Raw genomic sequence first — 57,671 nt, forward strand, 5'->3', positions numbered from 1 at the left:
CGCGCCCACCTCGCAGCGTCTCCGGTGTCTGGACGATGATGAACGACCGCTGGCCCTCGTCACGCAGGTTCGCCGCCATGACCGCCTGCGCGGTGGGCGCGGAGGCGCAGGGCGTGGGGTTGGGGGCCTTCACGGGGAGTTCTCGACGATCAGCGAGCTCACCGCCGAGCGCATCCGCCGCGCCGCCGACGAACTCGCCCCCGGCCTGACCTTCACCGAGGTCACCGTCGCGGAGGCCGCTGAAGCGGAGGCCGCTGTTGCAGAGGCCACGAAGCACACCGAAACCTGAGGCCGCCGCCGACGCCACTACGCGCGACGAGAAATGAGGCCCGAATGCCTGCGGCCACTGTTCACCCTGCGAACTAAGGCTCCTGCGCTCGGACGCCCCGCGCATTCGGCCTCACCCCACTAATCCTGGACGCCGAGTGACGGTTTCCGGCCGCAGAATCGGCACTCAGAGTCCAGAATCCCACTCCCACCGCGCGACCGCCTCGGCGGGCATTCTCATCCGAAGCCTTCCGCAGACCACGTCGCGCTGTAAGAATGCAGGTGTAACGCTCCTTCGGACACCGAGGTCAGGGGACCGCATTGCCCACGTACGTCTTCCGCTGCGACGAATGCGGCGACACCGAACACTCCTTCGCGATGGCCGAGAAACCCTCATCTCTGCCCTGCCCCACCTGCCGCGGAATCGCGCGGTCGGTCGTCGCCTCACCCCACCTCGGCGTGGGGAACACGAGTGCCCACCGGCTCATCGACGCCACGAAGAGGACCGCAGACGCCCCCGCCGTCGTCTCCCGGCTCCCAGGAACATCCCGCTCGCCGAGGCGGGTGAGCCGGGATCCTCGGCACGCGACGCTGCCGCGAGCCTAGCCCGACCACACCACCGGCTCCATGTGAAGTACCACCGGCACCAACCGCACCATCAGAACTGCCACCGCCATCGGCCTCGACCGGGGCCGATCCGAGGAAAGGAAGTGCCATGCCCGACGTCGTCTTCCCGCTCGATTCGACCAAACCGTTCACCGACCAGAAGATCGTCGGCCACAACCGGTGGCATCCCGACATCCCCGCGGCCGTCCACGTCAAGCCCGGTGACTCGTTCCGCATGGACTGCCGCGAATGGTTCGACGGCTTCATCAAGAACGACGACAGCGCCGACGACGTCCGCGACGCTCCCGTCGACATCGTCCACGCGCTCTCGGGACCGGTCGCCGTCGAAGGCGCGAAGCCCGGTGACCTGCTCATCGTCGACATCCTCGACGTCGGCCCGATCCCGCAGGAGGAGGGCCCGCTCGCCGGTCAGGGTTGGGGATACACGGGCATCTTCGCGAAGGAGAACGGCGGGTCGTTCCTCGTCGACCAGTTCCCCGATGCGTACAAGGCGATCTGGGACTTCAGCGGCGGGACCGCGACCTCCCGCCACGTCCCGGGAGTCTCGTTCACCGGCATCGTCCACCCCGGGCTCATGGGCACCGCGCCGAGTGCGGACCTGCTCGGGACGTGGAACACACGTGAGGCTGCGCTCATCGCCACCGATCCCGACCGCGAACCGCCCCTGGCATTGCCGCCGGAACCCAACGGTGCGATCCTCGGCTCGCTGACCGGGGAGGACTTCGACCGCGTCGCCGAGGAGGGCGCCCGCACCGCTCCCCCGCGCGAGAACGGCGGCAACCAGGACATCAAGAACCTCACGAAGGGCACCCGAGTCTTCTATCCGGTGTTCGTCGACGGCGCGAACTTCTCTGTCGGCGACCTCCACTTCAGCCAGGGCGACGGGGAGATCACCTTCTGCGGGGCGATTGAGATGGGCGGTTTCATCGACTTCCGCGTCGACCTCATCAAGGGCGGCATGGACACGTACGGGGTGAGCGAGAACGCGATCTTCCAGCCGGGCAACACCGACCCGCAGTACTCGGAGTGGCTGGCGTTCTCCGGCACCTCGGTCACCCTCGACGGGGAGCAGCGCTACCTCGACTCGCAGCTGGCCTACCAGCGGGCGTGCCTCCATGCCATCGACTACCTCACGAAGTTCGGCTACAGCCCCGAGCAGGCGTATCTGCTGCTCGGTGCCGCTCCGATCGAGGGCAGGTTCTCCGGAGTCGTCGACATCCCGAACTCGTGCGCGACGGTCTACCTGCCCACTGCGATGTTCGACTTCGACGTCACACCCGGACCCGGCGGCCCGACGCAGATCGATCCCGGCATGGGGGCACCGCACTCGACGTTCTGAGATACGCGGGGCCGAGGTGGGCGCGGGTGCCGGCGGCGTGGCAAGAGCCGGTGGGGGCGTGGCGAGAGCCGGTGGGGGCGAAGCCAGGCACGCCCACGAACACCCGGCGAGTAAAGGGCGCTCGGTGTCGATTCGTGGCAGCAAAATCGTCACTGAGCGTCCAATTCTCGCTCGGGTGATGAGTGAGCGACTCGGATTCGGCCTGACCCCGAGGCACCACGCGATCGCATCGGCGGCGAGACGCCATGTGACCGCATCCGGACAGCCCAGCTCCGGTCCAGGGTGCGGTCGTAGTGTCGGAGGAGACAGCAGACACACCCTCGACCCCAAGGAGAAGACATGTCGGTCGTCGCCATCAACACCCTCACGGTTCCCGAGAACGCGGGACCCGAGCTCGAGAAGCGCTTCGCCGCGCGCAAGCACTCGGTCGACAACGCCCCGGGCTTTGAAGGCTTCCAGCTGCTGCGGCCCACGGCCGGTGGCGACCGCTACTTCGTCTACACGCAGTGGGCGACGAAGGAGGACTTCGAGAACTGGAAGGCCAACCGCCAGTCCTCACACGAGTCGACCGGCAAGGAGCCCGTGTCGACGGGTGCCGAGCTCCTCGAGTTCGAGGTCGTCGACCTCGGCGACTGAACGTTCATCGACTTCGCCCGACGACGACATCGCCGCGGGCAGCGACTGCGCGGCAAGGACCCAACCGGCTGCATCCCGCCGATTCCAGCTGGTCTGACCGCTTCGCGACAACTGCGCATCTCCGGCGACCGAGCACCTGCTCGGTCGCCGGCACTCGTATCCGGGGAGGGTCAGCTGCCCGTGGCGGCGTCAGCGACGATCCGGCTCACTTCGTCGTCGAGGATGCGGTAGGCGGAATCCGGCGACCGGGCTTCGAGCATGACGTCCTGAGCCAGACCTTTGGCCAGTGCGACGACCCGTGCCGCGACCTCGGCGTCCCGGGCTGATCGGCCGGAAGACACCTCCGGTGCGGAAGCGTCGTCTCCGCGACTGTCCGAGGAACCTGATGAGGGGGTCAGCCCGGATGAGGGAGCCGCCTCGGATGAGCCGACTGCATCACTGACCGCCCCCACTCGCCTTCTCGCCGCTTCTGCCGTTTTGTGGTCGTTGTCGACGACGACCTCGGCGATGTTCGCGTCTCCGACGGCCTTGGCGATGTAGGTGAACCACACGGATGCTCCCATCCGCATGGCCTCGCCCTCGGGGATGAAGGCGTGAAGGAAGTCCCGCAGTGCGGCCACCGGCTCGGCGTCCTCGCTCGGACCCTCAGCCTCATCGTCGAGTTCCGCTCCCGCGACGAGCTGCCGGCAGCCCTCGAGGACGAGCTCCTCCCGCGAGGAGAAGTAGTGCTGGACGCGACCGATCGAAATCCCGGCCGCCTCGGCCACTGATCTGAAGGTGACCGAGTCGATGCCTCGTGTATAGATGACCAGCCACAGCCCGTGGACGATCTCCGCACGGCGGGCTGCATGGTCGACGATCTTCGGCATGCAGAAATTTTACAATACGATCGACTTGCATCTTTACAATACGATCAACTTGCTTCACGATTGCAGTATGAACGTATCGCAAAACAGTCGGTCGTTGCTCCGACTGACCCACGCCCCCGATCCAGCCGGACCGCGACAGATCAATCCAGAACCGGGCATCCGTGTGCGCGGACTGACAAAGAGCTTCGGGCGCACACGCGTCGTCGACGCTCTCACCTTCGACGTCCGACCCGGTCACGTCACCGGCTTCCTCGGACCCAACGGAGCAGGCAAGTCGACGACCCTGCAGATGATCCTCGGACTGACCGCACCGGACTCCGGGACGGCCCTCATCGGCGGTCGACCGCTGGCGGCGCACCGCACCCCGGCTGCCGTCGCCGGTTCCCTGCTCACCACCGAACGGATGCTTCCCGACCTCACCGTCACAGGCCACCTCGACTGGATCGTGCGCCTGTCGGGGATCGCGCCGGCCATGCGCCGGAAGCGGATCGACGAGGTGCTCGAGCAGGTGGGGCTGAGTACGTCGCGCGCGTTGCGCATCGCCCACCTCTCGCTCGGCATGCGGCAGCGCCTCGGGGTCGCCGCAGCCATCGTCTCGGACCCCGCCGTGCTCATTCTCGACGAACCGCTCAACGGGCTCGACCCCGAAGGCATCACGTGGCTGCGGACGTTCCTCCGCGACTTCGCCGCCCAGAGCCGCACAGTCTTTTTCTCCAGCCACCTGCTCACCGAGATGGCGCTCACCGCCGACCACGTGATCATCATCCGTTCAGGCCGCCTCGTCGCCGATCTCTCCTTGGACGAACTGCGCGCTCAGTCGCAGACCGGGGTGTCCGTGACCGGACCGCATCTGGCACCGCTCGTTCAGAGCCAGCGGGCAACCGGGCGAACGGTCACCGCCGAAGGGACGACGGCCCTCATCACCGGGGCTCTCGCCCGCGACGTCTACCGCGACAGCGTTCGCCTCGGCGTCGACCTCGACGAACTGCGCACGCTCGAACCCGGTCTCGAGGACATCTTCCTCCGGCTCACCCGCACCCCGGCGCCCGCGACGAACGCCGACCCTGCGGCACACGCGGCTCCCGAAACGAAGGACAACTGAATGCCGATCCGACCCCGATCCCGGGCCGCCGACGCTCCCGAGCGCGACGCTCCACCCGTCAGCAACCCCGCACCCGACCGCCGCAGTGCGCATCGGTCGGTTTCCGGTTCACCCCTGCCCGCGGGGCGTCTGCGTGATGTCCTTGCCGCAGAGTGGATCAAGCTCCTTACCCTGCGCGCGCCTCGGCGCTTCGCCGGCGCGGCATTGGCCTTCGGGGTGGTGGCTTCCGCCGTGCTCATCCTCAGCTTTCCCATCACCCGGGGTGTTCCGATCTCCGCCGCCGAGGTGGACGACGTCGTCTCCGCCAGTGTGCTCGGTCTCGATGCCGCAGCCATTGTCCTCATCGTCTTCGCCGCATGGTTCGTCGGCGTCGAGTTCCGTACCGGAGCGATCACCGATGCTCTCATCCGCCTGCCGCGGCGCTCGGTGGTCATCACCGCGAAGGCAGCGCTCGTCGCTGTCGTCGCCGGCCTCACCGCTCTGCTCACGGCCCTCGCCGTCAGCGTGGTCGCGGTGTGCCTGGCCGCCGCCCTGACCGATGCCTCATGGTCGTCGGCCCTTTCCGCGGCGACGGCGTCCGATCATCTCCGCCTGCTGTTCGGCAGCGCGCTCATGCCCGTCGTGTTCGCTGCGCTCGCCGTGGTCGTCGCGTTCGGATTCGGTTCGCTGGCGGCCGGCCTGCTCGCGTCGCTCGGGCTCATCATCGCCTCGACCCTGGCATCGTGGCTGCCGGCCGGTATCGCCGAGGCGGTCCAGCCGTTCCTTCCACTCGCCGCGATCCATTCGATCAGCGGAGCCTCAGAGCCCGGCTCTGCCGAGTTCCTCGGGTTCCTGCCGGCGGTGATAGTCATCGCGGCGTGGATCGTGCTGGGGTGGGTGTTTGCCGCATGGCGGCTGCGCTCGCGTGACTTCTGAGGGGAGCCGGCACCACCTCGGCGAGTCCGGCCGTGACCGGGGACGAAGCCCGGACCCGCACTGAGACCCTGACTCAGGCCCGAACTCAGACCCGGACCCAGAATCAGATCCGGGCCCACCCCTAACTCAGACCCGGACGGTCGAAGAACTCATCCCTCGGTGTCCTTGTCGAGTTCGCTGAACGCCTCGACTTCGCGGGGGTGGCCGGCGATGAGGATCTCGTCGTCGGCGTAGAGCGTCATGTCCCGGTCGGCGATGTCCCACGTCGACCCGCCGGCGCGTTTGACGGCGACGATCGTCACCCCGTACTTCGCCCGCACCCCCAGTGAGGCCAAGGGCACATCCGAGACGCGGACCGGCGGGGTCGTGCGGGCGAGCACGAAGTCCTCGTCGATGGGCAGGAAGTCGGAGATGTGACCTCGGATGAGATGGGCGAGCCGGCGGCCCATATCGTTCTCCGGGCGCACGACGTTGCGGATGCCGAGCTGGTGAAGGATCTCCGCGTGCGTCTCGCTGATCGCCTTCGCCCAGATGTGCCGGTTGCCGAGCTTGAGGATCCGGGAGGCGGCGAGGATGCTCGCCTCGAGGTCGCTGCCGATCGCGATGACCACCCGGCTGACCTCGTCGATGCCGAGCTGACGCAGCACCACCTCGTCGGTCGCGTCCGCCCGGGTCGCGAACGCGAGCTTGTCCGCGTACTCAGCGACGACGGCTTCGTCGCTGTCGATGCCGATGACATCGACCCCGTGTTTGGCCAGCTCGAGCGCCAGGGACCCGCCGAACCGGCCGAGGCCGATGACGGCGACAGCCCCGGCCTCAGCCATCGGTTCGGAGTCCCCGGCGAAGAAGGCCGCCGAGCGGGCGAGCCAGGATTTCTCGTTCATGTCTGTGTCCTTTCCGCGGACTGAGGGTCTGTCTGGTCGGTGCGGTCACGATCAGCCGATGAGCGGGCGCTCCTTGGGCAGTTCGTAGCGGATGGGTCGTGAGCGCAGGGCCAACGCCGAGGCGACGGTGACGGGTCCGAGGCGACCGAAGATCATCGTGATGATGAGGACGACCTGGCTGAACGCCGGCAGCTGCGCGGTGATGCCCGTCGAAAGCCCGACGGTGCCGAACGCGGAGACGACCTCGAAGAGGATCCGGTCGAAGCGCAGCTCGGGGGCGTTGAGCATGATCGCCATCGTCGCTGCGACGATGAGACCGAGGGCGAGGACGATGACCGTCGTCGCCTGACGGTGCACCGACCGGGAGACCCGCCGTCCGAAGAGGTTGACCGCGCGGCCGCCGCTGACCTCGGTCCACGTCATCGCGGCGAGGACGACGAAGGTCGTGATCTTCACCCCGCCCGCGGTGCCCGCCGGGCCGCCGCCGATGAACATGAGAATGTCCATGCCGAACCACGACGCCGGGTGCATCGCCGAGATGTCGATCGAGTTGAAGCCGGCGGTGCGGGTGATCGTCGACTGGAACGCCGCCGCCTGGATCCGTCCCCACCAGTCCAGTGCGCCGAGGGTCGCCGGGTTCGTCCATTCGATCGCGGCGATGAAGACGGTGCCGCCGAGCAGGAGGAGGGGGGTGACGACGACGACCGCACGGGTCGTCATCGACCAGGTGAGTGGGAAGCGGTACTTGCGGAAGAGCTCGATGAGCACGGGGTAGCCCAGCCCGCCGAGGATGACGGCGATCGCGATCGGCCCGCACACGAACGGGTCGGCGACATAGGCCATGAGACTGTCCCTGTTGAGTCCGAACCCGGCGTTGTTGAAGGCGGAGATCGCGTGGAAGATCGCGCTCCACACGGCCTCCCCGACTGGGTCGCCGTAGAAGAACCGGAACCGCAGGTAGAGGAGGACCGCGACGACCGCCTCGGTGGTCAGGGTGAGTCCGATGATGCGCAGGACCATCGGCTTGATCCCGCCGATTCCCGAGCTCTTCGTCTCAGACGCCACGGACTGGCGCAGCCGCAGGCCGGCACGTCCGGCAACGACGAGGGCGAGGAGCGTGGTGAGCAGGAGGACGCCGAGACCGCCGACCTGGATGAGGCAGACGATGACGATCTGACCGAAGAACGTGAAGTCCTGTCCGGTGTCGAGGACGACGAGGCCGGTGACGCTGAGCGCCGAGGTGGCTGTGAAGAGTCCGGACAGCAGTGAGATCCCGCCCGGCGCCACGGTCGCGGCGGGGGTCATGAGCAGACCGGTCCCGACGACCAACGCCGTCAGGTATCCCATCACCACCCGGACGATCGCATTTCGATGTGTGCTGTGCACAGAGGGAAATCTAGCACCCGACATCGTCGTACCCCGAAATGCCTCAACTACCGCCAAGTAAACTCTCAGAATCCTGTTACTGTGCATGTACCCACGGGGAACGGCAAGGGACACGAACGGTCACCTCTGCGGGAACGGCCTGCCACCTCGGCGGGGTCAGCAGCACACGATGAGGGAGGCGCCATGAGCACTCAGCACGCAGAGACGGACGACAGAGGCCACGGCTTCGTCAAGGCACTGGGCACCGTCGACGCCCTGTTCATCGGCTTCGGTGCGATGATCGGCTTCGGCTGGGTCGTCCTCACCGGGGAATGGCTGACCGGGGCGGGAACCTTGGGGGCGATCCTCGCGTTCGCCGTCGGCGGCATCATCATGTGCTTCGTCGGCACCGTCTACTCCGAACTCGTCGCCGCGATGCCGCACGCCGGCGGTGAGCACAACTACCTCATCCGGGCGATGGGCCCGAAGATTTCGCTGTTCGGGTCGTGGGCGATCACCGGCGGCTACATCAGCGTCGTCATGTTCGAAGCGGTCGCCGTGCCGCGGACCGCGCTCTACCTCTTCCCCGATCTCGAGTACATCAAACTGTGGACGATCGCCGACACCGACGTCTACCTCACGTGGGCTCTCATCGGCACGGTCACCGCGATCGTCATCGCCTGGATCAACATCCGCGGTGTGCGCCTGGCCTCCCTCGTCCAGACCTTCGTCGTCTCGTTCCTCATCATCGTCGCCCTCCTCCTGCTCACCGGCGGACTCGTCGGCGGCGACCCCGCGAACACGGAACCCCTCTTCACCGGCGGTGCGGCCGGGTTCATCGGCGTCGTCGCGGTCGTCCCGTTCCTCTTCGTCGGCTTCGACGTCATCCCGCAGTCGGCCGAGGAGATCAAGCTGCCGGCGAAGAAGATCGGCAAGCTCGTCGTCGTCTCCGTGCTCATGGCGATCGTGTTCTACATCGTCATCATCTGGATGACCTCGCTTGCGATCCCCGCCTCGGAGCTGACCAGCCACGACCTCGTCACCGCGGATGCGCTCGCGGCGATGTTCGGCTCGCCCGTGTGGGGCAAGATCGTCATCGCCGGCGGCCTGGCCGGCATCATCACCTCGTGGAACGCGTTCCTCATGGGCTCCTCACGGCTGATGTGGGCGATGGCCGTTGCCGGGATGATTCCCGCGTGGTTCGGCAAGCTCCACCCGAAGTACCGCACCCCGGTCAACTCGATCATCTTCATCGGCATCCTCTCCGCACTCGCACCGTTCCTCGGCGCGGCGGCCCTCGGCTGGATCGTCGATGCCGGGTCGCCGGCGATCGTCATCGCCTACTTCCTCGTGAGCATCGCGTTCATCGTCCTGCGGAAGAACGAACCCGACATGGCCCGTCCCCTGCGCATCGGCGGTGCCGGAAACGGCGGCATGGTCATCGGCGTCATCGCCGCCGTGCTCACCCTCGTCCTCTTCATCCTCTACATCCCGATCACCCCGTTCTCCGCGCAGCTGGCCTGGCAGTCGTGGGCGATGTTCGCCGCCTGGCTCATCGTCGGCGTCATCTTCATGCTCCGCCTGCCCGGCGGAGTCAAGGCCGGCCCCAACGCCGAGGCGGAGCTCCTGGCGAAGGTCAAGGCGCGGATGCGGCGGTGACTCCGTTCGCCCGGACGATGCGCCGGCTCAACGACCGGTTCCCGTGGAGCCACAACGACCACTTCCACCCGTGGATCGTTGCCGGCCTGCCTGCTCGCAGACGCGGTGCGATCGAGGTCGGCTGCGGTCAGGGCGCACTCCTGGCCCGACTCGCCGGTGAGTTCCGGCACGTCCACGGCACCGACACCTCGGCGGCGATGCGCGCTGATTCGCGCAGGCGCTGCGCCGGCCTGGGCAACGTCACCATCGACGCCGCTCAGCTGCGCGACCTCGAGCCCGACACCGAACCGGAGCCGATCGATCTCATCACGATGGTCGCCGCGCTCCATCACCTCGACGTCGAGGAGACCTTCGCCGAGGCGGCCCGCCTCCTCTCCCCCGGCGGTCGGCTCCTCGTCGTCGGACTCGCGCTCTCGGCGACTCCGCGGGACTTCCTCTGGGAGGGGATCTCGGTCGTGACGAACCCGCTCATTGGGATGATGAAGAACGCCCCACCTCGGCGAGGGGGCGAGCGGGTCGGCGGACCGGACGTGGACCCTCCCCCGTCCGAGCGTCCACGCGACCCGTTCCCGGTAACGGATCCGACGATGACGTTCGATGAGATCGCCGAGGCGGCCCGCCGTCACCTGCCCGGCGCGCGGCTCCGGCACAGAGTCGGGTTCAGGTACACGCTCGAGTGGACCAAGCCGGGCCGGTGAGCGCCTCCGCCGCGTCCCACAGGTGCGCCCCTGCCGTCCGGACGTGCGAACGCGGCCACCGGCTTCTCGCACAGTGACCGCGCCCGGATCGGTGGGACAGCCTTCCGGACTGTCCGGGTGCGCCGGCTCAGATCGCGGCGTCGAGTCCCCTGACCTTGAGGCGTTCGCGCTGGTTGGGGTTGACGCTCGGACGGAACGGCATCTCGACCACCTCGGCGCGCACCGGCACTCCGGGGGTGTCCGCATACGGTTCGGGCAGGTGCACCCAGAATTCGGTGCCCAGCTCCGCCTTGCCGACGGGCACGTGGGCCATCGCGATGTTCGACTCGAGCTCCGGCGAGTACCACGGCGAGGTCACGTAGCCGACGGGATCGGACTCGGGGTCCTCGCTGACGAGCCAGAAGTCCGGGGCGTAGTCCGTGATCGGGTTGCCGCCGAGGACGAGTCCGACGAGCTGCGTCCGATACGGCGGGTTGCCCGCCTCGATCTGCTCACGGACCTCTTCGAGGCGTGCCTTGCCGATGTAGTCGGCTTCCTTCTTCCGCGGCACCTGGTAGCCGAGGTTGACCTGGAACGGCAGCGTCTCGAAGTCCATGTCCTGGCCCCACGAGAGGATGCCCGCGGCGATCCGCCGGTGGTGGCTGGGGGCGACGACGCGGAGGTTGTAGGGGACACCCGCGGCGAGCACGGCATTCCACATGTCCTCGGCGTACTTCGTCGCGTCCTTGAGGTAGATCTCGTACCCCTTCTCCCCGGTGAACCCCGTCTGGGAGATGATGACGTCGTGGCCGCCGACCTGGGCCTCCATGAGGCCGTAGCTCGGCAGGTCGCGCCCCTCCTCGCCGACGAGATCGGCGATGACGTCGACGGACTTCGGACCTTGGACCTGCACGGGCGCGACGTCGATCTCCTGGATCGTGACGTCGAACTTCTTCCCGACGTTGACGCCCTGGAGCCAGAGCATGAGGTCGGTGTCGGAGAGGCTGAACCAGAACTCGTCGATCGCCACGCGGAGGAGGATCGGGTCGTTGAGGATGCCGCCCTCCTCATTGCAGAGGATGACGTAGCGGGCCCGCATCACCGGGATCTTCGTCGCGTCGCGGGTGATGACGTAGTTGACGAACGCCTCGGCGTCGGGACCCTTGACTTGGATCTGCCGTTCCACGGCGACGTTCCACAGGGTGACGTCGTTGACGAGGGGCTGGTACTCGGCCATCATCCCGCCGTCCTCACGGGAGATGTAGCCGCGCGGGTGGTACATGCGGTTGTAGATCGATGCCCGCCAGCACCCCTGCTCCATCGACAGCTCCCAGTACGGGGACTTCCGCACGCGGGTGTCGATGAGCATCTCCACTGGGGTCGGGCCGGACTGCCTCAGGTTGATCGGGACGCCTCTGTCGCTCTGATCAACGGTCGGAACATTGTTGTCCATGGGTTTCCCCCTGCTTCCACAGTTTTATATTATGGAACTCAATTCCCATATTATGGGTGGTTTGAGTGTAGAATCGTCGGCACAGCAGAAGCAAGGACTTCCGACCGGTAATTTGGCCGGCGCGTGAGACGGCGTATCGGCTGCAGCCGCGATCGGGTCCCTGCCCCCGCCGGAAGGAGACAATGGTGTCCGTGTCCGCTCTTCGCACACTTCTCAAGTCCGCCCGCTACGAGGTCCTCCCCACTGCCGGGATCGTCGATCGCATCAGCGACCACGTCGCCCCAGGTCGGACGATCACGGTGACCGCCTCGACGGGAATGGGCCTTGAGGCGACCCTGTCCACCGCCGAGGCGCTCCAGGCCCGCGGCTACACCGCCGTGCCGCACATCGCCGCCCGCATGGTCCAGGGCCGGACCGAACTCGAGGAGATCATCGACCGCCTCGGGCGCGCCGGGATCGCCACGATCTTCGTTCCCGCCGGTGACGCCACGCCGCCGGCCGGGGGCTATGCGAGCGCACTCGACCTCCTCGTCGACCTCACGAGCCTCGCCCCGCCGATCACGCAGATCGGAGTGGCCGCCTACCCCGAGTCGCATCCGCTCATCCCCGACGACGTCACCGTCCAGGCGATGTGGGACAAACGCGACTACGCCACGCACATCGTCTCGAACCTCTGCTTCGACCCCGGCATCGTCAGCACGTGGCTGGCCCGCGTCCGGGCGCGCGGGATCGAGATGCCCCTCATCCTCGGCATCGCCGGCAAGGTCGAGCTCGCGAAGCTCGCCAAGGTCGCGACGAAGATCGGCGTCGGCGAATCGACGCGGTTCCTGCGCAAGAACACGGCGACGTTCACGCGGATGGCCAAGCCCGGCGGCTACAACCCGCGGAGGTTCCTCGACCGCCTCTCCCCCGTCCTCGCCGACCCGTATATGGGGGTCTCGGGACTGCACATCTACACGTTCAACCAGGTCAAGGACACCGAGGCGTGGCGACGCAGGCAGCTCGAGCTCCTCGGCGACCCCGATCCCGCCTCGGTGACGTCCTGAGTCGACTCGCTCACGCGCCGGTGTCACACTTCCCTCCGCCCATCCGACATCACTGTTGACGGGCGCTGCGGTGCGCCCGTCTCCAGACGGGGTTCGGGACACGAACCGGAGAGAGGGGAACACCCATGACACGCATGAGCATCGGCGAGATCAACAGGACGGCCTACGCCAACGTCGCCCGCATGGACACGTACTGCCGGGAGGCGCTCGGCGCCGAACTCTACGACCTCATCAAGCTGCGCGCCTCGATCGTCAACGGCTGCGGATTCTGCGTCGACATGCACTCGACCGATCTCGCCGCCATGGGCATGCCGTGGCGGAAGATCATCGCCGTCTCGGCCTGGCAGCATGCGGGCGCGCTCTTCGACGACCGCGAACGCAGCGTCTTCGCCCTCACCGATGCGGTGACGCGGATCGGACCCGACAGCGTCACCGATGAGATCTGGGACGCCGTCGCCGCCCACTTCGACGCCGAGGCGATCGGGGACCTGCTCGTGGCGATCTCGACGATCAATGTGTGGAACCGGCTGGCGATCTCCACCGAGACCGTGCCGGTCGTCGACGGCTCCGGGGATGCGGGAGAGTCGGGGGATTCCGGGGGCGCCCCCGCGACACCCGCTCCGTGATCTGGAGTGGGAACTGTGATCTAGATTGGGGACTGTGGATGTCACGCACTCCGAGTCACCGGCGGCCCGCGCCTGGGACGAGAGCCGGGGCCGGCTCTTCGGCATCGCGTATCGGATGCTCGGGGACGTCGGGCACGCCGAGGATGTCGTCTCCGAGGTCGGCATCGCCGCGGTCGTCGCCGAACGGGAGGCGGCCTCCGAGATTCGGTCGTGGCCGGCGTGGCTGACGACGGTCGGCACCCGGAAGGCGATCGATCGCGCCCGGCACCTCGCGAGCATCAAGGAGGACTACCCGGGCCCGTGGCTGCCCGAGCCGATCGCCACCGAGGCGCTGCCCGAGGAGGCCCTGGCCAACCGTGAGCTCCTCTCACTCACCCTCCTCCACCTCGCCGATCAGCTCAGCCCCGAATCCCGCGCTGCGCTCGTCCTCTCCCGCGCCTTCGACCTGCCCGCCGAGGAGATCGGCGAGATCCTCGGCAAGTCAGCGGCCGCGGTGCGGCAGCTCGTCTCGCGTGCCGCTCGCCGGCTCGACCTCGACCGGGACGTCTCCCGGCCCGCTGACCCGGCCGCGTTGGGCCGCCTCGCCGAGGCGATCCACAGCGGCGACCTCGCAGCCGCCCTGCCGCTCCTGCTCGCCGAGGACGCCGTCTACTGGAGCGACGGCGGCGGAAAGGTGAGAAGTGCCGTCAACCCGGTCTTCGGGTCAGCGCGGATCGCCCGCTTCTTCGCCGGCGTGCTCACCCCTGTCGACCTCGACGGCGCGCACATCGGGGCGATCCTCGAGATCAACGGGGGTCTGGCCATGGCGATCCGCCGCGACGGCGACACCCGAGTGCTCGAGATCGACCTCGGCGCCGACGGACTCATCCACGGGCTGCGGCAGGTCAACAATCCGGACAAGCTCACCCGCCTCGGTGGGGGAGGACGCCGACCTACCGGTGGCTGACCTTGCGTTTGAGGCTGCGGGACAGCAGCCCCGCCTCGGCGATGAGGAGCTCACCGAACCGGTCATGGTGCTCAGCGATGCGCATCGTCGGGCCGGAGATGCCGACGGCGGCGATGACCTGGTCATCGGTGCCGAGCACGGGGGCGGCGAGGGCGTCGAGGCCCGGCTCGAACTCCTCGTGAACGATCGCGAACCCGCGGTCGCGCACCTCGGCGAGGTCGGCCAGCAGCTCCTTCCGCGATCCGAGCGTGCGCGGGGTGAGGCGTTCGAGACGCCCGGTCGGCACGGGGATCGCGCGGAACGCGAACATCACCTTCCCCAGCGCCGAGGCGTGGGAGGGCACCTTGACGTCGACCCAGTTCGTCGCCCCGAGGACGTACGTCGAGTCGACCTGCGCGATCTGGACGACGGCGTTCGAGCTGGGCACCGCGAGGTTGACGGTCTCGCCGGTCTCCTCGCTCAGGCGCTGGAGGATGGGGTCGGCGGCGGCGACGAGCGTCTCGACCCGGTCGAAGCGGGAGGCGTACGTCGCGAAGAGGGAGCCGCCGCGGAAGTGACCCTCGGCGTTGCGTTCGACGAGGCCGTTGCGCTCGAGCGCGGAGAGCAGGCGGGAGACTGTCGATCGGGCGAGATCCGTGGCCTCGACCACCTCGGTGAACGAGATCGGATCGTCGGCCTTGACGACCAGCGACAAGATCTCTGCGGCTCGATCGATCGACTGGGTCCCATTGCTCATACTGCTTCGCTCCGTCGGGGAAAGGGGCGCCGGGCGGTTCTCGACCCTCCGGCGCCATTCACACTACCGCACCCGATTTGGACCGCAGGTCACGATTGGCACACGGTTGCGTTGCAGGTCACGTGCGGTCTGCGCTGAGTTCCGCAACGACCGCGGCGGTGTCGTCCCCGATCTGCGGAGCGCGCCGAGGCGGCTCCGGGGCACCCGTGCCACCGAACCTCGGCGCGGGGCTGGGCTGGTCGACACCGGCGGCATCGGCGGCGGCGTCGGTGGCGGTGGCGAAGAGGCCGCGGGCCCGGTTGTGCTCGTCGCGTTTCGCCTCGGCCATCGTCAGCACGGGTTCGACGCATGCGTCGACGCCGGCGAAGAGGCCGTCGAGCTCGGCGAGGGTGCGGGCGGCGATCGCTGGGGCGATGAGGGCGCGCAGGGCCGGCCAGTGCTGCGGGTTCCAATGGTCGAGGGTGCCCAGCGGCTCGGGGAGATCATCCTCGAGATCGAGGGCGCGGACGAACGCGGCGAAGAACGGCGGCTCGATGCAGGCGATGGCGAGGTGTCGGCCGTCGGCAGTCGGGTAGACGTCGTAGAACGGCGCCCCGGAGTCGAGGAGGTTGCGGCCGCGGGCGTCGTGGCGCCACAGGCCCATCGCGGCGAACCCGTGCATCATCGCGTAGAGGAGGTTGGCGCCGTCGACCATCGCGGCGTCGACGACGGTGCCCTCGCCGGTGGCGCGGGCATGCGTGAGGCCGGCGAGTACGCCGACGACGAGGAGCATGCCCCCTCCCCCGAAGTCGCCGAGGAGGTTGGCCGGGAACTGCGGCGGTCCGTCGGCGCGGCCGAGTTGGCTAAGGAGTCCCGTCGAAGCAATGTAGCCGAGGTCGTGGCCGGCCTTCTGGGACTTCGGGCCGTCCTGTCCGTAGCCGGTGATCCGGCCGTAGACGAGGGCGGGATTGAGAGCGCGCAGGTCGTCGGGCCCGAGTCCGAGCCGCTCGGCAGCGCCGGGGCGGAAGCCTTCGACGACGATGTCGCTGCCGGCGGCGATCGCCTTGGCCAGGGCGATTCCTTCGGCGGTCTTGAAGTCCGCGGTCACCGAGCGCTTGCCCCGGTCGAGGACGGGATTCATCGGCTGACCGGTGCTCGTCGGCGGGTCGAGACGGATCACCTCGGCGCCGAGGTCGGCGAGCATCATCGTCGCGAACGGACCCGGCCCGATGCCGCCGAGGTCGAGGACGCGCACCCCGTCGAGCATGCCGGGGGCTGAGGCAGTGGGGGCAGACTCCATTGATCTCCCTTTCGTCGATTTCACCTTCGCCGACAGATCCTGATTTACTGTAGAACGTTCGATCAGTTTCGACAATGACGCCCAGCTGGCGGAATCGTCGTACCCGACAGACGAAGTTTCGTGCCCGACAGACGAAGTGTCGTGCCTGACAGGCGAAGTGTCGTGCCCGACAGACGGAGTCCGGGAATGGAAGGAGTGGCCGTGAAGACGTTCGAGTACTCTCCCGAGGTGCGCTGGTCCGATCAGGATCTGCTCGGCCACGTCAACAATGCCCGGATGATCACGCTCATCGAGGAGTGCCGGGTCCGCTGGATGCATCACGTCAGGGCGTCGCACATCACCTCGGGCGGACTGCTCGTCGCCCACCAGTCGATCGACTACCTCGTGCCCGTCATGTACGGACCGGAGCTCAAACTCACCGCCGTGGTCACGAAGATCGGAAACTCGTCGTTCACGATCAACACGCGCGGCGACCAGAGCGGGCGGAAGGTCTTCGACTCCGACGTCGTCCTCGTCCACATCGACCGCGAGACCGGCCGGCCCACCCCCCTCACCGACGAGGTCCGCGCCGTCTTCGAGCCCTACCTCGCGGAGTAGGGCAGCGCGGCACGGCACGGCAAGTGCGCGGAGCTGAACTACGCAGGCGCGGAGCGGTGAAGCGGCCGCGCGGAGCAGAGCTGCGGCTTTGTCGAGCGGCTCCGCGCCCGCGCGGAGCAGCAGACCAGAACTGCTGCCGCGAGGGACCGATAGGCTCGGCCGTCGACAAGCTGACGCGAAGCACCGCGTGCGGAGTGACCACGAGCAGGGCGCCCGAATCGAGTGCGCACCTTCGGCCGGCGCATTGAGGGATCCCCTGCTCCAGGAGGAGTCCGCCGCCCTTGGTCACCCCCGCCCGCATTCTCATCAGGCGCGACTGTGAGGCCTCGCAATTGCGGCACAGCCCCCGGACCGGCTCGCACGCCCCCACACCCTCACGTCGCCACACGCGACCGCTGAGCACACCCTCGCAGCACCTCACCACGCCGATCCCTCATCCATCGATAATCACTGAGCACGACGAAACGAATGAATCTTCCGTTCGAACAAATTTCGAAATATTCATTGACATCGAATGTGACGTGAACTACACTGTTGTCATCAGCCACGCTGACGTGGGAAGACAGGTGAAACCCAGTGACCGACACAATCGCATCCGCTCCTTCCGGGGACACACCTGGCGCTCTTCCGGCCCGTGTCGACATCGACGCCTCCTCTCCCTACGCCGCGGCGTTCACCGTCTACGCCGCCTGCGACCAGGCTCAACTCGCCGCGCTCGAGACCACTGCCGGCCTCTTCCTCTCCGACACGATCACCCACCTCAATCTCCTCAATCCCCGCCCCGGCACCCCCTACCAACACGCCACCTTCACCGAGACCGTCCGCCGCTTCGCCCGAGCCCAGGGCTGCACCGCCGACTGGGTCACCGACGGCGAGACCGACAGCGACACTGGCACCGGTATCGGGGGAGCCGCTCTCGGTGGTGGGGTTGATGCTCCCGACGACGCCTCCGAGTCCTCCAGCGGCCTACCCGGCGCTGACGACCGGTTCGCAACCGACGCTCCCTCTGTCGCCGGCGCACCTTCTGACCCCGATGCGCCCGCGACGTCCAGCCCCGATGACGCGGCCGAGCTCGGCTTCGATTGCGCAGGTGAGGCCGGCACCGGCAGCACGGGCCAGGCCGGCAGTGATTCAGAGTTCGGTTCGACAAACGACTCAGCCCCGGACCCGCAGGCCAAACAGCCCGCATCGCCGGCGCTGCCCGGGTTCCCCCGCTTCTCCCCCGACCGCACCTTCAACGCCTGGGTCCACACTTACTCCCACGCCGAAGACATCGCCGAACTCACCGCGATACGCGGCACCACCATCGCGCACACCTACTCCCATGTCATCGACGCCATGACCCTCATCCACGGCCTCCCGAAATTCCACGCTCGATGCCAAGCCGGAGACTTCACCATCGAACACGCCCTGGCAGCCACCCGCCTCTGCAGTAACGTCGCGTTCCGCCACCTGCCTCTCATCGACGACTACCTGTGCCACCGCCGCCCCGATGTGACCATCCAAACGTTCAAGAAGTCACTGGCCTTGAAGATCAACGTCATAGAACCGGCAGACGACCGCACCCACACCGCCCACGAACGCCGACGGGTATCACTGACCACCCACGACGACGGCTCCGCATGCCTGATGCTCACCGGATCCGCCCTTGAACTCCACGCCTGCTACCTGCGCATCGAAGCCTTCGCCAAAGCTATCCGCGCTGGCAACACCGCGGCCTTCGCCGACCAACTCCCCGCAGATGCCGTCATCGAGGACGTCCGCAGCATCGATGCCCTCATGTTCGACATCCTCACCAGCACCACCCCTCGCCTGACTCTGACCATCCGCGCCCATGACACCGACACCGGCGCCACCGCGGACCGCAGCATTCCCCTCGACCTCGACACTTCCGCCACGATGGACGACATCGCCACCGCCATCACCACGGCCGCCGACACTGCAGGCCCTCCCCACCACGAGGCACGCCCCGCCGACGCCGGCCCGACGGACGACACCACCGCCGAGGCTGTCACCGCCGACGCGGTCGCCGCCGACGCTGAGACAGCGCCCACCGACGATGCAGAGACCGGATCGAGTCACTCGGACGAGTCCGCAGCCGCATCAGCACCAACAATCCCCGCGATAGCCGGCAACGACGACAGCGAATCCAAAGACGAGGAGTCGCCACCCCCACCGCCACGGTCACCGGGTGCCGCGCTGCGGGCGGTTCTGACCCGCATCGCCGACGCCGGACTCGACGACCAGGGCCGATCCCAGTACTCCCTTACCCTCGAAGCGCCGACCAGCCCCTACTGGATGGCCATGCAAGCACGGATGCTCATCACCGTGCCCTGTACCACCCTCACCGGCCACAGCAACCTGCCCGGCACCCTTCCCGACGGCACCCCTCTGCCCGCTGACCAAGCCCGGCTCATCGCCGGGAGCTGCCGCACCTGGACCAGGATCCTCACCGATCCCGCCACCGGCACCCCCATCGATGCGAAAGCCAAGACTTACCACATCCCCACACCAGTGAGAACCACACTGGCCGCGCAGTGGCAATGGTGCACTGTGCCCGGATGCCGCCGCCGGGCCGCGACCGCGGAAATCGACCACATCGACCCGTTCAATCACGACAACCCCGACTTCGGGGGCTTGACCGTCTTCGGCAATCTCCACCCCCTCTGCAAGCAGCACCACCAGCAGAAGACCGACCGCCTCCTCACCGTGAGAATGAGAACTCCGGGGATCGCCGAATACACTTTCGCCCACGGCACCCGCGTCACCACACACCCCGGGGACAACCCTGTCAACGTCGAGAACGCACGCCTCATCAACGCCCGCACCGTCAGCGGCACCGACGACGATTCCGACGAGAACAGCCCCGCCCCAGTCTCCGTCAGCAGCACCGATGATTCCGACCCGGGCAGCCGTGCCCCCGACGCGGACGAGCCATTCACAAGCAGTCCCCGCACGAGCAGTCCCAGCACAAGCAACCCGGATGACGATCTTGATGCTCCCGGCATTCCACCACTGGTCGCTGAACCACCCGATTCGACGCCGGCCCCTGGCCCAGTGCGCACCGGACCCGAATGTCCAGGACCGGCCTGCGGGGAGACCGGAACCCCGGGGTGGATGCCACGGGCAGGCGGCATCCGATGGAAGAACCCCGCACAACAGGAATGGGTCTGGGACAACGGCGAGCCCCCACCCTTCTGAACCGCTGCCCTGAACCTGGTTCACCCCCGAACATGGCCGAATCATTCATGCCCGGCCAGACGCCTCGGCCCTAGCGTTGACGGTATGAAAGTTGACGGTATGAAACTCGACGCCATCTCCATCGTGACAGCAGACATGGCCAAGGCACTGGCCTTCTATCAGGCTCTCGGCCTCAACCTGGTCGACGGAAGTCCGGAAGCACCGCACTCCGAGCTCTCGACTGGCGGCCTCCGAGTCCTCCTCGACACCGAAGAGGTCATGCTCGGAATCGACCCCCAGTGGACGTGGCCCACCGGCGGCCACAAGATGTCACTCGCCTTCGACTGCTCCACCGCCGAGGCCGTCGATGCGACATTCGCCCAGCTCACCGAGGGCAGCGACGACGACGACCCCGTGGCCGCAGTCGTCAAGGGACCCTGGGATGCCTTCTGGGGACAGCGCTACGCCGTGATCTCCGACCCCGACGGGAACACCATCGACCTCTTCGCAGCGCAGAACTGAATCCCACGCACTGACCTGAACTCAGGCTCTCACCGACCCAGCAGCGAGCGCTCATCCCGCCAGAAGTGGGAGGCATCGGCATAACCGGCACGGGCCGCCGCGCTCGTGCGAGTGTGGCCCGCATCCAGGAGTTTGCGGGCAGTCCTCCACCGCAGGATCTTCGCGAGATGCTTCGGCCCATACCCGAACCACGCTCCTGAGAGCCGCCGCAGCTGCCGCGGGGAATAGGCGAAGTCGGCGGCCACCTCGGCGATCGTCGATGCCGGCGACTCCGGAGCGAAGGCGAGGGCACTCGCCAACTCGAGTGGGCGCCGATCGATCTCCGTGCCGCGGACGAGTGCTTCGCCTATTCGGACGAGCCTCTCCACGCTCTCTCCGAACACCGCAGCCTGCGTGCCCCCGTCGCCACCCGGCAACCCGCGGTCATCCCAGAGACCTGACGCACCGTCGACCCACGTTCGAACCACCTCGGCGAGAGTGCTCGACGTGGGCGCGGCGGACATCATCGGACCGGCACCGTGCGATCCCGATATCAACGGCCGCAGACGGACGACGTCTCCGAGCGGGGTGACGCGGTCGGCGAGTTCCGCGGCCGACGTCGTCAGCAGCTGCGGCAGAATGCCGGAATCGAAGCGCAGACCAACCGCGGGGTTCAGCGCAGGAGCGATTCGGCGAGCGGTGGAATCAGCACCTGCGATGACGACTCCGGAGTCGAGGACGATGAGATCCATGCACCCATCGGGGACGATGACATCAGCAGTGGCGCCGTCCTCGCCGTGGTCCGACGCCGTTGTCCCGGCAGCCACCACCGATCGGTGAATCCCACCGGACGTCGAAAGTCGCCTTCCCACGTCAGGGACGGACACCCACAGCGCAGCACGGAGTCGCGGGATCCTCACCTCGCGATACATGCCAACGCCTCTCGGTGCATGACGCCCCGACTTCCTCAGTCCTCAGCTTCGAACGGTATTCTGAAACACATCACAGACCTGCCGCCAGGCTACCGGGTCGCCCTCGACACAGGAAGGAACGATGGCAGCTGCATCATCGTCGCCGGTCTCGGCGCGTCGGCAGGCCCGCCACGTCACCGTTTTCCTCGATGTCGACGGAGTACTCAACTCCTACCCCGTTCCGGCGCTGCGTCTCATGACCGAAGGGCGCAAGAAGCTCCAAGCGTGGCACTACGAACTCCACTACCGACCGTCGGTCATCGCCTTCTTCGATCGCCTCGTCGAGACCCACGAGGTCGACATCGTCTGGCTCTCGACGTGGTCACAGCGGTGCAAGACCGAGCTCGAACCGAAGTTCGGAATGCGCAACTCCTTCGACGTCATCGAGATGCCCGACGACACCCACAACCGCTATGCCAACGACCCGCAGCTGTGGTGGAAGGCGCGGGCGATGGAGGACTGGCTCGACACCCACGAACCGCAGAAGGCCGTGTGGGTCGACGACGATCTCGCCGCCCCGACGACGCGGCAGTACTTCGTCGACCGCTACTCCTCCGACCGCCTGAAGATCATCGCTCCCGAGTTCGCCCACGGGCTCACCCGCGCCCACCTCAAGGAGATCAAGGACTTCGCGCACCCCCGCTCGCAGCCGATCGTCCGCGAGGACTCGGACGTCCGCGACGATCAGTGCGAGGACGACAACGCCGCCGAGGCGAACGCTCCCTTCCGCAGCGATGTCCCCACTGGTCCCGCCGCGAACGAGGAATCATGACGCGCATCGGACTGCTCGACTCAGGTCTCGGACTCCTCGGAACCGCTGACGCCCTCTTCAGCCTCGCCCCGCAGGCCGACCTCGTCCTCGCCATGGACCCCGATTTCACCCCCTACGGCAGCCTCAGCCGGCAGGACCTCGAGGAGCGGGCCCTCGCCTCGGCGGCGGTGCTCGCCGACTGGGAACCCGACGCGATCGTCATCGCCTGCAACACCGCCTCGGTGCAGGCCCTCGACGCGGTCCGGGCCCGCTACGAACCGACGATTCCCGTCATCGGAACCGTGCCCGCCGTGAAGATGGCGGCCGGCACCGGCGAGGACTTCGCCATCTGGGCGACCCCGGCCACGACCGGCAGCGCCTATCAGCAGGACCTCATCGACTCGTTCGCCGGCGACCTCACGGTGGCGAAGATCGCCTGCCCCGGACTCGCCGAGGCGATCAACGACGCGGACATGCCGACGATCGACGCCGCCATCGACGCGGCTCTGGCCCAGATGGACCCCGGCACCGAGGCGGTCGTCCTCGGGTGCACGCACTACGGACTCGTCGCCGACCGGATCATGGCCGCCCGCGCCGGCATCACCCTCTTCGACTCCCCCGTGCCCGTGGCCAAGCAGACGCTGCGCCGCCTCGGCGTCGAGACCGCCACGGCACAGATCCCCATCGTCACCGCCGACGGTCAGGTGGGCGCGGAAGCCGAGGACCACCTCGGCGAGATCATCGCCACCTACGCCTCGGGACGGCGCATCCGCCTCCCCGACACCCTGGCCGCCTACCCCGCAGGGCGTCGTCTCCTCGCCCGCGAAGCCGATGACTGACACCATCCCCGCACGCTGACACCTTCCCCGCTGCGCGTCACCGCCGAATCTTCGCACCTGTCGACAATCCGCCGGGCATTATAGATGAGATGGGTTCATCTGACCAGAGCGGTGCTACCGTTGAAAGGACCAGCAAGCGTCGCAAGGGGGCGATGACGATGTTGTTCCTCTACATCCTTCTCGGACTGGTCGCCGTCGGAGCCATCACGCTCGGCAACAGCCTCAAGATCGTCAAACAGTACGAACGCGGCGTGGTCTTCCGCTTCGGCCGCGTCACCAGCGATGCGCGGGATCCCGGGCTCACCGCGATCATCCCGTTCGTCGATCATCTGCAGAAGGTCAGCCTGCAGATCATCACGATGCCGATCCCCGCGCAGGACGGCATCACCCGCGACAACGTCACCGTCCGCGTCGACGCCGTCATCTACTTCAAAGTGGTCGACCCGCGCCGCGCGATCGTCGACGTCGAGGACTACCGGCTCGCCGTCGGTCAGGTCGCCCAGACCTCGCTGCGGTCGATCATCGGCCAGAGCGAACTCGACGACCTGCTGACGAACCGCGAACGCCTCAACCAGGGTCTGGCGATCATGATCGACAGCCCCGCCGTCGATTGGGGCATCCACATCGATCGCGTCGAGATCAAGGACGTCGCTCTGCCCGAGGCGATGAAGCGCTCGATGTCCCGGCAGGCCGAAGCCGAACGCGAACGCCGCTCGCGCATCATCGTCGCCGACGGCGAACTCCAGGCGTCGAACAAGCTCGCCCAGGCCGCGAGCGCGATGTCGGAGACGCCCTCAGCCCTCCAGCTGCGGCTCCTGCAGACGATCGTCGAAGTCGCCTCGGAGCGGAACTCGACACTCGTCCTGCCATTCCCCGTCGAACTGCTCCGCTTCCTCGAGTCGAACTCGCCGAAGTCAGGCGGCGACGACCGCCGCAGCCGTGCCGACGACAGCGCGGACGGCTCGGACCACTCGGACGACGCGGACGCACCGGTCGTTGAGCGCGTCCGCGAGGCGATCGACACCGCAGCGGGCGGCCACGACCAGCTCACCGGCACCCGCGACATCACCATCGCCGAGTTCATGAAGACGACCGGCTACTCGCTCGAGGAGCTCGACAGCATGGTCCGCGCACTGTCGCAGTCGGTGCGCTCCGACGACGGCGACGTGGACAGGCAGGATCGCGCAGCACAGAGCGCGGACAAGGCCGTCACCTCGGCGGACACACCCGCACCTCCCGCCCAGTCACCGTGCTTCGGTCCGGCCTTCGGCTCCGAACCCACACCGCCGCCCGTCGTCGGCTGGGACTCGGTGACGAGGGATCACCGCCAGCCGACGTGACCCCGTCCGGGCCAGGCTTCGCGGCGCGTTCAGGCTCCTTCCATCCCCGCTGACTACGCTTGGTCCATGGACCTCAAACGCACCGGAACCGCCGTCATCGTCAATGGCGTCATCGCCCTCGCCGTCGGAGTCCTCATGATGGTCTGGCCCGGCGCGACCGCCGAGGTGGTCGCCCGGATCTTCGCCTGCTGGGTCGCGCTCATCGCCATCACCTCGCTCGTCCTCGCCCCGCGCGGCACCCGCGGCGGCGGCCGCATCCTGCGAACGATACTCATGCTCGCCTTCGCCGTCATCGTCTTCCTCGCCCCGATGCTCTTCGCCGCCGTCGTCACCGTGCTCGCGGGCCTGACGATCATCGCCGTGAGCACCTTCGGCATCGGCATCTCCGTCTTCGTGCGCCAGCTCGGCGTGCGCGCATGGTGGCTGCTGACGATCATCAGCGTCGTCGGCATCGTCATCGGCGGCTTCTTCCTCTTCGCCCCCGAGGCCGGCATCGCCGCCCTCGTCGTCACCCTCTCGATCTTCATCGCTCTCGTCGGCATCGCCCTCGTCTGGCTCGGCTGGCGCCTGCGGAAACTCGAAGCCCGCATCGCCGCCGACCCGCGCATCAACCGCCGAGGCGACGGCGGCGGTGAGATCATCAGCGGCGAAGTCATCGAATGACTGCCTCGGCGATGACCCTGGCCCCCGTGCGCGGACCTGTGCTAGCTTGATGACCATGGGTACATTGATTCGCTGCGCAGTGACTGCGTCCAGCATCGCCTACATCCGTGACCGTCGCGCCTGACAGCGCGCACGTTCCTCACCTCCTCCGGTCGCTGATCCGAGTCCGCCGCTGAGCCCCGCTCAGGGCCTGACAGGAACTCCCGCTCGACCGGATCGTCACTGATAACGCAGCTGCGCGCTGTCCTCCCGGAAGACCATCGGCATCCGGGCCTCCGCTGAACCGCTGTCACCAGCGACGACGCAGTGCGCAGCCTTGGGTGCTCTCCATTCCACTTCTGGAGCGCCACATCATGCGACCCCATTCCCAGGCAGGCGGCCGACACGAACTCGGCCAGAACTTCCTGCACTCACGCCAGACCATCGCCACGATCGCGGGCCTCGCCCGAGCCACCAGCGGTTCGATCCTCGAGATCGGACCCGGGGCCGGAGCGGTCACCGCGGAACTCGACCGGCTCGGCCGACCGCTCACGCTCGTGGAGATCGACGAAACGAGGATCGAAACCCTTGCCCACCGTTTCCCCCGCGCCCGCATCAGGCACGCCGATGCTCTGAGCACCGACCTCGACGCCGAGGTGGTCGTCGGCAACCTGCCCTTCCACCTCACGACGCCCATCCTCCGGCGCCTGCTCCGTGCTCGCACGTGGCAGTCGGCCATCCTGCTCACGCAGTGGGAGGTCGCGCGCAAGCGCGCCGGGGTCGGCGGATCGACGATGATGACCGCGCAGTGGAGTCCGTGGTTCGACTTCCGCCTCATCACCCGCGTGCCCGCCCACGCGTTCACCCCCAAACCGAGCGTCGACGGCGGCCTGCTCACCGTCGAACGCCTCTCAACCGGACTGGTCCCGCACCGGGATCGGGCCTCGTACCAGCAGTTCGTCCGAGCGGCCTTCACCGGTCGCGGACGCGGAATGAAAGGGATCCTCACGCACATGAAGCTCACCGATCAGCCCCACCTGCAATCGACCATGGACCGCAACGACATCGGAGGAGACGCCTTGCCACGCGAACTCACCCCCGCACAGTGGGCCGGACTCTATACGGCACTGGCCGCCGACCAGACCACCACGCCGACGACGGCACGAGGAAAGGAAGAGACAATGCAGAAGAAGAACGGCAGCGGAGCGAAGAAGCCCGCAGACCAGAAATCCCTCGCCGAGGCGGTCGCAGAGTCCGCCCCGATCACCGGATCCCAGCCGGTGATCACCGGGGAGATGCCCATCGTCGGTGCCGAGGCGCCGGCTCGACTCGAGGCTCCGATCCCCGGTGCCGACACCTCGGCGAAGAGCCATGACAAGGCTCATCTCCAGGCCGAGCGCGGCTACATGCCCCAGCACGGCAAGAGGTCCCAGCCGCAGCCGCGCTGGAATCTGCCGCGCCGCCAGGGGTGAGCCGACCCTGCGGGTCCACTCAGATCGGGTGGACCCGCAGGGCTGCTCCACCCCTCACAGCAGCTTGATGTTGTCCTTCGCCTCGTCCCACAGTTCGGGGATCTCTCCGTGGAGGGCCCGCTTGAAGACGCTGAGCGTGAACTTGCCGATGAGGTCGGCGTCGACGGTCGAGGGCAGCGCGAGCGCGCGCTTGTTGACGACGACATCGACGACGACCGGCCCGTCCTTGTAGGCGAGCGCCTCGGCGATCTGGTCACGCAGGCGCGCAGGGTCCTCGCAGCGGATGCCCTTGACGCCGAATCCCTCGGCGATCGCCGCATAGTTCGCGGCCGGGAACTCGGTGCCCCAGGGACGGAACCCGGCCTCCTGCTGTTCGATGTTGACGAAGTCGAGCTCCTCGTTGTTGAGGATGACGTGGACGATCGGCGACTTGTGCTGGCGTTCGGTGAGCAGGTCGCCGAGACCGAGCATCGAGAACCCGCCGTCCCCGCAGAGGGCGACGACCTGCCGTCCGGGCAGCGCCTTGGTCGCCCCGAACGCATACGGCGAGGCGTCGGCCATCGACGCCCACGAGTACGACCCGAACTGGAACCGATCACCGCCGAAGCTCATCTGGTGAGCGACCCAGATCACCGAGGTGCCGGTGTCGGCGGTGACGATCGCGTCGTCGTCGAGGAGGTCGTCGAGCACGGACGCGAGGTATTCGGGTCGGATCGGCGAGCGCTTCTCACCCCCGTCGACGTAGTGGCGCAGGCGCTTCCGCCAGCTCTCGGTGACGTGCTGTGCGGTGCGGAGGAACTCGTCGTTCCTCTTCGGCTCGATGAGCGGGAGGAGCTTCTCGAGGAAGACGCCGACGTCGGCGGGGATCGCGAGCTCGAGAGCCACCCGACGTCCCAGGTGGGAGGGGGTGTTGTCGACCTGGACGATCGTCGCGTGGCCGCGGTCGAGGAAGTCGGGGAACGGGAAGTCGGCCCCGAGCATGAGCATGACATCGGCATGCTTGATACAGTCGGCCGCCGCCCCGTATCCGAGCAGACCGGTCATGCCGACGGCATTGGGATTGTCGGCCTCCAGCCAGTTCTTGCCCTTGAGCGTGTAGCCGACGGGTGCCTTAGCTCTGTCGGAGAGCTGCTTGACGAGGTCGACGGCGTCGACGGTGCCGTTGCCGCCGAAGAGGAAGACCCGGTCGTGGCCGTTGATGAGATCGGCGACGGCCTGGACGTCCTCGTAGTGCGGGGTCAGGACGGAACCGCGGGAGGAGGCGTAGACCGCGCGCTCCTCGAGCGGCGACTTCGCATGGGCGACGTCACCGGGCAGGGCGATGACCGTGGGGCCGTGCTCCTCGGTGGCGACGGTGATCGCCTGCTGGAAGACCGCGCGCGCCTGGGTCGGGTTGACGACGCGACCGGTGTAGAGCGAGGCGGTGCGGAACAGGTCGTACGGGCTGACCTCTTCGATCGCCTCGGTGTCGATGATGTTCGTCTCGACGTCGCCGGCGATCGCGATGACCGGTGCCATCTCATGGAAGGCGTCGAGCAGGCCGTTGAGAAGGTGGGTGACGCCGGGACCGGCCGTGCCGCAGACGACGACGGGACCATCACTGAGCTGGGCGTCGGCCGAGGCGGCGAACGTGCCCCACTCCTCGTGTCGGACGTGGATGAACTCGATCTCCGGGTGTCGGGCGAGCGCGTCGATCGTCGGATTGAGTGCATCCCCGACGATTCCGTAGCATCGCTTCACGCCCGCCTGGATGAGCATGTCCCATAGGTCGTCGGCCACTGTTCGCGCCATGATGTGTCCCTCACTTTCGACGTTGTCTTCGACCCTAGTCCTGATTTTCGAACTTCTGAAGAGGGTTGGCTGTGAGTGACCCGACCGTGACCGCGCTCAGCCCAGATACACCGCCGAGGCGGCCGCTTCGTCGATGACGGACGTGCCGGCGGCGCCGATGACGGCGATCTCGACCGTCCCTCCCGAGGCCGCGCGTCTGACGACGACGGTCGACCCGGGCCGCACGCGCGCCTCGGCGAGGGTCGCGAGCACCTCGGGGTCGGCGTCGGAGACCCGCAGCACCTCGTACGACCCGGGGGCCGCCTCGGCGAGGAGAAGCGAGGAGTCATGGGACTGCACAGCTCCGTCGGATCCTGGGATCGGATCGCCGTGGGGGTCGGCGGCGGGATGGCCGAGGAACCCGTCGATCCGGTCGATGAGCAGATCGGACGCGGCATGCTCGAGCGCCTCGGCCTCATCGTGGACCTCGTCCCAGCTGTAGCCGAGCGACTCGACGAGGAACGTCTCGATGAGTCGGTGCCGCCGCACCATCGCCAGCGCGATGCTCTCTCCCGCCGCCGTCAGCTCCGGCGGACGGTAGGGCACCCGGTTGACGAGGCCGAGGTCGTCGAGGCGTTTGAGCACCTCGGTGACGTTGGCCTTCGTCGTCCCGAACCGCTGCGCGAGCGCAGTCGCCGTCATCGGATCCCCGCCCCACTCGCGCGCCGACCAGATCGCCTTGAGATAGTCCTGACTGACCTCCGACACTTCCCCTGCACGCATGTCGTCAGCGTAGTCGATCGTCAGCCGGGAGGACGGGAGCCGCGGTCACCGCGGTGACGGTGAAGACGTTGGCGACAGCGCGCTCGACTCCGCGGCACGTGAGGAAGTGCGGGTCCGACCGGGACACCGTGATGTCGACGTCGAAGGCCGCCGAGGCGGTCCGCCGATCGATGACCCGCACCGTCCACACCCCGTCGGCCGAATCGACGCCGCCGATCTCGTAGGCGAAGCGCCCGGCTGGTCCCCGCTCCTTGAGCACCGCGGCGACGGCGACCTGTTCGAGCGAGTTGAGGTCCGTGTAGCCGCGCAGATGGAAGCCGTCGATCTCATCGGCGAGGTGCCCGGCGATGACGTCGACCGCGGTGTCCTCATCGAGATCCCCGTAGTAGACGCCGTCGGGCACGACGAGGATGTTCGCCGCGAATCGATCACCGCCGACGTGCGTGCACTCCCACACGAGATCCGGCCACCGCTCTGCGAGCGCCGCGGCCACGGGACGCCCGCGCACCGCACAGCAGACATCGTGCTGCCCGTGGGCGCAGACGAGGACGACGGGCGGCAGAAGTCCCGTCTCGGACTGTGAGGTCTCGGACTGCGCGGCACACGCTTTGAGCGCCTCGACGATGGCGAGGAGATCGGAGTCGTCCTCCCACTCTCCCCACATCTGGTGGAGGCGGCCGGGACCTTCGAGGTGCATGACACCCCAGACACCGGGCCCGCCGCGCGTGCGCCGGCCGGGTCGGCGGATGAGAAGAATCCTCGCCCGCAGCGTCTGCGCGGCGTAGAAGACCTCGGACCGCACACGCCAGTCGATGTCGAGGCCCTCGAAGCCGTTGATCGGCCACCCGCCTCGGTGTTCGATGAGCACCCAGTACGTCCCGCGCGGGGCGGTGCCGACGATGCTGTCGCCGCGGTCACGGGCGGCGTTCGAACAGCGGAAGCCCCGGACCTCGCTCATCGTCACCTCACCGCCTGCCTCAGCCGAGGGCGGGCACGAGCGCACCGGCGGCGAGCAGCCGTTCGGCAAGCGGCCGACCGATGTCGGCCACCGACACCGGATCGCCGTCGAGGAGGGTGCGGACGTCGGGCAGCTCGGCGTCGGTGAAGTCGAACCAGCCGATCCGGGTGCGCAGGCGGTTCCCCTCAAGCGTCGCGTCGAGACCGGCGCGCAGTGTCAGCGGTGACGCGTCGTCGAGGTGCTTCATCGCCGCGTGCTGAGCGAGAGGACCCAACGGCGCCGGGCGCGCCTGCGACCGGCTGATGCGGTCGATGCTCGGATTCGGGTCGGCGGCGGTGAGGGCCGAGACCATGGCCTCCCTGATCGCCTCAAGCGTCTCGGCGTCCGGACGGCTCTGACCCAGCGGCAGGCTCGCGCGCATCTGCGGATCGTCCTGGAGCCGAGCGAGTGCCGCCTGCGCGAGCTGCTCGGCGACTCCGTACCGCGTCCAATTGTGGATGCCGAGGGTGAGGTGGATCGAGACATCACCCTGGGCGGTCGCGGCGTGGAGCCAGCCGCGCGGCAGATAGAGGGCGTCGCCGGGTTCGAGCACGGCGTCGATGACGGGCTCGGTCGTCGCCGCCCGGCCCACGGCCTCGCGTCGGTCGGTCCACGGCTGGTCACGCAGGGGAGCATCGAAGACGGGTTCGTGGATGACCCACCGCTTCGCGCCTTCGATCTGGAGGACGAAGACGTCGTGGACGTCGTAGTGGTCGTCGAAGCCCTGGTTCTGCGGCGGGGTGATGTAGGCGTTCGCCTGGACCGGGTTGCCGAGTTCGCGGCTGAGCGCGCTGGAGAACGCACCGATGGGCTCCCAGGTGCGCTGGAGCGCCTGGAGGACGAGGGTCGCTCCGGCATGGAACTGCTTCCACAGCTTCGTGTCATCGAGCTGGTCGCCGATCGTCGCGCCGACCCCGGCCGGGGAGGTGAACGACGCCGTCGGCAGGGTCGCGCCGTCCTTGGCGACCCGCAGGAACGGGGAGCGCAGACCGCGCGCGGAGATGAGCTCGTCGACGGCGCGGGAGGAGAAGAGGTCGGAGAAGTCGGAGACTCCGCGACTGAGCAGCGCTCGCCTGCCCCAATAGTCCTGGGCGAAGGTTCCGCGCGAGCAGTCGATGAGCCGGGATTCCAGCACCCCGGCGCCTGCAGCGGCGCCGGGGTGCTGGATCTCAGTGGTGGGGGTGCTCAAGGTCGGTCGGCTCCACCGTCGGCACCGCCGTCGTGAACACCGGGTTCACCCGATGCGCCGCCATCGGCAGGGCCTTCTGCTCCGCCGTCGGCACCGCCGTCCTGGACACCCGGGGTGCCCGCGGCACCGCCGTCGGCCGGACCCTCGGCGCCACCGTCAGCACCGCCGTCGTGGACACCGGGGGTGCCCGATGCGCCGCCGTCCGCGGGACCTTCGGCGCCGCCGTCGGCGCCACCGTCATGAACGCCAGGCGTGCCCGCGGCACCGCCGTCGGCCGGGCCCTCGGTTTCGTTAGGATCGAAGTTGGATTCCGTCATGATTCCTCCTTGATATCGCGTGGCAGCGGCGGCACCCGGTCAGCCGTCGATCCTGGCCGCGCTCGGGCCTGCGTCGTCCCCGGTTGGGACGAGCCGCCTTGCTGACAGGCTACGTGTCAAACCGTCCGTTGTGAACAGGGCTGACGAGGATTTTCGTCGAGTTCACCCGGCCCGGTCCGATGCCGTCCGCGCAGCGGTGAGACGAAGTCCGCGCAGCGCCGAGGCGGGCCGAGCGGACATAGAGTGGATTGAGCGCTGGCCGGTGCCGACGCCAGGCCACCGAGCGGAGAGGAGAGACACGACGATGCGCGAGAAGCTCCTCGACCTCGTCTTCCTCATCGGCGTGTTCGGCAAGGGGATCGACGGACTCGCCGAGGTGGTCGGCGGGGTCGTGCTCCTCCTCACCACACCCGCACAGCTGACTGGCGCCGCCCGGGCCCTCACCGCCGAGGAGCTCACCGAAGATCCCCACGACCTGCTGGCCACCCTCCTCCTGCACGGCACCGCCCACCTCGACGGACGGACGACGACCTTCGCGGCGCTCTATCTTCTCGTCCACGGCGTGGTCAAACTCGCCATCATTGCCGCGCTGCTCTTCGGCACCACACGCCTCTACCCGTGGGCCATCCTCGCCCTCACCGGGTTCCTCGTCTTCCAGATCTATCAGCTCGTCGTCTCGCCGGGGATCGGCCTCGTCGTCCTCAGCGTGCTCGACGCCCTCATCATCTGGCTGACATGGCGAGAATGGCGCCGCGGACGCACCGTCCGCGACGCCATCGCCGAAGTCCGCGCGTGGCGTCGCCCCCGACGCGGGACCGCCGACTGAACCGCAGGCCGTCCGCGCAGCGCCGAGGCGAAGTCCGCACAGCTCACCGTCCGGCGAGTTCCTGCGCCTTCTTCTCGATCTCCGGTTCGCCGGCGGCACTGAGGTCGATGACGCCTGCGGCGATGATGTGCTCGTGCAGCGGCTCGTGGCGGTGGGCGAGGAACTTCTCGAAGTCCTCGGCGGCGTTCGAGGTTCCCGTGCCGTGGCCGAGGAGGACGAAGTCGCGTCCCGCCGCGGCCTTGTCGATCTCCGTGACGAGGTCGTCGAAGAACCGGTCGAGGTCCTTCTTGTCGTCACGGCCGGTCTTCTTCTCCACCGTGCGCATGTGGTGGCCGCGCGAGTCCGGGTTCTTCTCGTGCTCGTGCTGGTCGACTTCGACATCGTGGGCGCTCAAGTCGAAGTCGTAGAAGCGCGCGTCCTCGTCGGTGAGCGTGACGACGAACAGGTGCCCCTCGCCCTCGGTCGACTCGTGCGCGGCGAAGAGGTGACGGGCGCGTTCGACGTCCTCGATGCTCACGAGCCCGTCGTGCTGACGGCGGAAGACGACACGGTGGCCGTTCATGTTCACCGCGAGGCGATCGCCCGACTCCTGTTCGACCCGGTCGGCGTAGTTCTCCCACATCGTGATGAAGTGCTTCCACTCGATGTCGCGCGGAGCGGGATGGCCGAGGATGGACTCCTTGGTCTTCTGGGGATGATCGCTCATGATGCCTCCTGGGGTGAGATGAGCGCGGGGATCGCGCCTCAGCCCCGACAATAGCCGCTTTTCGCTGTTGCCCCCATCCCCGATTCGCGCGATAGTCGAGTGCAAGGGCACCTGCGAGGCGAGGAGGACCGCGTGGACGTCACCGCTCTGCTTCCCCTGCTCGACGCGGGCGACTACACGATCGCCCGCGAGATCCTCCAACGCGGCTTCGCGGTCCTCTTCCTCATCGCCTTCGTCAACGCGTGGAACCAGTTTCCGCCCCTCCTCGGCGAGCACGGCCTCCTCCCCGCGCCGCGCTTCATCGCCCTGACGACGGCACGGCAGGCCCCGAGCCTCTTCCGCTGGAGACGCACCCCCTACTCCGATCGCAACCTCCGCATCGTCTGCGCCGTCGGCATCCTCCTCGCCCTCACCGTCATCGTCGGCCTCCCCCAGGCGGGACCCGCGTGGGCGCCGATTCCCGTGTTCCTCCTCATGTGGTGGCTCTACTTCTCGATCTCGGCGATCGGGCAGCGCTTCTACGGCTTCGGCTGGGAGAGCCTGCTCCTCGAGGCAGGATTCCTCGTCGGATTCCTCGGCTCCCACGCGGTCGCCCCGCCGCTGCTCATGATCCTCCTGCTGCGGTGGTTCACCGTCCGCGTCGAGTTCGGCGCCGGGATGATCAAGATGCGCGGGGACAGCTCGTGGCGTGATCTCACGGCGATGAACTACCACCACCAGACGCAGCCGATGCCCGGCCCGCTCAGCCGCACCGCCCACCTCAAACCGGCATGGTGGCACAAGGGCGAGACGCTCGGCAGTCACATCGTCCAGCTCATCGCCCCGTGGCTGCTCTTCCTCCCCCAGCCCATCGCCTCATTCGCCGCGGCCGCGATCATCATCACCCAGCTCGCACTCGTCATCACCGGCAACTACGCGTGGCTCAATTGGGCGACGATCCTGCTCGCGTGTGCGGGCATCAGCGACTCCTTCCTCCGCTGGATCATCGGCGGTCCGTGGCCGGAGTGGGGCATCGACGCCGTTGTCCGCACTGTCCAGGATCCCCTCGCCGAGGCGGCCGGCAGTTCCGCTGCCTATCCGCCGTCCCCGCTGTGGTGGGTGCTCCTCATCACCGCGTTCGTCATCTGGCAGGCCATCCTCAACATCCCGGCGCTGCGCAACCTCTTCTCTCCGCGGCAGCTGATGAACGCCCACTTCAACCGCTGGGGCCTCGGCAACGCCTATGGGGCGTTCGGGTCGATGTCGGAGACCCGTCACGAGATCGCCATCGAGGGCACGCTCGACCCCTCGGGCACGGCCGGGTGGAAGGAGTACGTCTTCAAGGGCAAGCCCGGTGACGTCACCCGGCGCGGACCCGTCGTCGCGCCCTACCATCTGCGGCTCGACTGGCTCATGTGGTTCGCCGCGCTCGGCGACTACCGGGACTCCTGGTTCCTCGCGCTCCTCGAACGCCTCGCGACCGGGGATCGGCTCATCCGTCGGCTGCTCGGCCCCGACCCGTTCGACGGGGAGGCTCCCGCCCTCATCCGCGCCCGGATGTTCACCTACCGGTATGCGACACGGGAGGAGCGTCGCGCGGCGCGGGCCGCGGGCGAGCCCGTGCCGTGGTGGGTCCGCTCCGACCCTGTGACGATCGTCCGTCCCGTCTCCCTGCGCGGCCGCTGAGTCCCGCGCAGGCCGCCCCGAGCAGGGCGAAGGCGACGGCGACCACGACGAACCCGACCGACCCGATGGCGAAGGCTCCGAGCACGGCGGTGCCGACGGCGACCCCGGCGTTGAGACCGGCGTTGTTCCAGCTCACCGCCGAGGCCCGATGCTCGGCGAACTCGACGCTCACGGTCGCCTGCGCGGTGCTGAAACACGCCCCACCGGCCGCGCACCAGACGAGCAGTGCCGCGATCGCCACCCCCACCTCGGCGACGGTGAAGACGACGACGATCATCCCGGCGAGGACGATCGCCCACCCCGCGAGCAGGCCCATGAGCGGCCATCCTCGCTGTCGCCACCGATCGACGAGGAGTCCGGAGGCATACGACCCGGCCATCGACCCCACTCCCACGGCACCGCCGAGGAGGCCCAGGTCGATGACGCTGAAGTCGAACCGGGAGGCGAAGACGACGCCGATGTACCCGTACGTCCCGATCCGCGCCGCCTGCGTGAGCGCGGTCGCGACGATGACCCCGGCGAAGCCGCGCCGGACCCACAACCCGAGCGAACTCCGCCACGCCTGCCGCGGCGTCCGGCGCACGCGGGTGCTCGCCTCCGGCTCGCGCAGTCGACCGGCGATGAGGAGACCCGCGACGAGCATCCCTGCGGCGACGGCAGCGAAGGCGAACCGCCAGCCCCACGTGGCGGCGAGCAGGCTCCCGATCGGCACCCCGACGATCTGCCCGGCCCCGTAGACCGCCGCACCCAGTGAGATCGCCCGGCCGCGTTCGTGATCAGCGGCGGTCTCTCCGAAGACGGCCCACATCGCCGGGGCCGCGAGGCCGCCGCCGATGCCGACGATCCCGTGGCAGAGAGCGAGCATCGGCTCGCTCACCGCGAGAGCGCACCCGATGTCACCGGCGACGAAGATCGCCAGGCCGGCGAGGATCGCCGTGCGCCGGTCCCACCGGTCGGTCAGCGCCGCGAGAACCGGACTGGAGACGGCGTACCCGAGGACGTACCCGGTCATCGTCCACGCGGCCGCAGCGTGTGAGACCCCGAGGTCGGTCGCGATCGCATCGAGCAGCGGCGGAACGAGGAAGAGCTGGGCACCCATGAGGAGGAAGACCGCGTGGAGGAGCCGGTGCTGGCTCCACGGTGTTGCGGTGGGCGCTGCGGTGGGAGCTGGGGATTCAGCGTCGTGACGTCGAGGGGTCATGACTCCACCCTGCGCCGGTGCAGGCGTCGGCATCCAAGACCGTTTCCCTCTCGGACGATAAGCAGGGGTTATCCTCGACTCGTGCAGCTCGAGCGCCTCGACTACTTCGTCGCCGTCGCCGAAGAACTCCACTTCGGTCGCGCCGCCGCACGTCTGCATCTCAGCCAGCCGGCCCTGTCCCAGCAGATCAAACGCCTCGAGTCCGACCTCGGCGTGACCCTGTGCGTGCGCTCCGCCCACGGCGTCGAGCTCACCCCGGCCGGTGCGGTCCTCGCCGACTCCGCCCGGGATCTCCTCACCCGCTACGCCCTGCTGCGCTCCGACGTCCGTGCCGTCGCCGACGGATCCGGCGGCACGCTCCGGCTCGCCCTCACGCGCTCCGACGGCGAGGGTATGGCCCGCAGCCTCCTCACGGCGCTGACCGACCGGTACCCGGAGATGACGGTCGAGGCCGAGTCGGGATGGACCGCGTGGAATCTTGCGTCCCTCGATGCCGGGGACATCGACGCCGCGATCGTGCGCACGCCCCTGGGACGCGCCGACCTCGAGCAGGCGACGCTCGGCACCTCGGAGATCGTCGCCGTCCTGCCGTCGTCGCATCCGCTCGCCCGACACCGCCGACTCCAGCGAGGCGACCTCCTCGCCTCACCCGTGATCTTCTGGCCGAGGCGCCAGGCGCCGGCCGCATACGATTCGGTCATCAGCGACCTCTTCGGTGCCGCGGCCGACTCCGTCCGGATCGCCCACGAGCCCGACGGTGAGAGCATCCTCGCCGCAGTCGCCGCCGGTCGCGGCATCGGCCTGCTCGACCGGGGACGCACCACGCGGCGCCGGGGTCTCGTCACCCGCCGGTTCACCGGCACTCCGCCGCACCTCGGCGTCGCGCTGGCCTGGAAATCCGGGCGGCGCAGCCCCGCGCTCAGGCGGCTCGTCGAGCTAGTCGATGCCGGCGACGAGGAGGGCGATGAGGACGACGTTGAGGACGATGATGAGGCTCGCGGCGGCGAGCGCGGCGACCGTGATCGCCCGCCCGTTGGCGAACTCGCCCATGACCGTCCGCATCCTCGTCAGCCGCACGAGCGGAACCATCGCAAAGGGGATCCCGAGGCTGAGGACGACCTGGCTGAGCACGAGCGCCCACGTCGGGTCGATGCCGATCGCGAGAACCGCGAGGGCCGGGAGCATCGTCACCGCCCGCTGCCACACGATCGGCACATCGACGCGCAGGAGGCCCTGCATGATCGAGGCCCCCGCATAGGATCCGACCGCCGAGGAGGCGAGCCCTGAGGCGAGCAGGCCGATGCCGAAGAGGAGGCCGACGACCTCGCCGAGGTTGGCCGTGACGACCGCGTGGGCGCCTTCGATCGTGTCCGTGCCCGACTCCCCGCGCAGCGCAGCCGCGGCGAGCAGGAGCATCGCGATGTTGACGGAGCCGGCGACGACGAGGGAGAGCGCGACATCCCACCGGCTCGCCCGCAGCAGGCGCGGAATCTCAGCCCGCGGCACCGTCCCGTGCCGGTCGACGGCGAGGGCCGAGTGGAGGTAGATCGCATGCGGCATCACCGTGGCCCCGAGCATCGAGGCGGCGAGCACGAGCGAGTTCGTGCCCTCGAGCTGCGGGACGAGGCCCCCGGCGGCCTGCCCCCAGTCGACGTCGCCGACGACGAGTCCGGCGAGGAAGCCGATCGCGATGATCGCGAGGAAGCCGATGATGACGAACTCGAAGGGCCGCTGCCCGCGCGTCGACTGGATGGAGAGGAGGACGAGGGAGACGACGCCGACGATGACCCCGCCGAGGAGGAGCGGCACGTCGAAGAGGATCTTCAGGGCGATGGCACCGCCGACCACCTCGGCGAGATCGGTGGCGACCGCGACGATCTCCGCCTGGCCCCAGTACGCGAGCCGTGACCTCCGGCCGAGGCGATCGCCGAGGAGGGCCGGCAGCGACTGTCCGGAGACGAGTCCGAGCTTCGCCGACAGGTACTGGACGAGGACGGCGATGAGGTTCGCGGCGACGAGCACCCAGACGAGGAGGTAGCCGTACTGCGCGCCGGCTGTGAGGTTAGCCGCGACGTTGCCGGGGTCGACATAGGCGACGGCCGCGACGAAGGCAGGACCGAGGAGGAGCACGAGCGAGGCGCGGGGCCGTGCCCGTGGGGTCGTGGGGCTCGCAGTGTGAGCCGTCGGGGAGTTCCTGCGCATGAAGTTAAGGTACATTAACTTTAATCGCCCGGCAACACGGGCGGCAGCACAGACATCGTCACCGAGCATTCACCTCGGCGCCTTGGCACCCGCACCGAGGCGGCGTATCGTTAAGCCATGCCCAGTGAACGTGTTCACTCAAATCCACCGCACCCCCAGGAATCCGCGCGCTCGCTCCAGCGCCGACGGACCGAGGATCGGATCATCACGGCCGCCGCCGACCTCTTCCTCGCCGCGGGATACCGGGCGACGACCATCCGCCGGGTCGCCGAGGCGGCGGGGGTGTCTGTGGGCCGGGTGATGGCGGTCGGGGACAAGGATGCTCTCCTCGTCGCGTGCTACGACCGGTGGATCGGGCAGCTCCAGGACGGCACCGCGGAGGTCCCGGCGACGATCGCGCGGACGGGCACCACCTCGGCGGTGCAGGACCATCTGCTCGGGATCTTCCTGCCGTTCCTCGAGTTCTTCGCCGCTCATGAGGACCTCTCCCGGGACTACGCGGCCGCGCTCATCCGCATCCACGGTCGGCCGCAGGTCTTCGACGGCCTCGCCCGGGATCTCCAGGCAGCCCTGCGGGACAACCTCGTGTCGATCGGGATCAGTGAGGACAATGCGCGGGCGAGCGCCGCGGCCCTCTACGACTCCTACATGGGCGTGATCTTCCGCTGGGCGGCCAGCGACATGAGTGCCGCCGACGCGGTCACAGCGCTTGCCGACATCATCGCCTTCCACACCCGCTTCCGCAGGACGCCATGACACTGCTGCCCGATCCGTGGTGGGTGCTCGCCCTCACCGTCCTCGTCCTCATCGGGTGCTTCCTCGTGTGAGCTCGTCGCCGGCGGGACGGTCGTGAACCGATTGCAACATTGCGGTGCTTCGGATCGCACGAGGACTCGGCTAGGCTCGAAGTGACGGCCGCCACGCCAGACGAAGGAGTGTGGAAATGCCCGAATTCGCCGACAGCAGCCGCGCTCGCGCCGAATCCCCGGCCGAACGCCATTCCCGGTGGACCTGGATCCACGAGACCGCCGCCATGACCGGGTGGAACTTCACCGCCCTCGAGGGCCGCCTCGTCGCCGACGACCCCCCGTGGGACTTCGACACGATGTGCCTCGAGGCCTGGGACGACGCGAGCACCGTCCTCGACATGGGCACGGGAGGCGGCGAGCGCCTCATCGCCCTCGTCAAGCGCTTCCGCGGCCGCCACCCCGGGACCGCGCCCGACCTCTCGATCGTCGCCACCGAAGGCTGGGCGCCGAACGTGCCGGTGGCCGCCGCCGCGCTCGAACCCTTCGGGATCGAGGTCAGCGACTACGACAGCGGCGACGGCGAGCCGCTGCCGTGGTCCGATGCGTCCTTCGACGTCGTGATGAACCGGCATGAGAGCTATGACATCGCCGAGGTGGCCCGTGTCCTCTCCCCCGGCGGACTCTTCCTCACCCAGCAGGTCGACGGCACCGAGGCGATCGAGTTCCGCAACTGGTTCGGCGGGGAACCCGAGCATCCGGAGATCCAGCTCGAACCGTGCGTCGACGCCGTCGAGGAGCAGGGACTGCGCGTCGAAGCGGCCCGCCGCTGGCAGGGGACGATGCGCTTCACCGACGTCGAGGCCGTCATCGAGTACCTCGCCTACGTGCCGTGGGACGTGCCCGACTTCGTCGTCGGCGACCACCTCGGCGGTCTGGAGCGCCTCGCCGCCGAGCGCCGCCCGATCGAGGTGACGCAGAAGCGCTTCCTCATCGCCGCGATCAAGGAGTGAGGTTATCCCGACCCCACCCATCGGGAAGCCGTCTGTGCCCCGGGAACGCGGTTCCGTAGCGTCGGGGACATGACCTCGCCGAACTTCTCGTATCCGCAGCCCACCGATGACGAACTGGCCGCGCAGATGCCGGCCGGCCCCTCCGCTCTCCGCACGCCCGCACCCCCAGTGCCCGGGCCTGTCGACCCCGTGACCGGGCTTGTCGACCCAGTGCCCGGATCCGCTGTGGCGGGTGCGCCGTCGCCGCGGCTCGGGAAGTGGGCGCTCGGGCTCACCCTCGGTGCTGCGGCACTGTCCCTCATCGCCTCGATGATCCTCGGGGCCACCGCGGGACCCGCCGAAGCCGCGAACGGACGCTACTTCTCCGACGCACCGGCGTGGCTGACGGTGCTCGGCACGACGCTCTTCGCTCTCCAGGGCCTGTGCACGCTGGCCGGGCTCAGCGGCCTCGTCATGGGCATCATCGCGACCGCCACCGACCGCGGCCGCACGCAGGGGATCATCGCCACGGCCGTCGCGATCTTCACCCCCGTCATCTCCTTCGCCCTCTTCCTCGTCCTCAGCTTCGCCCTGGTCTGAGACGGGTCGACCGGTCGCTCTGCGTGGTCTGCGACAGTGCGATAATCCCTGTCATGGCCTCCCACCCCCTCACCCTCGTCTGGTTCCGCGACGATCTGCGCGTCGCCGACCACGAGGCGCTCACCGCCGCCCGTGAAGCCGGCGATGTCGTGGCGATCTGGATCCGTGAGACCCGGGATGCCGAGGGCCGCGGACCGCGCCCGCTCGGGGCGGCAGCGCGCTGGTGGGCCCACGAATCCCTCGAGGTCCTCGAGGGGGAACTCGAGTCGCTCGGCATCCCGCTGCTCCTCGCTGCGGGGACTGCCGCCGACATCATCCCCGACGTCGCCGAGGGTCTTGGGGCGACGACGGTGCGCTGGTCGCGCCGCTATGCCCCGGCCTCCCACGCCCTCGACGAGGTCGTCGCCGGCACGCTGAGCGCACGCGGCATCGCGGCGGAGGGCTCGCGGGGCGCGCTTCTCGTCGAACCATGGGAGGTCACACCGTCCTCGGCGAGTGAGCACTACAAGGTCTTCACCCCGTTCTGGAACGCCGCCCGGGAGGTCCCCGTCGACCTGCCGCTGCCGGTCATCGAGGCGCAGTCACTGAGTGCGGCGACCGCCGTGCGCCTCGCCCGCGTCCGGCAGGACAGTCCCCACCTCCTCACCGCCATCACCGACCTTGGTCTGCTCGACGTCGTGGCCGGTGATCCGGCCTCCAACACCGGGTCGGGCGGGTTTCTGTGGTGGACGGACACGGTGGCCGCCCACTGGACACCGGGAGTCGTCGCTGCCGCGGAGGCGCTCGACCGCCTCGGCGAGCGCATCGACGGCTACGCCGAAGACCGGGACGTGCCCGGGGATCCTCAGGGGACATCGGCACTGTCGCCGCGCCTGCGGTTCGGTGAGGTCTCGCCGCGGCAGCTCCTCACCGCCGTCGCGGACCTCGCCGAGGTGGGGGCGGCGGATCGGCAGGCGTGGGTGCGGCAGCTGTACTGGCGGGAGTTCGCATGGCACCTCACCCACCATGTGCCCGACCTCGACTGGCAGCCGATGCGGCCGGAGTTCGCGCACTTCCCCTACGAGGACGATGACGAGGCGCTGCACGCGTGGCAGGCGGGACGGACGGGGATCGCACTCGTCGACGCAGGGATGCGGCAGCTGTGGGAGACCGGGTGGATGCACAACCGGGTCCGGATGGTCGTGGCGAGCCTGCTGACGAAGAACCTGCTGCTGGCCTGGCAGTCCGGGGAGCAGTGGTTCTGGGACACCCTCGTCGACGCCGATGAGGCGAACAATCCCGTGTCCTGGCAGTGGGTCGCCGGGTGCGGTGCCGACGCCTCCCCCTTCTTCCGGGTCTTCAATCCCGAGCGGCAGCGGGTCCGCTTCGACCCCGACGGGGTGTACGTGAGGCGGTGGCTCGGTGAGTCGGGGGACGCGGGCGAGCCGCTCGTCGACCTCGGCGAGTCCCGTCATGCCGCGCTCGCCGCCTACGATGCGATGAAGAGTGCGACCGCGGAGGGCTGAGCCCACTCCCGCCGGGGGCCGGCGACGCTGCCGCGTAAAATGGCAGGCATGACCACGCTGCCGCTCACTCCTGCCACGACCGTGGACGGACGCCTGGTCTGCCACTACTTCGAGGCCGACCGGTGCCGGTCGTGCGCCCTGCTCGGCACCCCGCACGACGAGCAGATCACGGATAAGGAGGCCTGGTGCCGCGAGGTCCTCGCCGCCCAAGCCCCCGCTGAGTGGCTGCCGGCCGCCTCGGGTCCCGACCATGACTTCCGCAACCGGGCGAAACTCGCCGTCGGCGGGGCTGCGGGTGCGGTGACGCTCGGCATCCTCGATGGGGACTTCCACGGCGTCGACCTGCGCGACTGCGGGATCCAGGTGCCGACGATCCGTGCTGTCATCCCCGTGCTCGCCGACTTCCTCGACGCGACCGGCCTCGACCCCTACGATGTCTCCGCCCGCCGAGGTGAGCTGAAGTTCGTCCACGTCACCGCGGCGCCCTCGGGGGAGCTCATGGTCCGCTTCGTCGTCCGCTCGCAGTTCGGACTCGAGGTCATCGCCTCCAGGACCGCGGCGCTGCGCGCGGCGATCCCGCAGGCGACCGTCGTCTCCGTCAACCTCCTCCCCGAGCACAAGGCGGCTCTTGAGGGCAGTCGGGAGGTCATGCTCGTCGGCGAATCGCTGCGGATGAACCTCGAGCGCGTCGACCTCCACCTGCGGCCGCAGAGCTTCTTCCAGACGAACACCGGGGTCGCGACCGCGCTCTGCGATCAGGTCGCGGACTGGGTCGACGAGATCGCCCCGGCCGCGCTGTGGGACCTCTACTGCGGGGTCGGCGGCTTCGCCCTGTGGAGCGCGTCCGGCAGCGGCGATGGCAGGCCGGCGCCGAGGCGCATCACCGGCATCGAGATCAGCGACCAGGCGATCGAGTCGGCGAAGCTCAGTGCCGCCGAACTCGGCGTCGCCGACGTCACGGAGTTCGTCGCGGGGGATGCCACCGAGGTTGCTGAGACCCGCCTCGGTGCCGGGGAGCGCCCGGACGCGATCATCGTCAATCCGCCTCGGCGCGGGATCGGATCGCGGCTGTCGACCGTGCTCGAGGACTCCGGGGTCGAGCACATCGTCTATTCGAGCTGCAATCCGCTCACCCTGGCCGCGGACCTCGACCGGATGCCGAGCTACGAGGTCACCCGAGCCCGCGTCTTCGACATGTTCCCGCACACGAAGCACCTCGAGGTCGCCGTCCTCCTGCGCCGCCGGGCGCGGGAGGCCACGACCGCTCACCTGCGCCCGTAATCCATCCCCATCGCGGTGCGCACTTCGTCGAGGGTCGCCTCGGCGATGACCTGAGCCCGCTCGTTGCCGGCGGCGAGGATCGCCTCGACCGCACCCCGATCCGCGGCCAGCTCGGCACGGCGCTGACGATGGTCGGTGAGGAACTCGTTGACCGCCTCGGCGGTGAGCGCTTTGAGGGCACCCGCACCGGCCTCACCGATCTCCGCGGCGATGGCCTGGGGCGTCCGACCCGAGCACACGGCCGCGGTCGTCAGCAGCGCCCCGATCCCCGGACGGTTCTCCGGATCGAACGTGATCGTCCGCTCGGCATCGGTCGGGGCCTTCCGGATCGCCTGCGCCGTCTCATCGGCGCTCATCCCCAGCGAGATGGCGTTGCCGTAGCTCTTCGACATCTTCCGCCCGTCGAGGCCGGGCAGCTCCGGGGTCGTCGTGAGCATCGCCTCGGGTTCGGGGAACACCCGGTCGTAGCGGTCGTTGAATCGCCGGGCGATCGTGCGGGTGATCTCCACGTGCGGCAGGTTGTCCTTGCCGACGGGAACGAGGCTGCCCTTGCAGAAGAGGATGTCGGCGGCCTGGTGAACGGGATAGGTGAGCAGCAGTCCGCTCAGGGGCCGATCCGAAGCGGCGAGTTCAGCTTTGACGGTGGGGTTGCGTCGCAGCTCGCTGTCGGTGACGAGGCTGAGGAACGGCAGAATCAGCTGGTTGAGTGCGGGGATCGCCGAGTGGGTGAAGATCGTCGTCCGTGCCGGGTCGATGCCCGCTGCGACGTAGTCGATGATCGCCTCCCGGACGTGGTCGGCGACGTTCGCCGAGGTCGCCCGATCGGTGATGACCTGATAGTCCGCGAGGACGATGAACGTCTCGATTCCCCGGTCCTGCAGGGCGACACGTTCGAGGATCGACCCGAAGAGGTGTCCGAGGTGCAGCCGGCCGGTGGGTCGTTCGCCGGTGAGCATCCGGAATCTCTGCGGGTGGTCGTCGATGTCGGCGCGCAGCTGCGGCATGCGATCAAGGGTCGCGGAATAGGAATCCATGGGTGTTCTCCTCAGGGTGTGCGAGTGCGGTGTCGGCGGCACGGGTCGCACGGAGAGTCCCACGTCGGATGCGGGCTGCCATGCAGCCCGCGGGTATGCGTCAGTCGGCTGCGTCGGAAGGCAGCCACCACCAGGTGAGTCCGGCGTTGCGCATGCTCGCAGTCTACGCCGCCGGATGCCGTGGCGGCGTCCACAGGGTGGTCAGTGCCCGATGGGAGCGTTAGAGTACCCGCATGTCGATCGCAGTGAACACCCAGGGCGTCGAACAGGCGCGCACCCTCATCCGAGACGGCAAGGTCGATCGCAACGATCGCGGAGACTGGTCGAAGGATCGCCCCAGCGCCGAGGACGAGGACGTCTTCATCTCCAACAACGGGTGGGACGCCTACGCGAAGTGGCACCTCGGCATCGACGAGTCGGCTGACCCGCGCACGAAGAAGGCCTACTCGTTCCCCTACGGCGACTTCGTCGTCGTCCACCGGGCCGGAGTCATCGCCGCAGAATCGCGTGCCGGGGAGTACAAGCACGCCGAGATCGAGAAAGCGGCGAAGGAGCTGCTCACCCTCATCGACGACGGCCAGTGACGGCCTGAAGTCCCAGAGCTGAGTCAGCCTGGAGCGGCGCCGGGCAGTCTGCGCCGCGTCCGCGGTGATTGTGTGCCAGGTCCATGGCGATCTGGGCTCTGTTTTCGCCATGGACCTGGCGCAGAATCAGTGTGGCAGCCGCTGGCGGCCTCATCGCACGCGCCCTCACCGCACGCGGCGGGCCAGCTTCATGAGCTCCTCGGTGACGGTGATGTGGCTGTTGCGCCGGACCGTGAGGTTCCGCCACGTCACCACGGAGACCCCGGCCGCGGCGAGACCGGCGATCGAGACGCCCTTGACCGTCGGTCCCGTCCGGTTCGCCAGCAGCTGCGAGGCGGCGAGCAGCGACGATGACGCCATGAGGCCGTCGATGAGCTTGTCGGTGAGCTCTTCGGGGTCGCGCAGGTTGATCTCCAACCGGGTCTCGCCCTTGCGCAGCTGCTGAACGAGGATCTCGATGTCGCGGGGCAGCTCACGGGCCATCCGAGTCCAGCTCGTCGTCGACCGCACGAGCCGCTCGAGCATCTTCTTCGGACTGTTCTCCCTGATCATGTGCTCACGCAGGTACGGCCCGAGGTACTCCTCCATTGTCACGGTGCTGCCGAGCTGGATGCCGAAGCCCTCGAGCCGCCCCATGACGCGCACGAGCATCGCCAGGTCGCTCGGGAAGCTCAGCTCCTTGTCGTGGAGCAGCTGCATGCACGCGGTCATCGCGGCATTGAGGTCGATGTCCGTCGACGCCGTGTCCTCGGGCAGGTACTGCGCCATCCACTTGTCGACGGCCATCTCGAGGTCTTTGACATCCGTCGAGGCGGGGGCGTTGCAGACGATGAGGAGGATGTCGGTGAGGTCGGAGACGTCACGTCCGACGACGGCGGTGAGGAGGCGGATGACGTCGTTGCGCCGCGGGCCGGCGAGGTAGCCGACATCCCCGTAGTCGAGAAGGACGACATGCTCGGCATCGGGGATGAGGAAGTTCCCCGGATGCGGGTCGGCGTGATAGAGGCCGTTGTCGAAGATCATCGTCATCCACGCGTTCGTCACGTGCTTCGTGAGATCGTCGACACTCCACCCGGCGCCCGTGACATCGGCGCTGGTCTTCGTCTGGACGCCCGGCATCTGCTCCATCGTCAGCACCCCGGTCGCGCTGAGCTCCGGGTAGGGCGTGGGCACGAGCAGCCAGTCGAGTTCGGCGAGCTCTCGGGCGAAGCGCTGCATCGCCCGCAGCTCGTTGGTCAGGTCCATTGCCTGGCTCATCATCTCGGCGAATTCGTCGACCATCTGCGCCGGGTTGAAGCGCGCGAGCTCCGGGTCCGCGGATTCGACGAACCGCGCGACCTTCTTCATGAGGTCGAGGTCGCCGCGGACCTTCTCCTCGGCCCCGGAGTGGAGGACCTTGACGACGGCCGGGGTGCCGTCCTTGAGCACCGCGTGATGCGCCTGCGCCACCGACCCCGAGGCGAAGGGCTCGACATCGAAGGAGGTGAAGAGTTCGCTCACCGGGGCACCGAGGTCGGCCTCGACCCGCTCCTTCGCCCTGCCCGGCGGATCGGCCGGCACTTCGGCTTGGAGCCCGGACAGCGCCTCGGCGATATCGGCGCCCACGAGGTCGGCGCGCATGCTCAACGACTGGCCGAGTTTGATCCAGGTCGTCCCGAGTTCGGTGAACGCCGCGGTGAGCCGCGCGCCGGGCTCGAGTGTGACGAGGTCGGGATCGGCGAACTTCGTCGCGAGGTTCGTGCTGCCGTCCGCGGCGGCGAGCGTGCGCGCGGATCGTTCGGCGATGCCGTAGCGGGCGAGCACCTCGAGGATCTCGCGAGCGCGTCCGGCGTCGCTGCCGAACATTGTCAGATGTGGGGATTCCATGCCTGCTCCTGGGTCTCGCGCGAACCCTCGGTCGGCTCCGCTGCGGTCTGGGGTGGGCACAGTGTAACCGCCGTTCATCGGTGGCGGATGTCAGCGCGGACGATCGCCGAGGCGGTGCCCGGCGAACGCGGTGACCTCAGCTTCGCGGTCAGCGCAGCTTCGCGGTGACCTCGGCGGCAGCGGCGAGCACCCGATCGACGAGGTCGTCGGGCATCTCGGGCGTCGCGGTGGCGTCCCCGGCCCCGGAGGCTTCACCGGTTCCGGCGGACGGCGCTTCGGGCGCGGGCACGGAGAGCCCGATCGCGGCGATCGGGCGGGAGAGCACATCGTAGACGGGGGCGGCGAGCGTCGCGATGCCCGGCGTCACCTCCCCGTGTTCGATCGCCCACCCGGCGCGCCTGGTCTGCGCGAGCAGGGCGCTCAGCTGCCGCACCGACGTCGGGCCCTGTCCTGTGCGGGTGACGAAGGCGGACTCGGACTGGAACATCGCGAGCACCTCGGACTTCGGCAGCTGGGCGAGGATCGCCCGCCCGGTGGCCGTGAGGTAGCTCGGCATCCGCACCCCGGTCGCGGTGACGACGGCGACGGACTTCAGCGACTGCTCCTTGAGCACGTACACCGTCTCCCACCCGCGGATGACGGCGAGCTGCGCCGTCGCCGCCGTGTCTTCGGCGAGCTGGCGCACGACCGGCTGGGCGAGCCGCTGGAGCGGATTCATCCGCAGGTACGAGCTGCCGAGTTCGTGGACGCCGGGCCCGAGGACGAACCCCGGTTCGGTGCGGACGACCAGGCCGAGCTCCTCGAGGACCGCGAGCAGCTCGTAGACGCTCGAGCGCGGCAGGTCGAGGGCGCGCACGAGGGCACCCGCGGAGATCGCCCGGTTCGACGCCGCCAGATGGCGCAGGATCGCCACCGAGCGGCGCAGTGCGGGAACCTCAGCCACGACTCAGCCAGCCGTCCCGGACACATGGGCCTGGGGCGCAGCCGTCGCCATTCCCAGGGCGTCGAACGCCGCGGCGTAGAGATCGGCGATCGGCCCGAGCTCGGTGTGGACGCCGTCGCGGATGCGGACGATGCCGCCGCTCACCGTCATGCGAATGTCTTCGGCGGTGGCGGTGAGGACGATCTGCTCGCCCAGCGACCCCATCGTCCGCATGCTGTCGGTGGTCACGGCGATGAAGTCGCACGCCGCACCGGGGACGAGTTCGCCGACGGGCAGAGCGAGGCTGCGGGCACCCCCGGTCGTCAGGGCGGCGATGAGCTCGGCCGGAGAGAACCGACCGCGCTGGCCGCTGCGCAGCCGCTCCCCGGCCTCGAGTCCCTGCGTCTCCCTCAGAGCATCGAGGACGACGTGCTGGTCGGAGCCGAGCGCGATCGTCGCCCCCGCCTCGGCGAGCTCCCGGGCCGGGCCGATCCCGTCGGCGAGGTCGGCCTCCGTGCACGGGCACATGACGATCGTCGTCGCACCCTGCCCGAGCGTCGCGATGTCGGCCTCGGACAGATGCGTCGCATGGACAGGTGAGAGCGACTCGCTCACGACCCCGGCCCGGGCGAGGACCTGTGTCGGCGTCGTCCCGTAGGCCGCGACCGACGCCTCGTTCTCCGCGGGCTGCTCGGAGAGGTGGACGTGCAGCGGTCCGGACAGTTCGGTGAAGCGCGGCAGGTCCGCGGCGGCGACCGCACGCACCGAATGGATCGCGGCACCGAGGTGGACGAAGCTCTCCCCGGGTGCGCCGACGGGGAACTCGGCGGCGAGATCCTCACCGAGGCGCGCGTGCCGCTCGAGGTAACCGGCGATCGTCCCATCGCCGAAGCGCGCCTGCTCACGGCTCAGTTCGGCACCGATGCCGCCGGTGAGGTAGGCGGTGTCGAGGAGGCGGATCCGGATGCCCGCCGAGGCGGCCGCCCGGGCCAGCGCCCGCTCCATCGCGTGCGGGGCAGAGCCGGACTCCGTGCCGTAGGGGGTGCCGTCGGGCGCGTGGTGGACGTAGTGGAACTCGCCGACCGCGGTGTACCCGCCGGCGAGCATCTCCGCGAAGACGGCCCGGGCCACGGTTTCGTAGTTCTCCGGGGTCAGTCGGCCGGCGATCGAGTACATGACCTCCCGCCATGTCCAGAACGTGCCGCCGTCACCGTGGGTGCGACCGCGCAGCATCCGGTGGAACGCATGGGAGTGGGCGTTGACTCCGCCGGGGAGGACGAGACCGGGGACCACCTCGGCGCCCTCCGGCGGGACGGCGATGCCGGTGTCGACCGCGGTGAGCGTGCCCGTGTCATCGACGGTGAGGAGGACGCCGGTGGCGACCGCGCCGTCGACCCAGGCCGACGCGCACCAGAATGCGGTGCTCATCGGTCACCGCCGACGCCGAGTTCGCCCTCGAGGACGGCGACGAGCGCGTCGACGCCCGCCCGCGCATCATCGTCCTCGCAGGCCTCTTCCGGCGCGTGCGAGACGCCGGTCGGATTGCGGACGTAGAGCATCGCCGAGGGCACGTGCGGGGCGAGGATGCCCGCGTCGTGGCCGGCCCCCGAGGGCAGCATCGGCGCGGTGGGGAGCACCGCGCGCAGCCGGTCGTTGAGCTCGGCGGTGAAGCGCGTCGTCGGGGAGTACGACTCCTGCGAGACCTCGACCCTGACACCCGTGTCCGCGGCGTGGTCCCGGGCGCGGGCGGTGATCGCCTCGAGCACCTGCTCGACGACGCCATCGTCCTCGTGGCGGATGTCGAGCCAGAAGCTCATGCCCGAGGCGATGACGTTCGTCCCGCCCGGATGGATGAGGGTGCGCCCGACGGTGGCGACGGCAGTCGCGTCAGTGGCGGCCGCTAGGGTCGGAATGTCGCCGATCACGCGGGAGGCCGCGACCACGGGGTCGGCGCGGTGGCTCATCGGGGTCGTCCCCGCGTGGTTGCCCTGACCGGCGAACGCGAAGTGCCACCGACCGTGTCCGATGATGGAGGTGCCGATGGCCACAGCCTGATCAGTGCCGGCCAGCCCGATGCCCTGTTCGACGTGGAGTTCGATGAACGAGCCGATGCCCTGCAGCCGCTGTGGGTCCGCGCCCATGCGTTCGGGGTCGAGGCCGTAGCCGCGGGCGACATCGGCGAAGGTGTCACCGTTCGCGTCCCTTAAGTCCAGAGCCCGCGCGGAGTCGATCGCACCGGTGATGAGCCGCGAGCCGAGGCAGGCGACCCCGAACCGCGACCCCTCCTCCTCAGGGAAGACGGCGAGCGCGAGCGGACGGCCGGCGGAGTCGAGTGCCCCGGAGGCCTTGAGGTCGTCGAAGGCAGCGAGCGCCGAGGCGACCCCGAGCGGCCCGTCGAACGCCCCGCCGCCGGGGACGGAGTCGAGGTGGGAGCCGGTGACGACGGCGTCGTCGCCCGGTGCGGTCGCCCACGCCCACGTGATGCCGTTCGCGTCGATCTCGGTGTCGAGGCCGCGGCGGTCCGCCTCGGCGAGGAACCACGTGCGCAGCTCCCGTTCCGTGGCGGAGAACCCGGGCCGCTGGTACCCGGGTCCGCGCGGATCCCGACCGGTGTCGGCGATCTGGGCGAGGAGGGAGACGACGTCGCTCATCTCACTTGTCCTCGTGGTATTCGGTCGTCGCCGCGGCCGTGCCCGAGGCCTCGGCGGCGGCCTCGAGGTTGCCGAGCGCGGTGAAGTCGGGATCGTTGACGGCCGGGCCGCCGCCCACGGGCTGCCAGGTGCCGGCGGCCGCGGTGACGGTGTGGGCGAGCGGGGTGACCGCCTCGGCGGCGGCGACGAGGGATCCGTCTTTGACCTTCGCGATGGTCTCGGCGAGTTCCGGGGAGAGGAACCGGTCGGGGCCGGGACCGGGCACGGTCTCCCGGATTGCGGCGATGACGGCGCCGGTGACCGGGGCCGGATCAGCCTCGCGCATGTCGCAGGCCCGGGATGCCGCATAGAGCTCGATGCCGATGACGCTCGCGAGGTTGTCGACGACCTGGCGCAGCTTGCGTGCCGCCGACCAGCCCATCGACACGTGGTCCTCCTGCATCGCCGAGGACGGGATCGAGTCGACCGAGGCGGGGGCGGCATTGCGCTTGGCCTCGGAGACCATGGCCGCCTGCGTGTAGTGGGCGATCATCAGACCGGAGTCGACTCCGGCGTCGTCGGCGAGGAACGGGGTGAGCCCCTGGTTGCGGGCGACGTCCATGAGGCGGTCGGTGCGGCGTTCGGCCATCGAGGCGACATCGGCGGCGACGATCGCGAGGAAGTCCAGCGCGTGGGCCAAGGGCGCGCCGTGGAAGTTGCCGTTCGAGGAGACCATGCCGTTGGTGAGGACGACGGGGTTGTCGATCGCGGCCCGCAGTTCGCGTTCGGCGACCTGAGTGGCGAAGGCGACGGCGTCGCGGGCGGCGCCGTTGACCTGCGGGGCGCAGCGCATCGAGTACGCGTCCTGGACGAGGTGGGTCGAATCCCGGTGGCTCGCGGTGATGCCCGACCCGTGGAGGGCGGCGAGCATGTTGGACGCCGAGGCGGCCTGACCGTCGTGGGGGCGCAGCGGGTAGTGGAGTTCGGGGGCGAAGACAGCGTCGGTGCCGAAGAGCCCTTCGATGCTCATCGCCGCGGACACGTCGACGGCGGTGAGCAGGCTCTCGAGGTCGGTGAGGGCCATGATGAGCATGCCGAGCATGCCGTCGGTGCCGTTGACGAGTGCGAGCCCCTCCTTCTCGGCGAGCGTGACTGGGGTGATCCCGGCCTGCGCGAGGATCTCATCGGCGGGCCCGGCGACGCCGTCGGGGCCTTCGGCGACGCCCTCGCCCATGACGACGAGCGCACACGCCGACAGCGGCGCGAGGTCACCGGAGCACCCGAGGGACCCGTATTCGTGGACGACGGGGGTGATTCCGGCATTGAGCAGGTCGACGTAGGTCTGGAGCACCTCGGCGCGGACACCGGTGCGTCCGGTCGCCAGTGTCCGGGCGCGCAGGAGCATGAGCGCCCGCACGACCTCGCGCTCGACGGGGGCGCCGACACCGGCGGCATGGGAGCGGATGAGCGACTTCTGCAGCTGGGTGCGCAGCTCGGCGGGGATGTGCCGCTGGGCGAGCGCCCCGAAACCGGTCGAGACGCCGTAGACGGGCTTCGGCGCGGCAGCGAGCGCATCGATCGCCTCCCGATACGTGCCGACGCGAGCCAGGGTCGTCTCGCTCAGGGCCACCTTCGCATCGTGGCGGGCGACGTCGACGACGTCGGCGAAGGTGAGGGTATCGGGGTCGAGATCGATGACAGCGGACATCGCTGGGCCTTTCGTCGGGGTGGGAAACAGGTGGCGGATGGATGGTCGGTGGGACGGGCGTTCACAGCGTAGTCGCTGTCAGAGCAGCAGGTGGGCGAGCGGGGCGGCGATGAGGATGGTGAGGACGACGCGTTCGAACCAGATGATGACGAGCGCGCCGACGGAGATCGGGATCTCCGTGGCGAGGATCGAGGGCACCATCGCGGAGAAGAAGATGATCGCGGCGACTGAGACGACGGCGATCGTGAAGCGCAGCACGAGGTCGTCGGAGCCGGCGACCTGGGTGGCCGGCAGGAACATCTCGACGAGTCCGAGCGCCGAGGCCTTGCCGGCGAGCACGGGATCGGAGAGCTGCGTGACCCACGTGAAGGGCACGAAGATCCACCCGAGCCAGTCGAAGATCGGCGTGTACTTCGCCAGGAGCAGGCCGATGAGTCCGACGGAGAGGATCGAGGGCAGGATCGAGGCGGCCATGAGCAGACCGTCGCGGAAGTTGAGCCAGAGGTTGCGGCCGAGGCTCGGCGTCTCGGCGAGCGTCGCCTTCGCCTCCCGCCACGCAATGCGGAAGCGGTGCTTCGTCACCGTCTCCTCCGGCTGCGGGGTCGCCCCCGGGAAGTACGTGTCGGGGATCGATCGCAGCGGCGGCAGGTGGACGGTGACGGCCGTGACGACGAACGTGACGACGAGGGTGAAGAAGAAGTAGAGGAGCCAGTGGTCCATGAGGTCGAGCGTCTTGGCGACGACGATCATGAACGTCGCCGACACGGTCGAGAACCCGGTCGCGATGATCGCGGCCTCCCGCGCCGTGTACTTGCCCTCCTTGTAGACCCGGTTGGTGATGAGCAGACCGAGGGAGTAGCTGCCGACGAACGAGGCGACGGCGTCGATGGCCGACCGGCCCGGCGTCCTGAACACCGGGCGCATGATCGGCTGGACGAGGACGCCGATGAACTCCATGAGCCCGTACCCGACGAGGAGGGCGAGGAAGATCGCGCCGACGGGGACGATGAGGCCGACGGGGATGACGAGTTTGTCCCAGAGGAACGGGCCGATGTCCTCGGCGGCGAGCCAGGCGGGCGGGGCGGTGAGGATGAGGACGGCGACGACGAGGCCGGCGACGCCGAGGACCGCGAAGATCCCCTTCGTCACCGACGACTTCCACGTGCCGGTGACGAAGGGGCGAACGGCCCCGAGGAGGATGAGGGCGACGACGATGAACGGCACGACCGGGCCCGCGAACGTGCGGATGGCCGTGACGATGTGGTCGAGCGGGATCGTCGAGACCCCGGCGATCGTGACGGGAACGAAGAACATGACGATCCCGATGGCGCTGTAGGCGAAGAACCGCCAGGTGCCGGCGGGTCTCGTCTGCGCAGGGGTGGTCGGGGTGGTCATGATTCTCCTTCGAATCCTCAGTCCGCCGAGGTGGTCGGACGGTTGTCGGCGACGAGCTCACCGTCGCGGTAGACGCGGTCGACGAGCTGGACTCCGGGCCGGTAGGCCAGGTGCCGGTGGCTGGGGGCGTCGAGGACCGTGAGGTCGGCCCGGGCCCCGGCGCCGAGGTGGCCGATGTCGGTGCGATCGAGCGCGTGGGCGCCGCCGGCGGTCGCCGCCCACACGGCCTGGTCGACGGTGAAGTGCATATCGCGCACGGCCACGGCGATGCAGAAGGGCATGCTGTTGGTGAAGCACGATCCGGGGTTGCAGTCGGTGGCGATCGCGATGTTCACCCCGGCCGCGAGGTAGCGGCGGACGTCGGGGTAGGGCTGTCGGGTCGAGAACTCGACGCCGGGCAGCAGGGTGACGACGGTGCCTGCGGCGGCGAGGACGGCGAGGTCCTCATCGGAGGCGAAGGTCGCATGGTCGACGGAGACGCAGCCGAGTTCGGCCCCGAGCTGGAGCGCCCCGCCGGCGGTGAGCTGGTTCGCGTGGAGGCGCGGCCGCAGTCCCGCGGCGACGCCGGCCTCGACGATCCGCCGGGTGTGGTCCTCGTCGAACGCACCCTCTTCGCAGAACACGTCGATCCACTTCGCCAGGCCGGACGCGGCGGGGATGATCTCGTCGATGATGAGGCTGACGTAGGCCTCCGGGTCGTCCTTGTGCTCCGGCGGCACGACATGGGCGGCCATGAGCGTGGACTCCGGGGTGTGGCGGCCGATGATCTCGAGCGCCCGGATCTCGTCGGCGAGGTCGAGTCCGTAGCCGGACTTGATCTCGAACGTCGTCGTGCCGGACCGGGTGGCCTGGTCGAGGAGGTGGACGAGGTTGGCCTCGAGCTCCTCGTCGCTGGCCGCACGGGTCGCCGCGACCGTCGTCGCGATGCCCCCGGCGGAGTACTTCTCCCCCGCCATCCGGGCGGCGAACTCCGCCGAGCGGTCACCGGCGAAGATGAGGTGGTTGTGGCTGTCGACGAAGCCGGGAAGAACGGCCCGACCGCCGAGGTCGATCGTCTCGACCTCGGCGTCGGGGGCGGTGAGCAGGAGCGCTGCCAGGGCGGCGTCCGCCTCGGCGGCGGGACCGGACCAGGCGATGGTCTCACCGTCGATGATCACCGCGGCGTCGGTGAGGGCGAAGAGGTCTCCCGCGCCGAGGCTGGGGCGGGCCATGAGCTCGGTGGGGTCCGAGTTCGTGACGAGTTCGCTGATGCCGGTGAGGAGCTTCATCACTGGGCTGCCGATTCCTCGTCGCGGACGTCGAGTTCGGGGATCATCGGGATGCGCATGCCGCGCTGCCCGGCGACCTCGACGGCGCGGTCGTAGCCGGCGTCGACGTGGCGGATGACGCCCATGCCGGGGTCGTTGGTGAGCAGGCGGGCGAGCTTCTTCGCCGCGAGCTCCGTGCCGTCGGCCACGGACACCTGTCCGGCGTGGATGGACCGTCCGATGCCGACGCCGCCGCCGTGGTGGATCGAGACCCACGTAGCGCCCGAGGAGGTGTTGACGAGGGCGTTGAGCAGCGGCCAGTCGGCGACTGCGTCAGTGCCATCGAGCATCGACTCGGTCTCCCGGTAGGGGCTGGCGACGGACCCGGAGTCGAGGTGGTCGCGGCCGATGACGATCGGGGCCGAGACCTTGCCCTCGGCGACGAGCTGGTTGAAGAGCAGACCGGCCTGGTGGCGCTCCTTGTAGCCGAGCCAGCAGATGCGGGCCGGCAGTCCCTCGAACTCGACGTATTCGGCGGCGGCGTCGAGCCAGCGGTGGAGGGACTCGTTCTCCGGGAAGAGCTCCTTGAGGGCGGCGTCGGTGACCTCGATGTCCTTCGGGTCGCCGGAGAGCGCGACCCAGCGGAACGGTCCGAGGCCTTCGCAGAAGAGGGGACGGATGTAGGCGGGGACGAAGCCGGGGAACGCGAAGGCGCGGTCGTAGCCGGCCTTGCGTGCTTCGTCGCGGATCGAGTTGCCGTAGTCGAACACCTCGGCGCCGCGGTCCTGGAACTCGACCATGGCCTTGACGTGGGCGGCCATCGCCTCTTCGGCGCGCAGCGTGAACTTCTCCGCGTCCTGCTCGGCCTCGGTCTGCCAGTCGTCGAGGCTGACGCCGAGCGGCAGGTAGGACAGCGGGTCGTGGGCCGAGGTCTGGTCGGTGACGATGTCGACCTCGGCGGCCTCGGGACGGTCGAGGATGAGCGGGAGGATCTCCGCGGCGTTGCCGACGAGTCCGACGGAGAGTGCCTGCTTGTTCCGCTTCGCCTCGATGACCTTGGCGAGCGCGGTGTCGAGGTCGGTCTCGACCTCGTCGAGGTAGCGCTTGGCCTGGCGGCGGTCGAGGCGGGTCCGGTCGACGTCGATGATGAGGCAGGCGCCGCCGTTGAGGGTGACGGCCAGCGGCTGGGCGCCGCCCATGCCGCCGCAGCCGGCGGTGACGGTGAGGGTGCCGGCCAGCGTCCCGTCGAAGCGCTTGCGGGCGATCGCCCCGAAGGTCTCGTAGGTGCCCTGGAGGATGCCCTGGGTGGCGATGTAGATCCAGGAGCCCGCGGTCATCTGGCCGTACATCATCAGGCCTTCGGCTTCGAGGGCGCGGAAGTGCTCCCAGTTCGCCCAGTCGCCGACGAGGTTGGAGTTCGCGATGAGCACGCGGGGCGCCCATTCGTTGGTCCGGAGCACGCCGACGGGCTTGCCGGACTGGACGAGCAGCGTCTCATCGTCCTCGAGGTCGTTCAGCGTTCGCACGATCGCGTCGTAGGCCTCCCACGAGCGGGCGGCACGGCCGGTGCCGCCGTAGACGACGAGGTCCTCGGGGCGTTCGGCGACCTCGGGGTCGAGGTTGTTCATGAGCATCCGCTTCGCGGCTTCGGTCTGCCAGCTCTTCGCAGTGATCTCAGGTCCGCGGTCGGCGCGGATGACCCGGGTCGGGTCGTGCTGGGTGAACGACGGTGCGGTCGCCGAGGTGGTCGCGGCGCCGGTTTCGGACGTGGCGGTCATGGGATTCCCTTTCGTGGGGTCCCGCACGGGGACCTGAGCTCAGTTCGACCGGTGTCCGACGGAGTGGATTCCCGATCGTGGCCTGACGGTGAGAGGCCGTCGGGGCCGAATCGTCTCTGACTACCCTTCCATTGTGTCCGCTGGGAGCGCGGACGGAAGTGGTCTGGCCCAAGTTCCGTCCGATATTTCGGACACTATCCGCCGGCGACCGTGACGGTGCGGCGGCGCCGCTGGCCGGTCGCAAGGCCGAGGCAGAGCACGAAGACGGCGAGCGGCCGGTCGAGACCGTCGAACTCGGCGCCGATGACGCGGCTCGACCAGCCGGTGCGGCCGATCCGGCCGCAGAGCGCACCGTCGCCGTCGCGCAGCTCGAGGTCACGCGAGTCCGGGGCCGGTGCGAGGCGGTAGTCGCGGTCTCCCGCCGCGATGGTCCACCCGGTGGTTCCGGTGCGCTCGGCGGTCGCCACCGGCTGCGCCGACCCGTCGGGTGCGTTAGCGTGCGCCGCTGGGCGCAGAGTGTATGCGGTCCCGAAGGACCCGCTGGTCAGTGCGAAGCGAGCGCCGTCGATGTCGATCTCACCGCCTCGGCGCAGGGTGCGTGAGCCGATCCGCGTCGCCGGGAACCCGGCACCCGTGATCTCATAGCGGGCCGGGATGCCGGTGCGGCGGGAGTGCAGTGTCAGCGTGGTCATGGTTCCTCCTGGTCAGGTGGGCGGATGGGGTGGCGACAGGGTGTTTGGGGTGGGTGGCGGTCAGCCGCCGAGGGCGGGTGCGACGAGGAATGCGAGCCCGGTGCTGAAGAGATTGAAGATGATGTGCGCGATGATGCCCGGCCATACCGAGCCGCTGCGTCGCCGGAGTTCGCCGGTGATGAGGCCGACGATGAAGGCCGAGAGCATCGTCTGCGGAACGCCGTGGAGGATCGTGAAGAGCAGTGCGCTGCCGACGACCCCGACGATCGCACCGTACCGCAGCAGCACGGTGGTGACGACGCCGCGGAAGAACAGC

At 68.9% G+C, this 57,671-nt stretch carries 50 protein-coding genes and 3 pseudogenes (1 of these 53 running past the window's edge); 27 read left to right on the plus strand and 26 right to left on the minus strand.

Annotation, left to right across the window (positions count from 1 at the left end; genetic code table 11):
- From FFS20_RS17900 to FFS20_RS05865, 3 genes and pseudogenes are all read left to right on the plus strand, one after another.
- Positions 1–289: pseudogene (locus FFS20_RS17900) on the plus strand (hypothetical protein); the annotation flags it as partial.
- Between the two features lie 693 nt (positions 290–982).
- Positions 983–2,233, plus strand: coding sequence for a formamidase (gene fmdA, locus FFS20_RS05860; RefSeq protein ID WP_137824986.1), 1,251 nt, complete (start codon positions 983–985; stop codon positions 2,231–2,233).
- A 339-nt stretch (positions 2,234–2,572) separates the two neighbouring features.
- A complete protein-coding gene (locus FFS20_RS05865) occupies positions 2,573–2,869 on the plus strand; it encodes an antibiotic biosynthesis monooxygenase (RefSeq protein ID WP_137824987.1) in 297 nt (98 codons plus the stop codon).
- 170 nt (positions 2,870–3,039) lie between these two features.
- Here FFS20_RS05865 and FFS20_RS05870 read toward each other — a convergent pair whose 3' ends face one another.
- Complete coding sequence (locus FFS20_RS05870) at positions 3,040–3,738, minus strand: TetR/AcrR family transcriptional regulator (protein WP_137824988.1); 699 nt, start codon at positions 3,736–3,738, stop codon at positions 3,040–3,042.
- 163 nt (positions 3,739–3,901) lie between these two features.
- On the opposite strand from FFS20_RS05870, the gene FFS20_RS05875 reads away from it, so the two are divergent.
- Together FFS20_RS05875 and FFS20_RS05880 are read left to right on the plus strand one after the other, a co-directional pair.
- Positions 3,902–4,840: an ABC transporter ATP-binding protein gene (locus FFS20_RS05875; protein ID WP_249356694.1), complete on the plus strand. Its 939-nt coding sequence runs from the start codon at positions 3,902–3,904 to the stop codon at positions 4,838–4,840.
- Positions 4,841–5,755, plus strand: a complete 915-nt coding sequence (locus FFS20_RS05880; protein WP_137824990.1) for a hypothetical protein — start codon at positions 4,841–4,843, stop codon at positions 5,753–5,755.
- A gap of 149 nt (positions 5,756–5,904) precedes the next feature.
- On the opposite strand, the gene FFS20_RS05885 is transcribed toward FFS20_RS05880, so the two are convergent.
- Positions 5,905–6,639, minus strand: a complete 735-nt coding sequence (locus FFS20_RS05885; protein ID WP_137824991.1) for a TrkA family potassium uptake protein — start codon at positions 6,637–6,639, stop codon at positions 5,905–5,907.
- A 51-nt stretch (positions 6,640–6,690) separates the two neighbouring features.
- Entirely contained in the window at positions 6,691–7,986 is a 1,296-nt protein-coding gene (locus tag FFS20_RS05890; protein WP_249356695.1) for a potassium transporter TrkG, read from the minus strand.
- A 222-nt stretch (positions 7,987–8,208) separates the two neighbouring features.
- On the opposite strand from FFS20_RS05890, the gene FFS20_RS05895 reads away from it, so the two are divergent.
- A complete protein-coding gene (locus tag FFS20_RS05895; protein ID WP_137824992.1) occupies positions 8,209–9,663 on the plus strand; it encodes an APC family permease in 1,455 nt (484 codons plus the stop codon).
- Positions 9,660–10,361, plus strand: coding sequence for a class I SAM-dependent methyltransferase (locus FFS20_RS05900; RefSeq protein ID WP_249356696.1), 702 nt, complete (start codon positions 9,660–9,662; stop codon positions 10,359–10,361). The genes FFS20_RS05895 and FFS20_RS05900 overlap by 4 nt, the downstream gene beginning before the upstream one ends.
- A 127-nt stretch (positions 10,362–10,488) precedes the next feature.
- Here the strand turns inward: FFS20_RS05900 and FFS20_RS05905 are convergent, their stop codons facing one another.
- Entirely contained in the window at positions 10,489–11,709 is a 1,221-nt protein-coding gene (locus FFS20_RS05905; RefSeq protein WP_212743293.1) for a glycine cleavage T C-terminal barrel domain-containing protein, read from the minus strand.
- A gap of 266 nt (positions 11,710–11,975) precedes the next feature.
- Here FFS20_RS05905 and FFS20_RS05910 point away from each other — a divergent pair, with 266 nt between their 5' ends.
- The 3 genes from FFS20_RS05910 to FFS20_RS05920 all read left to right on the plus strand — a co-directional run bounded on the left by FFS20_RS05910 (position 11,976) and on the right by FFS20_RS05920 (position 14,411).
- The gene (locus FFS20_RS05910; RefSeq protein ID WP_212743294.1) at positions 11,976–12,839 is read left to right on the plus strand and encodes a methylenetetrahydrofolate reductase; all 864 of its coding nucleotides are present in this window, start codon (positions 11,976–11,978) and stop codon (positions 12,837–12,839) included.
- Positions 12,840–12,964: 125 nt separating this feature from the next.
- Positions 12,965–13,465, plus strand: a complete 501-nt coding sequence (locus tag FFS20_RS05915) for a carboxymuconolactone decarboxylase family protein (protein WP_137824994.1) — start codon at positions 12,965–12,967, stop codon at positions 13,463–13,465.
- 34 nt (positions 13,466–13,499) lie between these two features.
- Entirely contained in the window at positions 13,500–14,411 is a 912-nt protein-coding gene (locus FFS20_RS05920; protein WP_249356697.1) for a sigma-70 family RNA polymerase sigma factor, read from the plus strand.
- Here the strand turns inward: FFS20_RS05920 and FFS20_RS05925 are convergent.
- Together FFS20_RS05925 and FFS20_RS05930 are read right to left on the minus strand one after the other, a co-directional pair.
- Complete coding sequence (locus FFS20_RS05925) at positions 14,398–15,147, minus strand: IclR family transcriptional regulator (RefSeq protein WP_137824995.1); 750 nt, start codon at positions 15,145–15,147, stop codon at positions 14,398–14,400. The two genes, FFS20_RS05920 and FFS20_RS05925, sit on opposite strands and share 14 nt — an antisense overlap.
- Positions 15,148–15,265: 118 nt before the next feature.
- Positions 15,266–16,426 carry a CaiB/BaiF CoA-transferase family protein gene (locus FFS20_RS05930; protein WP_137824996.1) on the minus strand — a complete coding sequence of 387 codons (1,161 nt, stop codon included), beginning with the start codon at positions 16,424–16,426 and terminating at the stop codon, positions 15,266–15,268.
- Positions 16,427–16,627: 201 nt separating this feature from the next.
- On the opposite strand from FFS20_RS05930, the gene FFS20_RS05935 reads away from it, so the two are divergent.
- From FFS20_RS05935 to FFS20_RS05945, 3 genes are all read left to right on the plus strand, one after another.
- Entirely contained in the window at positions 16,628–17,023 is a 396-nt protein-coding gene (locus tag FFS20_RS05935) for a thioesterase family protein (protein WP_137824997.1), read from the plus strand.
- 576 nt (positions 17,024–17,599) lie between these two features.
- Positions 17,600–20,224 (plus strand): HNH endonuclease signature motif containing protein, encoded by a 2,625-nt coding sequence (locus tag FFS20_RS05940; RefSeq protein ID WP_137824998.1) that lies wholly within the window; start codon positions 17,600–17,602, stop codon positions 20,222–20,224.
- Positions 20,225–20,323: 99 nt separating this feature from the next.
- A complete protein-coding gene (locus FFS20_RS05945; protein ID WP_137824999.1) occupies positions 20,324–20,725 on the plus strand; it encodes a VOC family protein in 402 nt (133 codons plus the stop codon).
- A gap of 29 nt (positions 20,726–20,754) precedes the next feature.
- On the opposite strand, the gene FFS20_RS05950 is transcribed toward FFS20_RS05945, so the two are convergent.
- Complete coding sequence (locus FFS20_RS05950; RefSeq protein ID WP_171007007.1) at positions 20,755–21,531, minus strand: helix-turn-helix domain-containing protein; 777 nt, start codon at positions 21,529–21,531, stop codon at positions 20,755–20,757.
- Between the two features lie 226 nt (positions 21,532–21,757).
- Between FFS20_RS05950 and FFS20_RS05955 the strand changes: the two genes are divergently transcribed.
- The 5 genes from FFS20_RS05955 (at position 21,758) to erm (ending at position 26,719) form a co-directional block, all read left to right on the plus strand.
- On the plus strand, positions 21,758–22,447 hold the full coding sequence (locus FFS20_RS05955) for an HAD domain-containing protein (RefSeq protein WP_171007008.1): 690 nt from the start codon (positions 21,758–21,760) through the stop codon (positions 22,445–22,447).
- Complete coding sequence (locus FFS20_RS05960) at positions 22,444–23,265, plus strand: aspartate/glutamate racemase family protein (RefSeq protein ID WP_137825001.1); 822 nt, start codon at positions 22,444–22,446, stop codon at positions 23,263–23,265. The genes FFS20_RS05955 and FFS20_RS05960 overlap by 4 nt, the downstream gene beginning before the upstream one ends.
- Positions 23,266–23,417: 152 nt before the next feature.
- Positions 23,418–24,605 carry a slipin family protein gene (locus FFS20_RS05965; RefSeq protein WP_249356698.1) on the plus strand — a complete coding sequence of 396 codons (1,188 nt, stop codon included), beginning with the start codon at positions 23,418–23,420 and terminating at the stop codon, positions 24,603–24,605.
- 66 nt (positions 24,606–24,671) lie between these two features.
- Positions 24,672–25,268: a DUF308 domain-containing protein gene (locus tag FFS20_RS05970; protein ID WP_137825002.1), complete on the plus strand. Its 597-nt coding sequence runs from the start codon at positions 24,672–24,674 to the stop codon at positions 25,266–25,268.
- 353 nt (positions 25,269–25,621) lie between these two features.
- Entirely contained in the window at positions 25,622–26,719 is a 1,098-nt protein-coding gene (gene erm / locus FFS20_RS05975) for a 23S ribosomal RNA methyltransferase Erm (protein ID WP_137825003.1), read from the plus strand.
- Positions 26,720–26,773: 54 nt separating this feature from the next.
- On the opposite strand, the gene FFS20_RS05980 is transcribed toward erm, so the two are convergent.
- The 5 genes from FFS20_RS05980 to FFS20_RS06000 form a co-directional block, all read right to left on the minus strand.
- Entirely contained in the window at positions 26,774–28,510 is a 1,737-nt protein-coding gene (locus FFS20_RS05980; protein WP_249356699.1) for a thiamine pyrophosphate-dependent enzyme, read from the minus strand.
- 96 nt (positions 28,511–28,606) lie between these two features.
- Entirely contained in the window at positions 28,607–29,272 is a 666-nt protein-coding gene (locus FFS20_RS05985; protein ID WP_137825004.1) for a metal-dependent transcriptional regulator, read from the minus strand.
- A gap of 4 nt (positions 29,273–29,276) precedes the next feature.
- On the minus strand, positions 29,277–30,230 hold the full coding sequence (locus tag FFS20_RS05990) for a sucrase ferredoxin (protein ID WP_137825005.1): 954 nt from the start codon (positions 30,228–30,230) through the stop codon (positions 29,277–29,279).
- Positions 30,231–30,249: 19 nt separating this feature from the next.
- Entirely contained in the window at positions 30,250–31,458 is a 1,209-nt protein-coding gene (locus FFS20_RS05995) for a cupin domain-containing protein (protein WP_137825006.1), read from the minus strand.
- Positions 31,455–31,775 (minus strand): hypothetical protein, encoded by a 321-nt coding sequence (locus FFS20_RS06000; RefSeq protein WP_137825007.1) that lies wholly within the window; start codon positions 31,773–31,775, stop codon positions 31,455–31,457. The genes FFS20_RS05995 and FFS20_RS06000 overlap by 4 nt, the downstream gene beginning before the upstream one ends.
- Positions 31,776–32,079: 304 nt before the next feature.
- Between FFS20_RS06000 and FFS20_RS06005 the strand changes: the two genes are divergently transcribed.
- A complete protein-coding gene (locus tag FFS20_RS06005; protein ID WP_137825008.1) occupies positions 32,080–32,601 on the plus strand; it encodes a DUF2127 domain-containing protein in 522 nt (173 codons plus the stop codon).
- Positions 32,602–32,644: 43 nt separating this feature from the next.
- Here FFS20_RS06005 and FFS20_RS06010 read toward each other — a convergent pair whose 3' ends face one another.
- Positions 32,645–33,307 carry a hypothetical protein gene (locus FFS20_RS06010; protein ID WP_137825009.1) on the minus strand — a complete coding sequence of 221 codons (663 nt, stop codon included), beginning with the start codon at positions 33,305–33,307 and terminating at the stop codon, positions 32,645–32,647.
- A gap of 132 nt (positions 33,308–33,439) precedes the next feature.
- Between FFS20_RS06010 and FFS20_RS06015 the strand changes: the two genes are divergently transcribed.
- Positions 33,440–34,972, plus strand: a complete 1,533-nt coding sequence (locus tag FFS20_RS06015; protein ID WP_249356700.1) for a lipase maturation factor family protein — start codon at positions 33,440–33,442, stop codon at positions 34,970–34,972.
- A 160-nt stretch (positions 34,973–35,132) separates the two neighbouring features.
- Here FFS20_RS06015 and FFS20_RS06020 read toward each other — a convergent pair.
- A pseudogene (locus FFS20_RS06020) lies at positions 35,133–36,332 on the minus strand (MFS transporter); the annotation flags it as partial.
- On the opposite strand from FFS20_RS06020, the pseudogene FFS20_RS06025 reads away from it, so the two are divergent.
- Positions 36,255–37,055: pseudogene (locus FFS20_RS06025) on the plus strand (LysR family transcriptional regulator); the annotation flags it as partial. The pseudogenes FFS20_RS06020 and FFS20_RS06025 overlap by 78 nt on opposite strands.
- A 54-nt stretch (positions 37,056–37,109) precedes the next feature.
- Here FFS20_RS06025 and FFS20_RS18250 read toward each other — a convergent pair.
- On the minus strand, positions 37,110–38,375 hold the full coding sequence (locus FFS20_RS18250) for an Nramp family divalent metal transporter (protein ID WP_249356701.1): 1,266 nt from the start codon (positions 38,373–38,375) through the stop codon (positions 37,110–37,112).
- A gap of 117 nt (positions 38,376–38,492) precedes the next feature.
- Here FFS20_RS18250 and FFS20_RS06035 point away from each other — a divergent pair, with 117 nt between their 5' ends.
- From FFS20_RS06035 to FFS20_RS06055, 5 genes are all read left to right on the plus strand, one after another.
- Positions 38,493–39,131 carry a TetR/AcrR family transcriptional regulator gene (locus FFS20_RS06035; protein ID WP_137825013.1) on the plus strand — a complete coding sequence of 213 codons (639 nt, stop codon included), beginning with the start codon at positions 38,493–38,495 and terminating at the stop codon, positions 39,129–39,131.
- 187 nt (positions 39,132–39,318) lie between these two features.
- Positions 39,319–40,134 carry a methyltransferase domain-containing protein gene (locus FFS20_RS06040; RefSeq protein ID WP_137825014.1) on the plus strand — a complete coding sequence of 272 codons (816 nt, stop codon included), beginning with the start codon at positions 39,319–39,321 and terminating at the stop codon, positions 40,132–40,134.
- Positions 40,135–40,203: 69 nt separating this feature from the next.
- Positions 40,204–40,713, plus strand: coding sequence for a hypothetical protein (locus FFS20_RS06045; protein WP_137825015.1), 510 nt, complete (start codon positions 40,204–40,206; stop codon positions 40,711–40,713).
- A gap of 53 nt (positions 40,714–40,766) precedes the next feature.
- The gene (locus FFS20_RS06050; protein ID WP_137825016.1) at positions 40,767–42,218 is read left to right on the plus strand and encodes a deoxyribodipyrimidine photo-lyase; all 1,452 of its coding nucleotides are present in this window, start codon (positions 40,767–40,769) and stop codon (positions 42,216–42,218) included.
- A 48-nt stretch (positions 42,219–42,266) separates the two neighbouring features.
- The gene (locus FFS20_RS06055) at positions 42,267–43,499 is read left to right on the plus strand and encodes a methyltransferase domain-containing protein (protein WP_137825017.1); all 1,233 of its coding nucleotides are present in this window, start codon (positions 42,267–42,269) and stop codon (positions 43,497–43,499) included.
- Here the strand turns inward: FFS20_RS06055 and trpS are convergent.
- Positions 43,484–44,533 carry a tryptophan--tRNA ligase gene (trpS, locus tag FFS20_RS06060; protein ID WP_137825018.1) on the minus strand — a complete coding sequence of 350 codons (1,050 nt, stop codon included), beginning with the start codon at positions 44,531–44,533 and terminating at the stop codon, positions 43,484–43,486. The genes FFS20_RS06055 and trpS overlap by 16 nt on opposite strands.
- A 233-nt stretch (positions 44,534–44,766) precedes the next feature.
- Between trpS and FFS20_RS06065 the strand changes: the two genes are divergently transcribed.
- A complete protein-coding gene (locus tag FFS20_RS06065) occupies positions 44,767–45,117 on the plus strand; it encodes a hypothetical protein (protein ID WP_137825019.1) in 351 nt (116 codons plus the stop codon).
- A gap of 165 nt (positions 45,118–45,282) precedes the next feature.
- On the opposite strand, the gene FFS20_RS06070 is transcribed toward FFS20_RS06065, so the two are convergent.
- From FFS20_RS06070 to FFS20_RS06115, 10 genes are all read right to left on the minus strand, one after another.
- On the minus strand, positions 45,283–46,983 hold the full coding sequence (locus FFS20_RS06070; RefSeq protein ID WP_171007010.1) for an AarF/UbiB family protein: 1,701 nt from the start codon (positions 46,981–46,983) through the stop codon (positions 45,283–45,285).
- 148 nt (positions 46,984–47,131) lie between these two features.
- Complete coding sequence (locus FFS20_RS06075) at positions 47,132–47,926, minus strand: IclR family transcriptional regulator (protein WP_137825021.1); 795 nt, start codon at positions 47,924–47,926, stop codon at positions 47,132–47,134.
- A 3-nt stretch (positions 47,927–47,929) separates the two neighbouring features.
- Complete coding sequence (locus tag FFS20_RS06080) at positions 47,930–49,333, minus strand: formimidoylglutamate deiminase (protein ID WP_137825022.1); 1,404 nt, start codon at positions 49,331–49,333, stop codon at positions 47,930–47,932.
- Positions 49,330–50,556 (minus strand): allantoate amidohydrolase, encoded by a 1,227-nt coding sequence (locus tag FFS20_RS06085; RefSeq protein ID WP_137825023.1) that lies wholly within the window; start codon positions 50,554–50,556, stop codon positions 49,330–49,332. Before FFS20_RS06085 ends, FFS20_RS06080 begins: the two co-directional genes overlap by 4 nt.
- Before the next feature lies 1 nt (position 50,557).
- A complete protein-coding gene (gene hutH, locus FFS20_RS06090; protein WP_137825024.1) occupies positions 50,558–52,243 on the minus strand; it encodes a histidine ammonia-lyase in 1,686 nt (561 codons plus the stop codon).
- A 78-nt stretch (positions 52,244–52,321) separates the two neighbouring features.
- A complete protein-coding gene (locus FFS20_RS06095; RefSeq protein ID WP_137825025.1) occupies positions 52,322–53,638 on the minus strand; it encodes a YjiH family protein in 1,317 nt (438 codons plus the stop codon).
- A gap of 17 nt (positions 53,639–53,655) precedes the next feature.
- Positions 53,656–54,906 (minus strand): imidazolonepropionase, encoded by a 1,251-nt coding sequence (gene hutI, locus FFS20_RS06100; RefSeq protein ID WP_137825055.1) that lies wholly within the window; start codon positions 54,904–54,906, stop codon positions 53,656–53,658.
- A complete protein-coding gene (gene hutU / locus FFS20_RS06105; protein WP_137825026.1) occupies positions 54,906–56,663 on the minus strand; it encodes a urocanate hydratase in 1,758 nt (585 codons plus the stop codon). Before hutU ends, hutI begins: the two co-directional genes overlap by 1 nt.
- A 194-nt stretch (positions 56,664–56,857) precedes the next feature.
- A complete protein-coding gene (locus FFS20_RS06110) occupies positions 56,858–57,355 on the minus strand; it encodes a hypothetical protein (protein ID WP_137825027.1) in 498 nt (165 codons plus the stop codon).
- Positions 57,356–57,415: 60 nt separating this feature from the next.
- Positions 57,416–57,671, minus strand: partial view of a type II CAAX endopeptidase family protein gene (locus tag FFS20_RS06115; RefSeq protein ID WP_137825028.1) — the 3' end only. It continues 482 nt past the right edge of the window; the window shows 256 of its 738 coding nt (coding positions 483–738); the start codon falls outside the window, past its right edge — the gene reads right to left on this strand; it ends in the stop codon at positions 57,416–57,418.

This window comes from Brevibacterium sp. 2SA (assembly GCF_005502845.1).
GTDB lineage: Bacteria > Actinomycetota > Actinomycetes > Actinomycetales > Brevibacteriaceae > Brevibacterium.

Bases quoted from the DNA above. Each gene is read 5' to 3' on its own strand.
- fmdA (WP_137824986.1), top strand. From the start codon at position 983: ATGCCCGACGTCGTCTTCCCGCTCGATTCGACCAAACCGTTCACCGAC.
- FFS20_RS05865 (WP_137824987.1), top strand. From the start codon at position 2,573: ATGTCGGTCGTCGCCATCAACACCCTCACGGTTCCCGAGAACGCGGGA.
- FFS20_RS05870 (WP_137824988.1), bottom strand. From the start codon at position 3,738: ATGCCGAAGATCGTCGACCATGCAGCCCGCCGTGCGGAGATCGTCCAC.
- FFS20_RS05880 (WP_137824990.1), top strand. From the start codon at position 4,841: ATGCCGATCCGACCCCGATCCCGGGCCGCCGACGCTCCCGAGCGCGAC.
- FFS20_RS05885 (WP_137824991.1), bottom strand. From the start codon at position 6,639: ATGAACGAGAAATCCTGGCTCGCCCGCTCGGCGGCCTTCTTCGCCGGG.
- FFS20_RS05890 (WP_249356695.1), bottom strand. From the start codon at position 7,986: ATGGGATACCTGACGGCGTTGGTCGTCGGGACCGGTCTGCTCATGACC.
- FFS20_RS05895 (WP_137824992.1), top strand. From the start codon at position 8,209: ATGAGCACTCAGCACGCAGAGACGGACGACAGAGGCCACGGCTTCGTC.
- FFS20_RS05905 (WP_212743293.1), bottom strand. From the start codon at position 11,709: ATGCTCATCGACACCCGCGTGCGGAAGTCCCCGTACTGGGAGCTGTCG.
- FFS20_RS05910 (WP_212743294.1), top strand. From the start codon at position 11,976: ATGGTGTCCGTGTCCGCTCTTCGCACACTTCTCAAGTCCGCCCGCTAC.
- FFS20_RS05915 (WP_137824994.1), top strand. From the start codon at position 12,965: ATGACACGCATGAGCATCGGCGAGATCAACAGGACGGCCTACGCCAAC.
- FFS20_RS05925 (WP_137824995.1), bottom strand. From the start codon at position 15,147: ATGAGCAATGGGACCCAGTCGATCGATCGAGCCGCAGAGATCTTGTCG.
- FFS20_RS05930 (WP_137824996.1), bottom strand. From the start codon at position 16,426: ATGGAGTCTGCCCCCACTGCCTCAGCCCCCGGCATGCTCGACGGGGTG.
- FFS20_RS05945 (WP_137824999.1), top strand. From the start codon at position 20,324: ATGAAACTCGACGCCATCTCCATCGTGACAGCAGACATGGCCAAGGCA.
- FFS20_RS05955 (WP_171007008.1), top strand. From the start codon at position 21,758: ATGGCAGCTGCATCATCGTCGCCGGTCTCGGCGCGTCGGCAGGCCCGC.
- FFS20_RS05960 (WP_137825001.1), top strand. From the start codon at position 22,444: ATGACGCGCATCGGACTGCTCGACTCAGGTCTCGGACTCCTCGGAACC.
- FFS20_RS05965 (WP_249356698.1), top strand. From the start codon at position 23,418: ATGACGATGTTGTTCCTCTACATCCTTCTCGGACTGGTCGCCGTCGGA.
- FFS20_RS05970 (WP_137825002.1), top strand. From the start codon at position 24,672: ATGGACCTCAAACGCACCGGAACCGCCGTCATCGTCAATGGCGTCATC.
- erm (WP_137825003.1), top strand. From the start codon at position 25,622: ATGCGACCCCATTCCCAGGCAGGCGGCCGACACGAACTCGGCCAGAAC.
- FFS20_RS05980 (WP_249356699.1), bottom strand. From the start codon at position 28,510: ATGGCGCGAACAGTGGCCGACGACCTATGGGACATGCTCATCCAGGCG.
- FFS20_RS05985 (WP_137825004.1), bottom strand. From the start codon at position 29,272: ATGCGTGCAGGGGAAGTGTCGGAGGTCAGTCAGGACTATCTCAAGGCG.
- FFS20_RS05990 (WP_137825005.1), bottom strand. From the start codon at position 30,230: ATGAGCGAGGTCCGGGGCTTCCGCTGTTCGAACGCCGCCCGTGACCGC.
- FFS20_RS06000 (WP_137825007.1), bottom strand. From the start codon at position 31,775: ATGACGGAATCCAACTTCGATCCTAACGAAACCGAGGGCCCGGCCGAC.
- FFS20_RS06005 (WP_137825008.1), top strand. From the start codon at position 32,080: ATGCGCGAGAAGCTCCTCGACCTCGTCTTCCTCATCGGCGTGTTCGGC.
- FFS20_RS06010 (WP_137825009.1), bottom strand. From the start codon at position 33,307: ATGAGCGATCATCCCCAGAAGACCAAGGAGTCCATCCTCGGCCATCCC.
- FFS20_RS18250 (WP_249356701.1), bottom strand. From the start codon at position 38,375: ATGCGCAGGAACTCCCCGACGGCTCACACTGCGAGCCCCACGACCCCA.
- FFS20_RS06035 (WP_137825013.1), top strand. From the start codon at position 38,493: ATGCCCAGTGAACGTGTTCACTCAAATCCACCGCACCCCCAGGAATCC.
- FFS20_RS06040 (WP_137825014.1), top strand. From the start codon at position 39,319: ATGCCCGAATTCGCCGACAGCAGCCGCGCTCGCGCCGAATCCCCGGCC.
- FFS20_RS06045 (WP_137825015.1), top strand. From the start codon at position 40,204: ATGACCTCGCCGAACTTCTCGTATCCGCAGCCCACCGATGACGAACTG.
- FFS20_RS06050 (WP_137825016.1), top strand. From the start codon at position 40,767: ATGGCCTCCCACCCCCTCACCCTCGTCTGGTTCCGCGACGATCTGCGC.
- FFS20_RS06055 (WP_137825017.1), top strand. From the start codon at position 42,267: ATGACCACGCTGCCGCTCACTCCTGCCACGACCGTGGACGGACGCCTG.
- trpS (WP_137825018.1), bottom strand. From the start codon at position 44,533: ATGGATTCCTATTCCGCGACCCTTGATCGCATGCCGCAGCTGCGCGCC.
- FFS20_RS06065 (WP_137825019.1), top strand. From the start codon at position 44,767: ATGTCGATCGCAGTGAACACCCAGGGCGTCGAACAGGCGCGCACCCTC.
- FFS20_RS06070 (WP_171007010.1), bottom strand. From the start codon at position 46,983: ATGGAATCCCCACATCTGACAATGTTCGGCAGCGACGCCGGACGCGCT.
- FFS20_RS06080 (WP_137825022.1), bottom strand. From the start codon at position 49,333: ATGAGCACCGCATTCTGGTGCGCGTCGGCCTGGGTCGACGGCGCGGTC.
- FFS20_RS06085 (WP_137825023.1), bottom strand. From the start codon at position 50,556: ATGAGCGACGTCGTCTCCCTCCTCGCCCAGATCGCCGACACCGGTCGG.
- hutH (WP_137825024.1), bottom strand. From the start codon at position 52,243: ATGTCCGCTGTCATCGATCTCGACCCCGATACCCTCACCTTCGCCGAC.
- FFS20_RS06095 (WP_137825025.1), bottom strand. From the start codon at position 53,638: ATGACCACCCCGACCACCCCTGCGCAGACGAGACCCGCCGGCACCTGG.
- hutI (WP_137825055.1), bottom strand. From the start codon at position 54,906: ATGAAGCTCCTCACCGGCATCAGCGAACTCGTCACGAACTCGGACCCC.
- hutU (WP_137825026.1), bottom strand. From the start codon at position 56,663: ATGACCGCCACGTCCGAAACCGGCGCCGCGACCACCTCGGCGACCGCA.
- FFS20_RS06110 (WP_137825027.1), bottom strand. From the start codon at position 57,355: ATGACCACGCTGACACTGCACTCCCGCCGCACCGGCATCCCGGCCCGC.